Origin of the sequence: Actinomadura sp. B10D3 (assembly GCF_039871695.1) — a bacterium.
Taxonomy (GTDB): domain Bacteria; phylum Actinomycetota; class Actinomycetes; order Streptosporangiales; family Streptosporangiaceae; genus Spirillospora; species Spirillospora madurae.
Map to the genome: position 1 here is coordinate 1 of NZ_JBDPLY010000027.1, position 57,671 is coordinate 57,671.

Sequence of the window (57,671 nt, forward strand, 5' to 3'; positions counted from 1 at the left end):
CTGCGCGACGGGCTTGCCGGTCTCCTTGACGATCCGCACCGCTCCCTCGCGGAACTCCGGATCAAACCGGCGTCTCTTGTCTCCCACGACCCAACCATCTCTCTGGTTCAGGTCTCCACGCTACGAGAGGAAGCACATGACGCCATCTTCACGCCGATACCCGGCACCGCGCTGGCAAAGATCCACACACCCCATCCCGGCTCACCCGAATCCCACACGGCGGCCAGCCCGAAAACGAGTTCCGCACCGCGGTGTGACCCGGCGGGGGGATCTCTCCCAGCGTGGACGGCGCGCCGGCGACGGGCGACGGCACGCATCAAGCCTGACTCTTGATACAGGTCAGGTTCCCGGCTGCGGGGCGAGGGCGCCCAGCGGTGGCCAGCAGCCTGAAGCTGGGCACATCGTCGAGCGATATCGAGTATTCGTTGGTCCGTTCATAGCCGATGCCACTGATGCGCTGTCCGCGCAGCGCCGATAGGTCTCCTCGTCGAAGGCGGATCCGCGGATCAGCACCCGGAATGCCTACTCGGGGTCCTCAAGAAGTCCTTGCTGGTCCAGCGTCACATCGGCCGGGTTGAGTTGGCGGGTGCACACCATGCAAGGACGGCCTGGCCTGAGGACATGGCTGCGCCAGGTGGCGTTGCGCATGCCGTTGCCGTCCGCGAAGGGGTCGATCGCGATTCCACCATCGATCACGGGGATGAGGTCGCTATAGGCGAGCTGGTTGAGGACTGCGCGCGGCCATGGCCGGTCGACGCAGCTGAAGATCACGTCGTAGTCGAGGGCGATGCGCTGGCCGAGGTCTTCGCATGCTCGGCGGCGCCGGCTTCAGGAAGCCTCCCACCACGGTTCGACGTCCTTCTGAGCGACGAATTCGTGGAAGTCCATGTTGGCGATCTCCAAATTGCACGCCAGCGATCCGGCCTTGTCGCAAGGAAGGACGGCAGGCTGCCCAGGGGTGTCGTAGAGGTCGACGACCGTCAGCGGGCTGCCCGCCTCGGCGAAGGTCCTGGCGTCGGCGAGCGCGACCAGCGTGGTGTGCTCGTCCGGCGGGACCAGCGCGGGGACCTGGCCCGGTTGGAGCCTCGAAGGCCCGGTCGTCGACGACCCGCGCCGTCAGCGGGTAGTTCTCGACGTCGATCTCGTCCGGGTCCAGATCAGCCTGCTGACCGGCGTCCGCACCGAAGAGGCCCGGGCGCTGCAGTGGGCGCACGTCGTGGCGTGGATCGACGATGCGGCCGAGTGGCGGTCGGTGGCCAAGGCGGGTTTCGACCGCGACAGGTTCGCCATCTACGTATGGCGGTCCGTGCGCGCCGGCGGCGACACCAAGACCGACAAGTCCCGCCGGACGCTACAGTTCCCGAGCCAGGCCGTGGACGCCCTGCGCAAGCATCACACCCGCCAGGCCTCGCAACGTCTCAAGGCCGGAGAGGCGTGGCAGGACAATGGGTTGGTGTTCTGCACGGCGACCGGGAGGCCACTGGATGCCGCCAACGTGCGGCGGGGGTTCCGGCTCATCACCCGCAAGGCGGGGATCGGGGAGTCCTGGTCGCCGCGCGAGCTGCGTCACTCGTTCGTCTCGATCATGAGTGACGGCGGGGTGCCCATCGAGGCGATCGCCGATCTGTGCGGGCACTCCTCCCCGGCGGTGACCGGGGAGGTCTACCGGCACCAGCTCAAGCCGGTGATCACCCGGGGCGCCGAGATGGCCGACGTGGTGTTCGGTACGGGCACGTCGGCGTAGGTCCGATGGTGGTGGCTCCCCTTTTGGCTCCTCATCGACCTTCAAGATCAGAAAAGGGCTTCGGATCAAGATCCGAAGCCCCTCTGAGCTGGTGTTTCTTGTCGGGACGGCGGGATTTGAACCCACGACCCCTTGACCCCCAGTCAAGTGCGCTGCCAAACTGCGCTACGTCCCGGCGCCTGGTGGAGCAGGCCTGATTACTGTAGCGCAGTCCGCGGGGTCGTGCGTACCGAGATACGGGGGCCGGGATCTCTGATAGGCAGGCCGGATGGTGGCTTTGCGGGCGGTGCTGGCCGGGGTGGTGTGCCTCGGGCTCGTGTGCGGGTGCGGGGACGGTGGAGGGGCTCGGCCGGTGAGCAGTCCTGAGCCGGCGAGGTCGAAGGAGCGGCCCTCGAAGGCGCCTATCGTGCGGGTGCCGGCTGGTGTCAGGGCGGCGTACATGGTGTTCGACCGGCGGGCCGGGCGGGTCGTGCTGGAGCGGCGGGGTGCGCAGACGTACCGGTCGGCGTCGGTGGTGAAGATCCTCATCGCGCTCGACTACCTGGGGCGGCATCGGATGTCGGCGGCGGATCGGGCGTTGCTCGTGCCGATGCTGCGGTCCAGTGATGACGCGGCGGCCACGGAGTTCTGGCGGCGGGGCGGGCAGGCGGAGATCATAGAGAGGATGGTGCGGAAGGTCGGGTTGGCCGACACCGCGCCGCCGCCCGCGGAGAAGCCCGGGTTCTGGGGGTATACGGCGATCAGTGCGCGGGACGTCGTGACGATGTACCGGTACCTGCTGGAGGAGGCGCCGGCGGCGCATCGGGAGTTCGTGCTGGAGCAGTTGCGGCAGGCGACGGCGTGCGGGACGGACGGGTTCGACCAGACGTTCGGGATTCCGCGGGCGCTGGAGCGGCCGTGGGCGGTCAAGCAGGGGTGGTCCGGGTTCGGGGAGGAGCCGGCGGAGCCGTGCCGGGGCGGGACGCGGCCGGCGGCGTGGCGGCCCGATCTCGGGCTCGGGCGGCCCGTGCTGCATACGACCGGCCTGGCGGGGGACAAGGTGGTGGTGGTGTTGACGCTGCATCCGGCGGGCTCGTCGTTCCGCACGGCGGCGGCGCGGATCACGACGCTGACGAGGCAGGTCCACCGGGCGGCCTGACGGTTGCGTTCGCGGATGGTCAGCGGGCGGAGCCGAAGGGAAAACCCGGGCAAAGATCTGGATTGTTTACGCGGATTTGGGCGATTAGTCCTTCGCTGGCGTATGTAGCTTTTTTCTCCCAGGGCAAGTGATGCCGAACGGGGGGCAGGGTTGGCGGAAGCGGATGGCACCCAGCCCGGGGTGCACGTTGCGGACCTGGAAGACCTGCGGGGCGCCGCGCACGACCGCGCGGTGCTGGCGGAGGCGCGGGTCGTGCTGGCGCGGCGCCTGGGCGTCCCGCCGGGGGAGGCCCTGCAGCACCTGATCTGGCTCGCCCGGGACCTGGACATCGAGCTCTCCGAGGCGGCGGCCCTGCTGGTCAAGGACGGCGGGGGCGGCCCGGTGGGCGCGGTGCCGGCCGGGCGGCGGCCGCCGCGGGCCGAGGGCGGCACGGCGGAGCGCCAGGCCCTGCTGTCGCGCGCCGAGGACGTCCTGCGCCGGGTGACGGCCGAGGACACCGCGGGGGACGCCGAGATCCTCGCGGCGGTGCCGGACGACCCGGTGGCCAGGGCGGTGCTCGACGGGGCGCTGGATCCGGCCGCTCATCTGGTGCCGGTGCGGGGGCCGGACGGCAACGTGGTGGACTTCCTGTACGCCGCTCTGAGCAGCGTGGCCCGGGACATGTTCGGCCGCGGCCCGGAGGAGCTGACCGGGCGGCGGCTCCTGCAGACGGATCCGGGGGCGGCGCTCGGCGGCCTCTTCGACGAGTACGTCGACGTGCTGGAGTCCGGGCAGAGCTTGGAACGTTCCTCTTTCCTGCACACCACGGCGCAGCGCGGCCTGTCGCGGTCGTCCCGGATGAGCGTGCGGTGCGTGCACGTGCCGACGGGCGTCTGCGTGACCTGGCGGTTCCACTTCGCCGAGGACCGGGTCGTGCGGCGGCTGGAGCGGGTCGAGCGGCTCGCCCTGATCGGGTTCGGCGAGTGGGACCTGGCCACCGGTGAGGCGGACTGGACGCCGCAGATGCTGGCCAACTACGGGCTCGCCCCCGACGAGGTGCCGCCGATGCCGCACGACCTGCCGAAGGTGGTGGCGGACGACGACCTCCCGCTGGTCGAGGAGGCCGTGCAGACGATGTTCTCGCGGCGCGAGCCGGTGGAGGCCGAGCATCGCGTGATCGGCAAGGACGGGACGCCACGGCACCTGTGGGTGTTCGCCGAGCCGGTGCTCGGGGAGTCGGGGCTGCCGATCTCGATCAATATCGTCTCGCAGGACATCACCCGGCGGCGCGGCGTGGAGCGGGCGCTGGCCGAGACGCGGCGGCAGATGCTGCGGCAGCAGGCGCGGACGGCGCAGGAGCGGCGGGTGGCGGTGACGCTGCGCCGCGCGATCCTGCCCGACGAGGACGAGGTGGAGCAGCTCCCCGGCCTGGTCACCGGGCTGCGCAGCCTGGCCGCGGAGAGCACCGCGCGGATCGGCGGGGACTGGTTCGCGACCCGCACGCAGCAGGACGGGCGGGCGATGTTCGCGATCGGAGACGCGGCCGGGCATGGGCTGCCCGCGGCGGCGGCGATGGCGCGGACCCGGAACGGGCTGCTGGGCCTCGCCTGCACGGGGGAGCCCGCGGGACGGCTGGTGGGCTGGCTGAACGAGCTCGTCGGCAACATGGACCCGCCCGCGACCGGAACCGCGATCGTGGCCCATTTCGACTCGTCCCGGCGGGTTCTGGAGTGGACGTGCGCGGGGCATCCGCCGCCGATCCTGGTCCGGGACGGCCGGGCGACGCCCCTGGAGGTCGTCCGCGATCCGATGCTCGGCGCCATGCCCGGCTGGGAGTACACCACGATCAGGACGGCGCTCCGCGCGGGCGACCTGCTCTTCCTCTACACCGACGGGCTGGTGGAGCGCAGGGACGCGGACCTGGACGAGCGGATCGTCCGCCTCACGAAAATCCTGCGGGAATCCTCGACGCAGCCCGCCCGCGTGCTGGACGAGGTCCTGGCGCGGATGGAGCACGACCGGGCGGCGGACGACACCACGCTGTTCGCCCTGTACGTGGAGTGACCGGCGACCCGGCCGACCTGCGATGATCACCTGATGTGACTTAGGCCTCACTCGGACGGGCCCCAGGGGGTCGATGGCGGTCGGTGAGGGCCGGATGACCATGTGGCCTTAAGATCGCCCCGGGGTTTCTTTACCTTTCGCCGAGGTGCGGAAAGCCCTATCCGCAAAGGGCTGGGAGGCAGTCCGATAAAGATCGGGAACACGCGCCTCCATGACGGTGTTGGTACTCCCTTGGAAGGGCTTTGAGCAGGCAAGACGCTGCTTTGTGCCTGGTTTGCTTTTCTTGGCCAGGTTGGTACCTTCTAGGCGAATCAAGCAACGCAGCCCATGCGTTGCCGCCGGTCGTCGAGGCGGCCGAGGATCGCGGAGCGGAAACCGCACGCGATGCGCGCCACAGGACGCGCGCCCCCACATCAAGATCAGTCAGAGATACATCCGAGAAATGAGCACCGCTGCCGCGGTGCAAGGCCGAGTCCGTCCCGGTCGAGACCGACCGGACGGAGCCGGGGACCCAGGTTCCAGGGGTGAATCGGCGTGCCCCACAGGTGCGCCGTAGGGCTGCTTCCATGCCCGAATCCGTCAGCTAACCCGGTAGGCGTCATGGAAGACAAGGAGATTCCCTGCATGACCGGTCGTTTCGATCGACTTTCCCTCAACCGCTTCACGCCCGAGGACAAGGCCGTCGGCGTCGCCGTCGGTGCGGTCCTCGCCGGCGCCGTCGCGCTCGGCGTCGCCGCCCCCCTCGCGGACGGCAGCGCCGCCGCCGAGACCTCCGCGCAGGCGGCGTCCGTCAAGAAGGGCGCCGTGTCCGCCGAGTCCGGGCAGGCGAAGGGCAAGACCATGTCGGCCGCCGAGGCGCGCAGCGAGGGCTGGAAGGTCCCGCCGCGCGCGGTCAAGCCCGACGAGGTGATCAAGCTGGCGAAGAGCCAGGTCGGGATCGACGAGGGCCGGGGCGGCCAGACCAAGTTCCACAAGTGGTACGTGTCGACTCCGCACGCCAAGGCCACCGCCCAGCGTGACGGCGGCTTCTCGGTCAAGGCCTACAACGGCGCCCAGTGGTGCGACATGTTCGTGTCCTGGCTCGGCGCCCAGACCGGTGTCCAGAACATGGGCTGGGACGCCTACACCGTCAAGCACGCCACCTGGTTCAAGGACACCGGCCGGTGGGGCCACAAGCCCAAGCCCGGCGCGGTCGTCTTCTTCGACTGGGACAAGGGCTCCGGCGGCAGGATCGGCGGCATCGACCACGTCGGCCTCGTCGTGAAGGACAACGGCGACGGCACCTTCAAGACCGTCGAGGGCAACACCGGGAACGCGGTGAAGGAGAAGGTGCGCCAGAAGTCCCAGGTCGTGGGCTTCGGCTACCCCGACTACGCCGCCTGACCCCGAAACAACGACATCCTCGAAGGCGCCCGGCTTCTGCCGGGCGCCTTCGGGCGTTCCGTCGGGTAATACGACGCATTGACAGCCTTTGATCTCCCTTGGACCTCAGTGTGGCGTTCCTGGAAAGGAATCACAGGCACACGGCAGTCGGTGAAGGGGGATGCCCATGCGGGTGCGCCCGGACGTCAGTGTGGTGGTGATCGCCTACAACGACGCGGAGAGGCTCCCGCACGCGGTGGCCTCGGCGCTGGCGCAGTCGCTCGGCGCCGTCGAGACGGTCATCGTCGACGACGGGAGCACCGACGGGACGGCGCAGGCCGCCGACCGGTTCGCCGCGGCCCACCCGGGACGGGTGCGGGCCGTCCACCTGCCGACCAACTCGGGCGGCTGCGGCCGTCCCCGCAACCGCGGCGTCGAGGCGTCGGCGGGCCGGTACCTGATGTTCCTCGACAGCGACGACCTGCTGGACCGGCACGCCTGCCTCAACCTCCTCGCCGCCGCCGAGGACACCGGCGCCGACATCGTCTCCGGGCTCTGCGACCGGATCTTCCTCGACCTGCCTGCGGGGGCCAAGGGGCGCGTCCGCCCCTGGTACCCCTGGCTTTACCAGCGCAGGGCCGTCTACGAGTCGCTGGACGACAACCCGAACCTCCTCTACGACACCCTCTCGACCAACAAGGCGTACCGGCGGGGCTTTCTGGAGGAGCACGGCTTGCGGTTCGTCGAGCGCCTGCACTACGAGGACCTGCTGTTCACCGCCGAGGCCTACCTGGCGGCGGGACGGACGGCGCTCATCCCGCACCGCGTCTACCAGTGGCTCGTCCGGGAGAGCGTGCCCGCGCCGTCGATCTCCAACCGGCGCGCCGAGCTGGCCAACTTCGCCGACCGGCTGGAGATCCACCGGCGCATCGACATGCTGTTCGCGCTGCGCGGCGCCTACGACCTGCAGCGGGCCAAGCACGTCAAGTTCGTCAACCACGATCTCGTCCTCTACCTGCGCGACCTGCGCGACCGCGACCCCCGCCACCGGGCGGGCTTCCTCGACCTGGCCGCCGCCTACCTGGACGAGATGGACCCGAGGGTCTTCGAGGAGGCCAACCCGCTGCCGGCGATCGCCGCCTACCTGGTCCGGGAGGGCGACCACGCGGGGGCGCTCGCCGCCGCGGAGTACGACCCCCGCAAGCGGCCGGAGCTGCGCGCCCGGCTCGTGGAACGGGACGGGCGGGTCTTCTGGGGCGCCGGCCGGCCGCACGGCGCGCTCGGCCGCCGCGTCCTGGACGTCACCGGGTTCGGCTTCCACGTGAGTCCCCTCAAGGACCTCCGCCCGGCGAACACCCTCACGCGGCTGGAGATGCGCGGCGGCCGCGCCCTCATGGCCGGGCACGTGCTCAACCCGCTGGGCCGGATACCGCCGGACGCCGAACTGGCCGGCGCGCTGGAGTTCCGCGACCGGCGCCGCCGGGCGCCGCGGGGGCGGGTCCGCGCGGCGGTCCGGCACGAGGGCGGCCGGCTCGCGTGGCGGGCCGAGTTCGCCCCGGACCGGCGGATCCGGCCGGTCGGGATCATCGACCCGGTGTGGGACGTGCGGCTGCGCCTGCGGGCGGACGGCGAGGAGGTGGTCACCCGCGTCGGCGCAGGCCGCGGATCGCCGTCTCTCGGCGGGGTCGCGCTGCCCGTCCGGCCGCGGTTGACGCGGCTCGCCGCCGACCGGCTCCGCCCCTATGTCACCGAGGGAGGTCACCTCGCGTTCGCCCTGGAGACGGGGAACCCGTGGGCGCGGCTCGCCGGCGCGGCCGCGCGCCGCGCCGCCCGGTCCCCGGTGGGGCGGCTGTCGTGGGGCCGCGGCCGGCGGCTGGTGCGGAACGTGCGGCGGACGCTGACCTCCCGGGAGACCAAGGTCGCCGTGTTCAACCGGGTGCTGAGCCGGCTGCCCGTCAAGACGGGCCTCGCGGTCTTCGAGAGCCACCTCGGCCGGCACTACTCGGACAATCCCAAGTACATCCACCGGGAGCTGCGCAGATCCGGTCGCCCCGTGACCGCGGTGTGGTCGTACGCGTCGTCGCCCAAGGGTTTCCCGGATGACGCCCGGCTCGTCAAGCGCGGATCATGGGCGTACTTCCTGGCTCTCGCGCGGGCGCAGTTCTGGGTCGACAACCAGGGCTTCCCGGACGGGCTCCGCAAGCGCTCGGAGACCGTCTACATCCAGACCTGGCACGGGTCGGCGTTCAAGCTCATGGGCCTGGACCAGCCGCGCGTCAAGGGCGGACCCGCCGCCGAGCGGGCGCGGCTGCGGCGGATGGTGGAGCGCTACGACTGCTTCCTCGTGCGCTCCGAGCACGACGTCGCGACGCTCTGCAAGGGCCTCGGCGTCCGCTCGGAGCTGGTCCCGGCCGGCTACCCGCGCAACGATCCGCTGGTCAACGGCTTGGACGGCGATCCGGAGCTGGCCGCGGAGGTCGCCGGACTCCGCGACTCGCTCGGCCTGGACGACGGGCGCCGGGCCGTCCTGTACGCGCCGACGTTCGCCACCGGGCCGCGGGGACGCCCCGTCCGGCTGCTGGACCCGCCCGTCGATCCGGACGCGTTCGCCCGGGAGCTGGGGGAGAGCTACGTCCTGCTCGTCCGGCCGCACTACCTGTGCCGGGCCAACGTCCCGCCGGGGGCCCGCGCGGTCATGCGGGACGTCGGCGACGTGCCCGACGTCACCCCGCTCCTGCTGATCGCGGACGCGCTGATCACCGACCACTCCTCGATCATGTTCGACTTCGCGCTGCTGGACCGGCCGATCGTCCTGCACCTCCCCGGCGGACGGGACCGCGCCACCGGCTACTTCGACCTGGAGCGGCACGCGCCCGGGCCGATCACCCGCACCGAGGACGAGCTCGTCGCCGCGCTCGCCGGGCTGGACGCGGCGGAGGCCGTCCACGCCGGGCGGCGCCGCGCGTTCGCCGCGCGCTTCGGCGAGCACGACCGCGGCACCGCCGCCCGGACGGTGGCGGACCGTTACTTCCCGGCGGCACGGCCGGGCGACAAGGGGGACCGCCATGGCCGTACCGCGTGACGTTTTCATCGTGTGCAACAACGCCGACGACATGGGCGGCCTCCAGCGCTGGGCGCACCACATGGCGCGGCTGCTGGCCCGCCGCGGCGACCGCGTCACCCTCGTCGGGATCACCCGCGGACGCGAGCCGTACCACCACGGCCGCGACGGGTCCTACGCCGTCGAGGTGCTGCACCGGGACTGGCGCTCGCCCGTGCTGGCGTGGCGTCCGGCGACGCCGCGAGACCGCCTCAACGTGGCGGCCCGGGCCCGTAAGGCGCGGCGGGCGGCCGCCCAGCGCCGCGGCGCGGCGCGCCTGTCGGAGCTGTTCGCCGCCGCGCGGCCGGGGGCGGTGGTCATCGCGGCGCAGGTGTGGGCGATGGAGTGGGTGCGGCTGGCCGACACGTCCGGGCTGCGCGTCGTGGCCATGAGTCACGAGTCGTACCAGGCCACCCGGAGGTCCTCGCGGTACCGGCGGGTCAAGGAGCACTACCCCGCCGCCGACCGGATGCTGGTGCTCACCGCCGAGGACGCCGACGCCTGGGCCCGGGACGGCATGACCAACGTGGACCACATCCCCAACCCGCTGCGGGTCACGCCGGAGGTGTACCCCACGCTCGACCTGCCCGTCGTCGCCTGCGTGGGGCGCCTGTCCTACGAGAAGGGCGTGGACCTGCTGCTGGAGGCGTGGGAGCGGGTCTCGGCGCGGCATCGGGGCTGGCGGCTGCACCTCTACGGGGACGGCCCGGACGAGGCGGAGCTGCGTGCGCGGGCGTCTGCCGCCGGGCTGTCCCGATCGGTCGAGTTCCGGGGCGTGGTGCCGGACGTCGAGGAGGCGATGGTCGAGGCGTCGGTGCTCGCGCTGCCGTCCCGGGCGGAGGGCCTCCCGATGTCGGTGCTGGAGGCGATGGCCTACGGGCTGCCCACGGTCGCGTTCGACTGCGCTCCGGGCGTCCGGGCCCTGATCGAGGACGAGCGGGACGGCCTGCTGGCCCGGCCGGGTGACGTCGCCGCGTTCGCCGCCGCGCTCGACCGCCTCATCCGGGACCCGGGGCTGCGCCGCGCGCTCGGGACCGAGGCCCGCGCGTCGGTCATGCGGTTCCATCCGGACGCCGTCCTCGCCCGCTGGGACCGCCTGTTCGACCTGCTCCACCGCGAGCTTCCGGCCGCCGGACCGGAGGCGGCGCGGGAGGCCGTCCCCGTGCCGGAGGCCGCCGAGGCGCCCGCGCCGGGACGGGCGGCGCCCCGCCGCGTCCAGGCTCCGGAGGCGGAGCCCGCGCTGGGGGGAGATTCTTTCTAACAACTGTTTGGTAGAGTTCGCCGCGTGGAGCAGAACGAGTCCCCGGCGGACCGGGCCTTCCGCGCGGAGGTCCGCGACTGGCTGCGCGGCAACCTGGCGGGCGAGTTCGCGCACGCCCGCGGGCTCGGCGGGCCCGGCCGCGAGCACGAGGCCTTCGAGGAGCGGCTGGCCTGGGAGCGGCACATGGCCGCGGCCGGCTGGACGTGCGTCGGCTGGCCCGAGGAGTACGGCGGGCGCGGCGCCACCGTCGAGCAGCAGGTGATCTTCCACGAGGAGTACGCGCTGGCCGGCGGCCCGGCCCGGGTCAACCACATCGGCGAGAACCTGCTCGGCCCCACGATCATCGCCTTTGGCACCGACGCGCAGCGCGCCCGCTTCCTCCCGCCGATCGTGGCGGTGGAGGAGCTGTGGTGCCAGGGCTACTCGGAGCCGGACGCCGGGTCGGACCTCGCCAACGTCCAGACCCGCGCCGAGCCCGCCGGCGAGCACTGGCTGATCAACGGGCAGAAGGTGTGGACGTCCCTCGCCCTCGAAGCCGACTGGTGCTTCGCCGTCTGCCGCACCGAGCCCGGCTCGTCCCGTCACCGGGGGCTGTCGTACCTGCTCGTCCCCATGAAGCAGGACGGCGTCGACATCCGGCCGATCGTCCAGCTCACCGGCACCTCGGAGTTCAACGAGGTCTTCTTCGACGGGGCCCGGACCGACGCCGGCAACATCGTCGGCGCGCCCGGCGAGGGCTGGAAGATCGCGATGGCGACGCTCGGGTTCGAGCGGGGCGTCGCGACCCTCGGCCAGCAGGTCGGGTTCCGGCGCGAGTTCGAGGGCGTCGCGGACCTGGCCCGGCGGACCGGGGCCATCGAGGACCCGCTGCTGCGCGACCGGCTGACCCGGGCGTACATGGGGCTGGAGATCATGCGGCTGAACGCGGTGCGCACCATGGCGGGCGTCGCCGCGGGCGCCCCCGGCCCCGAGTCGTCCATCTCCAAGCTCGTCTGGGGCACCTGGCACCGGAAGCTGGGCGAGCTGGCCATGGACGTCCTCGGCGCCGCCGGCATGGTCGCGGACGGCGAGCCGTACAACCTGAACGACTGGCAGCGGCTGTTCCTTTTCTCCCGCTCCGACACGATCTACGCCGGGTCGAACGAGATCCAGCGCAACATCATCGCCGAGCGCGTCCTCGGCCTGCCCCGTGAACAGAGCGCGAGCAGAGAGGCCCGTGGATGACCCCGCCCTCCTACGTCCCCGCGCACGGCCTGCTCCGGGACCGGGCCGTCGTGATCACCGCGGCGGCCGGCGCCGGGATCGGCGGCGCCACCGCCCGCCGCTGCCTGGAGGAGGGCGCCCGCGTCCTGATCTCCGACGCCCACGAGCGGCGGCTCGCCGCGTCCGCGCGGGAGCTGGAGAAGGAGTTCGGCGACGGCCGGGTCGCCGCGCTGCCCTGCGACGTCACGTCCGAGGAGCAGGTCCAGGCCCTGTACGACCTGGCCATGGAGCGGTTCGGACGCATCGACGTCGCCGTCAACAACGCCGGCCTCGGCGGGACCGCCGACCTCGTCGACATGACCGACGAGCAGTGGGGGCGCGTCCTCGACATCACCCTCAACGGCACGATGCGCTGCACCCGCGCCGCCCTGCGCCTCATGAGGGACCAGGGGTCCGGCGTCATCGTCAACAACGCCTCGGTGATCGGATGGCGGGCGCAGAAGGGCCAGTCGCACTACGCCGCCGCGAAGGCCGGCGTCATGGCGCTCACCCGCTGCTCCGCGCTGGAGGCCGCGGACTACGGCGTCCGGATCAACGCCGTCTCACCGTCCCTCGCGATGCACCCGCACCTGGTCAAGGTGACCTCGGAGGAGCTGCTGGACGAGCTGACGCGCCGCGAGGCGTTCGGCCGCTACGCCGAACCCTGGGAGGTGGCCAACGTTATCGTCTTCCTGGCCAGCGACTACTCGTCCTACATGACCGGCGAGGTCGTCTCCGTCTCCTCCCAGCACGCATAGGAACCACAACGATGAGTCCACGACGGCGCGACACCGAGGGCACCGCCGCCGCCCGCGCGGGGCGGCGGGCCGAGCTGCTCGCCACGGCCGCCGAGGTGTTCGCCTCCCAGGGCTACTCCGCCACCACCGTCCGGCAGGTCGCCGACGCCGCCGGCATCCTCGGCGGCAGCCTCTACTACCACTTCGACTCCAAGGAGTCGATGGCCGACGAGATCCTGTCGACCTTCCTGGACGACATGTGGGCCGCCTACGACCGCGTCCTGGACGCCGGGCTCAACGCCCGCGACACGCTGGCGGCCATCGTCGTCGAGTCGTTCCGCTCGATCGACAAGCACCGCCCGGCCGTCGTGCTCTACCAGAACGAGTCCAAGCACCTGGCGACGAGCGAGCGGTTCCGCTACCTGCTCGACTCCCAGCGCCGGTTCGAGGCGATGTGGCTGGCGCTGCTGGACCGGGGCGTCAAGGAGGGCGTGTTCCGCGCCGACTTCGACCGGAGCCTCGTCTACCGCTTCATCCGCGACACCGTCTGGGTCGCGGCCAACTGGTACCAGCGCGGTGGCCGGCTGTCCGCCGACGACATCGCCAAGCAGTACCTCGCCATGTTCCTCGAAGGCATCCAGGCGAGCTAGGCCCCTGTACGAAGGAGACCCCCGATGGCCGAGGCATACATCGTCGACGCGGTCCGCGCCCCTGTCGGGCGCCGCAACGGCGGGCTCGCCGGCGCGCATCCCGCCGACCTGGGCGCGCACGTGCTGGCCGCCCTCATGGACCGCACGAAGGCCGACCCGTCCGCCGTCGAGGACGTCGTCTTCGGCTGCGTCGACACCCTCGGCCCGCAGGCGGGCGACATCGCCCGCACCTGCTGGCTCGCCGCCGGGCTGCCCGAGGAGGTCCCCGGCGTCACCGTCGACCGGCAGTGCGGCTCCTCCCAGCAGGCCGTGCACTTCGCCGCGCAGGCCGTCCTGTCCGGGACGTCGGACCTGGTCGTGGCGGGCGGCGTGCAGAACATGTCGCAGATCCCGATCGGGGCGGCGATGACGGCCGCCGCGCCGCTCGGCTTCACCGAGGGCCCGTTCGCCGGCTCCAAGGGCTGGACGCGCCGCTACGGCGACGCCGAGGTGTCGCAGTTCCACGGGGCCGAGATGATCGCCCGCGACTGGGACATCTCGCGCGAGGAGATGGAGGCGTTCGCCTACGAGTCGCACCAGCGCGCCATCCGGGCGATCGACGACGGCCGCTTCGAGCGCGAGATCGTCCCCTACGAGGGCGTCACCGCCGACGAGGGGCCGCGCCGCGACACGTCCCTGGAGAAGATGGCCGGGCTGAAGACCCTCGTGGACGGCGGGCGCCTGACCGCCGCCGTCTCGTCCCAGATCTCCGACGGCGCCGCCGCGCTGCTCATCGCGTCCGAGCGGGCGGTCCGGGACCACGGCCTCACCCCGCGCGCCCGGATCCACCACATCTCCGCGCGCGGCGAGGACCCGATCAGGATGCTGTCCGCGCCGATCCCCGCCACGGCGCGCGCGCTGAAGAAGACCGGGATGACCATCGGCGACATCGACGCCGTCGAGATCAACGAGGCGTTCGCGTCCGTCGTGCTCGCCTGGCTCAAGGAGACCGGAGCCGATCCGGCGATCACCAACCCCAACGGCGGCGCCATCGCCCTCGGCCACCCCCTCGGCGCCACCGGCGCCCGGCTCATGACCACCCTGCTGCACGAGCTGGACCGCGCCGGCGGCCGCTACGGCCTCCAGACCATGTGCGAAGGCGGCGGCCAGGCCAACGTCACCATCCTCGAACGCCTCTGATCATGGATGTCTTCGAACCGGCCCGGCTCGGGCCGGTGACCCTGCGCAACCGGGTGATCAAGGCGGCCACGTTCGAGGGCATGGCGCCGCTGTCCCTGGTCACCGACGACCTGATCGAGTACCACCGGCGGCCCGCCGCCGGGGGAGTGGGCATGACGACCGTCGCGTACTGCGCCGTCGCCCCCGAGGGACGGACCGAGCGGGGCCAGATCTGGATGCGGCCCGACGCCGTCCCCGGCCTGCGGCGCCTGACCGACGCCGTCCACGCCGAGGGCGCCGCCGCGTCCGCGCAGATCGGCCATGCCGGGCCCGTCGCCGATTCCAGTTCGACCAGGCTGCCCGCCATCTCGGCCGGGCGGTTCTTCAACCCGCTCGGCATGGCCTTCACCAAGGCCGCCACCGCCGAGGACATCGAGCGCATCACCCGCGCGCACGCGCAGGCGGCCCGGCTGGCGATCGAGTCCGGCTTCGACGCCGTCGAGATCCACTTCGGCCACAACTACCTGGCCAGCGCGTTCCTCAGCCCCCGGCTGAACCGGCGCACGGACGGGTTCGGCGGCCCGATCGAGAACCGCGCCAAGGTCGCGCTCGGGATCGCCCGCGCGGTCCGCGACGAGGTCGGCGACCGGATCGCGATCACCGGCAAGCTCAACATGCGGGACGGCGTCCGCGGCGGCCTGGAGATCGACGACAGCCTGTACGTCGCCCGGAGGCTCCAGGAGGACGGCACCGTCGACGCGCTCGAACTGACCGCGGGCAGCTCGCTGCTCAACCCGATGTACCTGTTCCGCGGCGAGATGCCGATCCCGGAGTTCGCGGCGAGCTACAAGCTGCCGATGCGCATCGGCCTGCGCATGTTCGGCAAGAAGTTCCTGCGCGCCTACCCCTACAAGGACGCCTACCTGCTGGAGCACGCCCGCCGGTTCCGGGCCGAACTCGACCTCCCGCTGATCCTGCTGGGCGGCATCACCGACCGCGCGTCGATGGACCTCGCGATGGCGGAGGGGTTCCAGTTCGTCGCCATGGCCCGCGCCCTGCTGCGCGAACCCGACCTCGTGAACCGCATCGCCGCCGACCCGTCCACCCCGTCCCTGTGCATCCACTGCAACCGCTGCGTCCCCACCATCTACCAGGGCACCCACTGCCCGGTCCGCACGGAGTCCGTTTGATCTGGAGTGCACTCCAACTCCTAGCGTGGAGGTATGACCACTCCACAGCACAAGATCGGATCGGGGTTCGGGGCCGGGAGCACGGCCCGGGAGGTTCTGGAGGGCATCGACCTGTCCGGGAAGCTCGCCGTCGTCACCGGCGGGTACTCCGGGCTGGGGCTGGAGACGACGCGAGCCCTGGCCGCGGCGGGCGCGCGGGTGGTGGTGCCGGCGCGGCGCCCCGGCGTCGCGAAGGAGGCCGTGGGCGGGATCGACGGCGCCGACGTGGACGAGCTGGACCTTGCGGACCTGGAGAGCGTGCGCGGGTTCGCGGAGCGGTTCCTCGCGTCGGGGTGCGGCATCGACATCCTGATCGGCAACGCGGCGATCATGGCCTGTCCGGAGACGCGCGTGGGCCCCGGCTGGGAGGCGCAGCTCGCCACCAACCACCTCGGGCACTTCGCGCTGGTCAACCGCCTGTGGCCGGCCGTCCGGCCCGGAGCGCGCGTCGTCTCCGTCTCATCGCGGGGGCACCACTTCTCGCCGATCAGGTGGGACGACCTCCAATTCGAGCGCGGCTACGACAAATGGGAGGCGTACGGGCAGGCGAAGACGGCCAACGTGCTGTTCGCCGTCCACCTGGACGCGCTCGCCGGACACGCCGTGCCCGCCAAGGACGCCGTGCCCGCCAAGGACGCCGTGCCCGCCAAGGACGCGGTGCGCGCCTTCTCCCTGCACCCGGGAAGCATCCTGACACCGCTCCAGCGGCACATCCCCAAGGAGGAGCAGGTCGCCCGCGGATGGATCGACGACGAGGGCAACGAGATCGGCGGACAGGGCTTCAAGACGCCGGAGCAGGGCGCGGCGACCGCCGTGTGGGCGGCCACGTCGCCGCTGCTGGACGGCATGGGCGGCGTCTACTGCGAGGACTGCGACATCGCCGAGCCGGCACCGGACGACGGCCGGCGAGGACGCTCCGACGACGCCCATGACCTGCCGCGCGCGGGGGTGCGGTCCTACGCGACCGATCCCGCCGAGGCCCGCCGGCTGTGGGAGGTGTCGGCCGAGCTGACCGGGGTGAACGCCTTCGGATAGCGCCTGCGACGATGGGATCGTGATCGATATCGCGGGATGGGCTCCGGAGCCGCAGGAGACGAGCGAGGTCATCGGCGCCGGACCGTCGCTGGCGCTGGCGGGCGTGCTCGACGTGGACCCGCCGGGGGAGGAGCTGCCGCCGCTGTGGCAGTGGCTGCACTTCCTGGAGCGGCCCGCGCAGCGGGACCTCGGACCGGACGGGCATCCGCGTGAGGGACGCTTCCTTCCGCCGATCCCCGACCGGCGGCGCATGTTCGCCGGCGGACGGTTCCGGATCAACGAGCCGATACGCGTCGGGGACACCGTCACGCGACGGTCCGAGCTCGTCTCGACCGAGGCGAAGCGAGGGCGCAGCGGCCAGCTGCTGTTCGTGACCGTCCGGCACACCTTCCTCCGGGACGGGACCGAGATCGCGGCAGAGGAGCAGGACCTCGTCTACCGCAGCGGTGACGCGGCGTCCCGCCCGCCGGCGGTGTCGTTCGAGGCGCCCGAGGTGCAGGCTCCCTGGACGCTGAGCATCACCACCGACCCGGTCATGCTGTTCCGGTTCAGCGCGCTCACCTGCAACGCCCACCGCATCCACTACGACGAGGCCTACGCGACCGGCGTGGAAGGGCACGGCGGGCTGGTCGTCCACGGGCCGCTGCTCGCGATCCTCTGCCTGGAGCTGCCGCGCCGGGCGGGCCTGAAGGTGCGCGAGCTGTCGTTCCGCGCCCGCAGGCCCGTCTACGCGGGGCAGCCGTTCGTGGCGGCCGGCTCCCCGGAGGGAGAGCTGGTCATCGAGGCGCCGGGCGGGGTCACCGCGATGACCGCCGCGTTCACTAGGCGGCGGTGACCGGCGCCTCCTCGGCGACCGGCCCGCCGCGCCGCTCCGAGGCGATCCACAGGACGTACCGCTTGATCTCGTCGGCGACGTCCTCGTCGCTCCAGCCGAGCACCGGCGCGATCAGCTCCGCGACGCGGGACGCCGCGGCGACGCCGCCGTCCCATTCCTCGATCGAGACGCGCATCCGCCGCGCCAGGACGTCCTCCAGGTGCAGCGCGCCCTCGTGCGTCACCGCGTAGACGGCCTCGGCGCACAGGTAGTCCTCGGCGCCGGGGATCGGCGCGCCGAGCGCGGAGCTGTCCGCGACCAGCTGCAGGACGTCGCGGGCGCACGACCCGTACCGGCGCAGGAGGTGCTCGACCCGCGCGACGTGCAGGCCCGACTCGCTCGCGAGCCGGCGCCGCTCGTTCCACAGCACCTCGAACCCGGTCGCGCCGAGGACCGGGAGGCGTCCGGTCACCGATGCGGGGACCGAATCGTCCAGCCGTTCCGCCACCACGTCCACCGCGTCCCGCGCCATCACCCGGTAGGTGGTGAACTTCCCGCCGGTGACGACGACGAGGCCCGGCACCGGCTCGGCGACGGCGTGCTCGCGCGACAGCCGGGTGGTGTCGTCCATCTCGCCGGACAGCAGCGGCCGCAGCCCTGCGTAGACGCCCTCGATGTCGTCGTGCGTCAGCGGGGTCCGCAGCACGGCGTTCGCCTGGTCGAGGAGGTAGCCGATGTCGGTGTGCTCGGCGACCGGCCCGTCCGGGCCGTCCTCGTGCGGGGTGTCGGTGGTGCCGACGAGCCAGTGCCGCCCCCACGGGATGATGAACAGCACGCTCTTGGACGTGCGGGTGATCAGGCCGGTGTCCATGGGGATCCGGTCGCGCGGGACCACCAGGTGGACGCCCTTGGACGCCTGGACGCCGAACGCGGGCCGGGACCCGGTCATCGCCTGCGCGCCGTCCGTCCACACGCCGGTCGCGCACACCACGCTCCGGGCCCGCACGGCGATCTCCTCGTTGCCCTCCAGGTCCAGGACGCGGGCGCCGGTGACCCGCTCGCCCTCGCGCAGGAAGCCGGTGACCTCGGTCCGGGTGGCGACGCTCGCGCCGTACTGCGCGGCGGTCCGGGCGACCATCATCGTGTAGCGGGCGTCGTCCACCTGCGCGTCGTAGTACTGGACGGCGCCGACCAGCGCGTCCGACCGCAGCGCCGGCGCCTCCCGGAGGGCGCCGCGCCGGGTGAGCTGGCGGTGCCGGGGCAGCGAGCGGGCCCCGCCCATCGTGTCGTACAGGGTGACGCCGGCGCTCACGTACGCCCGTTCCCAGACCCGGTTGCGCAGCGGGTACAGGAACGGGACGGGGCGCACCAGGTGCGGCGCGAGCCGGTGCAGCAGCAGACCGCGCTCCCGCAGCGCCTCCCGGACCAGCCCGAAGTCGCGCTGTTCGAGGTAGCGGAGCCCGCCGTGGATCAGCTTGCTGGACCGGCCGGACGTGCCCGCCGCCCAGTCCCGCGCCTCCACGAGCGCGACCGACAGGCCGCGCGAGATGGCGTCCAGGGCCGCGCCGGCGCCGACGATGCCGCCGCCGACGACCAGGACGTCGAACTCGGTCTCGGCGAGGTCGCGCAGCGTGTCCTCACGGTACTGCGGGCCGAGGGCTACGGATGTCACTGCATGCTCCCGAAGAAGATCGGTTCAGGTGTGCGATGGCCGGGTGCGGCGGGCCGTCGTCCGGGTGGCCGTCCGGACGGCGGCCCGCCGCGGGCCGGTGCCGTCAGTCCAGATCCACCCAGTCGAGGGTGCGGTCGACGGCCTTCTTCCAGCCGGCGTAGCCGGTCTGGCGCTGGTCGTCGCCCCAGGTGGGCTGCCAGCGCTTGTCCTCGTTCCAGTTCTGGCGGAGCTCGTCGGTGTTGTTCCAGAACCCGACGGCGAGGCCGGCGGCGTAGGCGGCGCCGAGCGCGGTGGTCTCGGCGACGACGGGCCGCGACACCGGGACGCCCAGGATGTCGGCCTGCATCTGCATGCACAGCTCGTTGGCCGTGATGCCGCCGTCCACCCTCAGCGTGTCGAGGGCGACGCCGGAGTCCTCCCGCATCGCCTCGACGACGTCGCGGGACTGGTAGCAGATCGACTCCAGGGTGGCGCGGGCCAGGTGCGCGTTGGTGTTGAACCGCGACAGCCCGACGATCGCGCCGCGCGCGTCCGACCGCCAGTACGGGGCGAACAGCCCCGAGAACGCCGGGACGAAGTACACCCCGCCGTTGTCGTCCACCTGCCGGGCCAGCGCCTCGCTCTCGGACGCGCCGGAGATGATGCCGAGCTGGTCGCGCAGCCACTGCACGGCCGATCCGGTCACCGCGATCGACCCCTCCAGCGCGTACACCGGCTTCTCGGAGCCGAACTGGTAGCAGACCGTCGTCAGCAGGCCGTTCTTCGACCGGACGAGCTCGTTGCCGGTGTTGAGCAGCAGGAAGTTTCCGGTGCCGTAGGTGTTCTTGGCCTCGCCGGGCGAGAAGCACACCTGCCCCACCGTCGCGGCCTGCTGGTCGCCGAGCGCGGCAGTGAGCGGGACCTCGCCGCCGAGCGGGCCGTCCGCGCGGGTGACCCCGTAGGCGTCCGGCGCCGAGGACGGCTTGATCTCCGGCAGCATCGACCGCGGGATGCCGAAGAACGACAGCAGCTCGTCGTCCCAGCTCAGCGTCTCCAGGTCCATGAGCATGGTGCGGCTGGCGTTGGTCGGGTCGGTGACGTGCACGCCGCCGTCCGTCCCGCCGGTCAGGTTCCACAGGATCCACGAGTCGGTGTTGCCGAAGATCGCCTCACCGTTCTCGGCGGCCTCGCGGACGCCCTCGACGTTCTCCAGGATCCACTGGATCTTGCCGCCGGAGAAGTACGTGGCCGGGGGGAGGCCGGCCTTGCGGCGGATGACGTCGCCCTTCCCCTCGCGTTCGAGGGCGGAGGCGATGCGGTCGGTGCGGGTGTCCTGCCAGACGATCGCGTTGTAGTACGGGCGGCCGGTGCGCCGGTTCCACACCACGGTCGTCTCGCGCTGGTTGGTGATGCCGACCGCCGCGAGATCGGTGTGGCTCAGGTTCGCCTTGTTCAGCGTCGACTGGACGACGGCGCGGGTGCGCTCCCAGATCTCGGTCGGGTTGTGCTCCACCCAGCCGGCCTGCGGCAGGATCTGCTCGTGCTCGAGCTGGTGCCGGGCGACCTCGTTGCCGCCGTGGTCGAAGATCATGAAACGGGTGCTGGTCGTGCCCTGGTCGAGGGCTCCGACGAAGTCAGCCATGCGTACGGCCTCCTGGAGTGGTCGTGTCGGGCGGGACGGGCCGGTTCACGCCGTCTCGTACTGCGGCTCGGGCTTCGTGGGGGGCTGCTCCGTGCTCTCGTCCTCGCTCGGCAGGAAGCGCCCGATGAGCAGCTTGTAGAGGCCGACGCCCAGCACGCCGCCGATGATCGGGCCGATGATCGGCACCCAGAAGTAGAGATCGCCGTTCTGGTCCCGCCACGCGCTTCCGTAGCCGGTGAGGAAGGAGGCGAGCCGGGGGCCGAAGTCGCGGGCCGGGTTGATCGCGTAGCCGGCGTCGGTGCCCCACGCCATGCCGATCCCGACCACCAGCAGGCCGATCATGAAGGGGGCGAGGTTGGCGAGCGGCGGGGAGTTGCGGATGTCGGTGAGCGCCTTGATCACGAAGAGCAGGATGGCGGTGCCGATGACCTGGTCGCGGAACGCGCCCCAGGTGCCGACCGGGAGTTCCCCGTTGCCGGGCAGGGTGGAGAAGACGCCCTGCGTCTTGATGGTGTGGCCGGGGTCGACCTTGGCCAGCACCTCGCTGTAGTTCCAGCGGACGAGCAGCGCCGCGACGAACGCCCCCGCGGTCTGCGCGGCGATATAGGGCGCGGTCTTGCGCCAGGCGAACTCGCGGAACGCGGCGAGGGCGATGGTGACGGCGGGGTTGATGTGGGCGCCGCTGATCCGCGCGGCGACGTAGACGCCGAGCGTGACGCCGAGGCCCCAGGCCCAGGCGATGCTGTCGTGGTCGCCGATGTCGGCGGCGGCCACCTGGGCGACGACGCCGACGCCGAACAGGATGAGGATCATGGTGCCGGCGAACTCGGCGGCGAGCTCACCGGCCAGGGTGGGGATTCTGGGTCGTTCCGCCATGGGCACTCCTCGGCAGGTGGGGTGGACGCGAGCCCCGTGAGGCTGGGCAGGACGCTAGGCCGGGAGGAACCGCCTTACAACGGGAGGCTGCCGACAATGTCGAACACTTTCGCCGTGGCCTGGCGCCCGTTACCCTCCCCCATGTGCACCAGATCACAGAATCCGGGCAGTTCGGGGCGCATAGGACGGTGATCGCGGCGGCCGTCGACATTGTCGGCACCTCGCCGGGCGAACTACCATCAAATCCATGCCCGGACCTGTGCAGTCGATCGAGCGGGCCGCGGCGATCCTGCGCCTGCTCGCGGCCAGCTCGGGCCGGCTCGGGGTCGGCGAGATCGCCACGTCGCTGGGCCTCGCCAGGGGGACCGCGCACGGCATCCTGCGCACCCTGGAACGCGTGGGGTTCGTGGAACAGGACAACGGCACCGGCAAGTACCAGCTCGGCGCCGCCCTGCTGCATCTCGGCACCAGCTACCTCGACGTCAACGAGCTGCGGTCCCGCGCCATCAACTGGGCGGACGCGCTCGCCTCGCGCAGCGGCGAGGCCGTCCGCATCGGAACGCTGCTGGACGGGAAGGTCCTGGTCGTCCATCACGTCTTCCGCCCGGACGACACGCTCCAGGCGATGGACGTCGGGTCGCTGCTGCCGCTGCACGCCACCGCGCTCGGCAAGACGCTCCTCGCGCACGACGCCAACGCCGCCGCGTCCATCCGCGACACCGTCCTGGAGTCCTACTGCCGGCGGACCATCACCGATCCGCGGGAACTCGCACGCGCCGCCACCCGGGTCCGGGAGAACGGCTGGGCCGCCGAGACCGAGGAGCTGTCGATCGGCGAGGCCGGGATCGCCGCGCCTATCCGCGGGTACGGAGGGCTCGTCGTCGGGGCCATCGGGATCTCCGGCGCGGTCGAGCGGATCTGCGACTCCCGCCGCGTCCCCGAGCCGCGGCTCGTCGCGTTCGTGCGGGACGCGGCCCGCGCGGTCTCCCGGGACCTCGGCGGTTCGCGCTGGTGACGCGGGCACGGCGGCGCGGCGCCGGAGACGGGCGCGGCCAGGGGGAGGGAACCGAACGTGACCGAGCGGTATGTGATGTCGATCGACCAGGGCACCACGTCGACGCGGTGCATCCTGTTCGACCACGGCGGCCGCCTGGTGTCGGTGGCCCAGCGCGAGCACCGGCAGCACTTCCCGAAGCCCGGCTGGGTCGAGCACGACCCGATGGAGATCTGGCGCAACCTCGAACGCATCGCCCCGGAGGCGCTCGCCCAGGCGGGCGTCACGGCGAACCAGGTCGCCGCGGTCGGGATCGCCAACCAGCGTGAGACGACCGTCCTGTGGGACCGGCTGACCGGGGTCCCGATCGGCCGCGCCATCGTCTGGCAGGACATGCGGACCGGCCCCCTCGTGGACGAGCTGGGCCGCGCCCCCGGCGCCGTCATGGTCACCGAGCGCAGCGGGCTGCCGCTCGCGACCTACTTCTCCGCCCCGCGCATCCGGTGGATGCTCGACCACACGCCCGGCCTGCGGGAGCGCGCCGAGCGCGGCGAGGTCCTGTTCGGGACGATGGAGAGCTGGCTGATCTGGAACCTCAGCGGCGGCGTCGACGGCGGCGTCCATGTCACGGACGTGACCAACGCCAGCCGCACCCAGCTGATGGACCTGCACACGCTGAGCTGGGACGACGGCCTGCTCGACTTCTTCGGCGTGCCGCGGGCGATGCTGCCGGAGATCAGGTCGTCGACGGAGACCTACGGGACGGCCCGCCGCGTGTTCCCGGGGGTGCGCGTCGGCGCGGCCCTCGGCGACCAGCAGGCCGCGCTGTTCGGCCAGACATGCTTCTCCCCGGGCGAGACCAAGTGCACCTACGGGACGGGCGCCTTCCTGCTGATGAACACCGGCACCACGCCGGTCAAGTCGGACAACGGGCTGCTCACCACCGTCGGCTACAAGATCGGCGACGACCCGGCCGTGTACGCGCTGGAGGGCTCGATCGCGATCACCGGCGCGCTCGTCCAGTGGTTCCGGGACGGCCTCGGGCTGATCACCACCGCGCCGGAGATCGAGACGCTGGCCCGGTCGGTCGACGACAACGGCGGCTGCTACATCGTCCCGGCGTTCTCCGGGCTGTTCGCGCCGCACTGGCGCAGCGAGGCCCGCGGCATCATCGTCGGCCTCACGTCCTACATCACCAAGGGGCACCTGGCGCGGGCCGTGCTGGAGGCGACGGGCTGGCAGACCCGCGAGGTCGTGGACGCGATGAACGCCGACTCCGGGCTCAGCCTGAAGGAGCTCAAGGCCGACGGCGGCATGACGTCGGACAACCTGGTCATGCAGATGGTCGCCGACGTGCTGAACGTCCCGGTGGCGCGCCCGATGGTGGTCGAGACGGTGTCGCTCGGCGCCGCGTACGCCGCCGGGCTCGCCGTCGGCTACTGGGCCGGGCTGGAGGGGCTGCGGCGCAACTGGCACCGCGCCGCCCGGTGGGTCCCCGCGATGGAGCCGGGGCGGCGCGCCGCCGAGTACGACAACTGGAAGCGCGCCGTGGAGCGCACGTTCGACTGGATCCGGGCCGGGGAGGACCCCGCCGCCGCGCCCTAGATCCGGTGGCGCTCGACGAGCTGCCGGACGATCACGTTGCGCTGGATCTCGTTCGTCCCCTCGCCGACGATCATGAGCGGGGCGTCGCGGAAGTAGCGCTCGACGTCGAACTCGGTGGAGTACCCGGCGGCGCCGTGGATGCGGACCGCGTCCAGCGCGGTCTGCATCGCCGCCTCGGACGCGTACAGCTTGGCCATGCCCGCCTCCATGTCGCAGCGCTCGCCCGCGTCCAGCCGCTCGGCGGCGTCGAGGGTCAGCAGCCGCGCCGCCTGGAGCCGGGTGGCCATGTCGGCGAGGTAGTTGCCGATGGACTGGTGCTGCCAGATCGGCTTGCCGAACGCCTCGCGCTCCTGGGCGTAGCGCAGGGAGTCCTCCAGCGCGGCGCGTCCGACGCCCAGGGCGCGCGCCGCGACCTGGATCCGTCCCACTTCGAGGCCGCGCATCATCTGGACGAAGCCGCGGCCCTCCTCGCCGCCGAGGACCGCGTCCAGCGGCGCCTCGTAGCCCTCGAAGGACAGCTCGCAGCTCTCCACGCCTTTGTAGCCGAGCTTCGGCAGGTCGCGGGAGACGGTCAGCCCGGGACCGTGCTCGACCAGCAGGATGCTGATGCCCCGGTGGCGCGGCGATGCGGTCGGGTCGGTCTTGCACATCAGCGCGATCAGGCCGGACCTGCGCGCGTTGGTGATCCACATCTTGGCGCCGTCGACGACGTACCGGCCGCCGTCCCGCCGCGCGACCGTCCTCATCGCCTGGAGGTCGGAGCCGCCGGACGGCTCGGTGAGCGCCATCGTGGCGCGCAGCTCGCCGGTCGCCATCCGCGGCAGGTAGCGGGCCTTCTGCTCCTCGGTGCCGAACACCGCGAGCAGGTGCGAGACGACCGTGTGCCCGCCGAACGCGCCGGCGAGGGTCATCCAGCCCCGCGCCAGCTCCTCGGTGACGAGCGCGTAGCAGGCCTTGGAGACGCCGACGTCGCCGTACGGCTCGGGGACGGCGAGGCCGAAGACGCCGAGTTCCTTCATGCGGTCGATCAGCCGCGCGGGATAGGCGCCCGCGTGTTCCAGCTCCCGGGCGGCCGGCCGGACCTCCCGGTCGACGAAGTCCGCGACGACCTCGACGATGGCGCGTTCCTCGTCGCTGAGCGTGACCACGGCCGTTCTCCTCCCGGTCGCTGCCTCATATATTTGATATGAAAATACCGGGCTGTCGAAGGACGCGGACCGGCGCCCGCCGATAATCGGGCGCCCCACCGCGCAGGGAGACGATGAATGTGGCGATTTCCGGTGGCCAGGCCCTCGGCAGGCGCCGCCAGCTGAGCGACGAGGTGGCCGACTATGTCCGCGAGCTCATCATGTCGGGCCAGGTCAGGCACGGGGAGTTCCTCCGTCTGGAGCGGGTCGCCGACGACCTCGGGATCAGCGTCACCCCCGTCCGGGAGGCGCTGCTGTCGCTGCGCGGCGAGGGCTTCGTCACGCTGGAGCCGCGGCGCGGGTTCATGCCGGCGCCGCTGACCCGCCAGGACGTCCAGGACCTGTTCGAGGCGCAGGCGTACTTCGCCGGCGAGCTGGCCGCCCGCGCCGCCGGGAAGATCACCGAGGCGGAGCTGGCGACGCTCGACCGGACGCAGGCGCAGCTGGAGGAGGCGTCCGAGGCCCGCGACTCCGCGGCCATCGAGCGCGCCAACCACGAGTTCCACCGGGTGATCAACCTGTGCGCCGGGTCGCCGAAGACGGCGTGGCTGCTGCGGCTGGTGGTGCGGTACGCCCCGCGCCGGTTCTACTCCAGCATCGAGGGCTGGACGCAGGCGTCGGTCGACGACCACCATCTCGTGCTCGCCGCGCTGCGCGCCGGGGACGCCGAGGGCGCGCGGCAGGCCATGCGCGCCCACATCCGGCACGCGGGCACCCTGCTCGTCGTGCACCTGGAGGGGCAGGGCTTCTGGAAGGACCAGCCGGGCTGAGGGCGCCGGCCCCCCACTTCCACCGTCGACGCCGCCTCACATATCGTATAAAAAATTTCCTGGAGGGTGCATGGACGACCGGGACTCCGCAGCGGCGCGGGAACCCGTGGTCACCGCCGAGGACCACGGGGCCGCACGGGTCATCACGCTGAACCGGCCCGGGGCCCGCAACGCGATCGACGTCCCGATGCGCGAGCGGCTCCTGGACGAGCTGGAGCGTGCCGCCGGCGACCCGGACGTCCGGGCGATCGTGCTGACGGGCGCGGGCGGGACGTTCTCCGCGGGCGGCGACGTCCGGTCGATGGAGGGCGCCGGTCCCGACGCCGTCCGCGCCCGGCTCGCGCCCGTGCACCGGGCCGTCCGGCTCATCGCCACCTGCGGGACCCCCGTGATCGCGGCCGTCGAGGGCGCCGCCGCGGGGCTCGGCGTGTCCCTCGCCGCCGCCTGCGACCACGTGGTCGCCGCCGAGGACGCCCGGTTCGTCGCCGCGTTCGGCAAGGTCGGCCTGGTCGCCGACGGCGGCCTGCTCTGGACGCTCCCGCGGCGCGTCGGCATGGGCCGCGCGAAGGAGATGCTCGTGTTCGGCCGGACCGTGCCCGCCTCCCGCGCCTTCGAGATCGGCCTCGCCGACTCGCTCGCCCCGCCGGGTACGGCACTCGGCGCCGCCCTGGAACGCGCCGCCGAGGCCGCCGCCCTCGCCCCGCTGTCGGTCGCCGCGGCCAAGCGGCTGCTGGCCCGCACCGACCACGGCCTGGAGCAACTGCTGGAGGCCGAGCGCGAGGAGCAGACCGCCCTGTTCGGCAGCGCCGACTTCGCCGAGGGACGTGCCGCGTTCGCCGAGCGCCGCACGCCGCGTTTCGAGGGCCGCTAGGGGGAGGCAGGAACGTGAGCAGGCTGCAGCAGACCTACGGGCTGTCCGACGAGCAACAGGAGATCATCGCGACCGTCCGGTCCTTCGTCGACAGGGAGATCCTGCCCGTCGCGACCCGGCTGGAGCACGCGGACGAGTACCCGCAGGCGATCGTGGACGGCATGAAGGACCTCGGGCTCTTCGGCCTGACGATCGGCGAGGAGCACGGCGGGCTCGGCGCGTCGCTGCTGACGTACGCGCTGGTCGTGGAGGAGCTGTCGCGGGGCTGGATGAGCGTGTCCGGCATCGTCAACACCCACTTCATCGTCGCCTGGATGATCGCCCACCACGGGACGCCGGAGCAGCGGGCGCACTACCTGCCGAGGATGGCCACCGGGGAGATCCGCGGCGCGTTCTCGATGTCGGAGCCCGGCTGCGGCTCGGACGTCTCGGCCATCACGACCCGCGCCTTCCCGGACGGCGACGACCACGTCATCACCGGCCAGAAGATGTGGCTGACGAACGGGGGCTCCGCCAACCTGGTCGCCGTCCTGGTCAAGACCGATCCCGAGGCCGGCCACCGCGGCATGACGACGTTCCTCGTCGACAAGACGCCCGGCTTCGGGGAGGTCGCGCCCGGCCTCACCGTCCCCGGCAAGATCGAGAAGATGGGCTACAAGGGCGTCGACACCACCGAGCTGATCTTCGACGGGTATCGGATCCCGTCCGCGCGGGTCCTCGGCGGGACGCCGGGCCGCGGCTTCTACCAGATGATGGACGGCGTCGAGGTCGGCCGCGTCAACGTGGCCGCGCGGGGCTGCGGGGTGGCGCGGCGGGCCTACGAGCTGGCGCTCGGCTACGCGCGGCAGCGCGAGACGTTCGGCCGCCCCATCGCCGAGCACCAGGCCGTCCTGTTCCGCCTGGCGGAGATGGCGACCAAGGTCGAGGCCGCGCACCAGATGATGGTGATGGCGGCGCGCCGCAAGGACTCCGGCGAGCGCAACGACCTCGAGGCCGGCATGGCCAAGTACCTCGCCAGCGAGTACTGCAAGGAGGTCGTGGAGGACGCCTTCCGCATCCACGGCGGCTACGCCTACTCCACGGAGTACGAGATCGAGCGCCTCTACCGCGAGGCGCCCATGCTCCTGATCGGCGAGGGCACCGCCGACATCCAGAAAATGATCATTGGCCGCCGCCTGCTGGAGGAGGGCCGATGACCGCGGCGGAGCGGGGGGCACCGGCCGCCGGAGGGCCTCCGCTGGCGGGCGTCACCGTGGTGGCGCTGGAGCAGGCGGTGGCGGCACCGTTCGCGACACGGAACCTCGCCGACCACGGCGCCCGCGTGATCAAGGTGGAGCGGGTGGACGGCGGCGACTTCGCCCGCGCCTACGACAGCGGCGTGCGGGGCGGGCTCGGCACGCACTTCGCCTGGCTCAACCGGTCCAAGGAGTCGGTCGCGCTGGACCTCAAGCGGGACGAGGGCCGCGCGATCCTCGCCGAGCTGGTCGCGGGCGCCGACGTGTTCCTGCAGAACCTCGCCCCCGGCTCCGCGGCCCGGCTCGGGTTCGGCGCGGACGAGCTGCGGGCCCGCGACCCCCGGCTGATCGTGGTGGACATGTCCGGATACGGGGCGCGCGGGCCGTACCGCGACAAGCGCGCCTACGACATGCTCGTCCAGGCCGAGGCGGGGCTGATCTCGGTCACCGGCACCCCGGAGACGCCGGTGAAGGCGGGATCGCCGCTGGCCGACATCGCCGCGGGCATGTACGCGTTCTCCGGCACGCTGGCCGCGCTCGTCCGGCGCGGCACCACCGGCGAGGGCGCGTCGATCGAGATCACCATGTTCGACGCGGTCGCCGAGTGGATGGGCCAGGCGATGTACACGACGCTCTACACCGGGTCCCCGCCGCCGCGCACCCGGCTGAGCCACCCCGTGATCGCCCCCTACGACGCCTACCCGACCGCCGACGGCGTGGACGTCGTGATCGGCGTCCAGAACGACCGCGGCTGGGCCGCCCTGGCGGCCGGCGTGCTGGACCGCCCGGACCTGGTCACCGATCCCGAGTACGCGACGAACCAGGCGCGGGTCCGCAACCGGGCGAAGGTGGACGCGATCGTCGCCGGCGTCACGTCCCGCACGGGGCGGGAGGAACTGCTGCGGCGGCTCGACGAGGCGGGCGTCCCGAACGCGTCCCTGAACGACGCGCGCGGCCTCATCGCCCACCCGCAGCTCGCCGAGAGGGGCCGCTGGCGCGAGGTGGGCTCCCCGGCCGGCGGGATCCGTGCGCTCCTCCCGCCGATCACCTTCGCGGACGCCGAGCCCCGCATGGACCCGGTCCCGGCCCTCGGTGAGCACACCGACGCCGTCCTGCGCGAACTCGGCCGCGACGACGCCGCCATCGAAGCCCTCCGCGCCGCCGGCGCCGTCGGCTGACCCGCCGGGACGCGGCGGGACGTCCACGCGGAGTCAACGGGGATCAGCGCTCCGGGATGACGGCCGCCGGAGGGTGCATTAGAGTGCGGACTCTGCTTTTTCATGATCATGGGGGAGTCGTCGCCGATGCCGGCATCCGGACCGCTGCACCCAGAGGATCCGCGACAAGCCGGGCCCTACCGGCTGGAAGGCCGGCTCGGCGCCGGTGGCCAGGGCGTGGTCTACCTCGGCTACGCGGCGGACGGCACGCCCGTCGCGGTCAAGCTGCTGCGCGAGGAGCTCGCCGCCGTCCCCCGCGTGCGCGAGCGGTTCGTCAAGGAGATCGCCGCCGCGCGGCAGGTGGACCCGTTCTGCATCGCCCAGGTCCTCGACGCCTCGCTGGACGGACCGCGGCCCTACATCGTCACCGAGTACGTCGAGGGTCCGTCGCTCCAGGAGGCCGGGCCGCGCGACGGGACGGCCGCGGTCCAGCGGCTCGCGGTCGCGACCGCGACGGCGCTGGCGGCAATCCACGACGCGGGCATCGTGCACCGCGACTTCAAGCCGTCCAACGTGCTGCTCGGCCCGGACGGGCCCCGGGTGATCGACTTCGGCATCGCGCGTGACGCCGAGGCGCCGCTGACGGTGACGAGCAGCATCATCGGGACCCCGGCGTACATGGCCCCCGAGCAGTTCGAGGCGGGCCCGATCGGCCCGCCCGCCGACGCCTTCGCCTGGGCGAGCGTCGTCGTCTTCGCCGCCACCGGCAGGCCGCCCTTCGGCGCGGACAGCTTCCCGGCGATCATGAAGCGGGTGCTGGGCGGCGACCCCGATCTCGGTGATCTGGCCGAGCCGCTGCGATCGGTCGTGCTCTCCTGCTTCGCCAAGAGCCCGGACCGGCGGCCCGCCATGCAGGACGTGCTGCTGCGCCTGATCAGCGGCCGGTCGGGTCAGACGGGGCCCGAGCGTCCCGCTGCCGTCGAGGCGCCGACGGCTCCCGCACCGGCGCCGGGACCGCGGCAGCCCGTTCCATCGTCCGGCCCGGCCACCGGCCCGCCGGGGCCGCCTCCCGCCACACAGCCGGGATCCGGGCCCGCGCGCGCCTTCGCGGCGCCGCCGATGCCGGGTTCCGTGCCGGGCAGGCAGCGGTCCACGATGAGCCGGGGCCTCCTGCTGGCCGGTGCCGGCGCGCTGGCGGTGCCGGTGCTCGCGGCCGTGATCGCCGCGGTGATCTTCTGGCCGGAGTCGTCCGGCGCCTCGTCGCGCGACGGCAACGGCCCGGACGCCTCCGCGGCCGGCGCGCGGGGCTCCGCCGCCCCCGGCAACCGGGCGACCGGGCGGCGGCCGGTGCCGACGCGGTCGTCCGGCAAGGGGAAGGACGGCCACGGCGCGAGGTCGAGCACGACGCCGGGCGCCGGCGAGCCCGGCCGGAAGCGGCCCGGCTCCGGTTCGGGCGGCGGAGGGACCGGTGGGAGCGGCGGGACCGGCGGCGGAGGTGGCGGAGGCGGTGGAGGAGGCGGTGGCACCTGCCCGATGGTCAGCGGCGGCACGTCGATGATCTCCATCAGCGGCCGCTACGACGCCAGCCGCTTCGGTGGCAGCATCTACACCGCGATCACGCTCAAGGGGCCGGGCACCTTCGACTACGACGTCGAGATCGACGGCTCGAACGTGACGTCGGTCAGCAACCAGCCCGGACGCCCCGATCTGAGCGAGTCGGGGTACCGGCCCTGGGGGTCGGGAAGCAGCCATGTGGTCACGGTGAGGGTGTACTCGCCGACCAGCGACCAGAAGAGCCTCACGATCCGCCGTTGCTGACGCGGGTTATCGTGGCGTCATGGCCAGCCCGACACCCGCCTCCACGCCCGGCCGCCGTCGCGAGGAACTGCGCGACTTCCTGCGCACCCGGCGCGCCCGTCTCACGCCCGCCGACGTCGGCATGCCCGACGGCGGCCGGCGGCGGACGCCGGGGCTGCGCCGCGAGGAGGTGGCCGTGCTCGCCGGGGTCGGGGTGTCCTGGTACACGTGGCTGGAGCAGGGCCGCGACATCAAGGTGTCCGGGGACGTCCTCGACGCGATCGTCCGCGCGCTGCGGCTGGACGGCGCCGAGCGCGAGCACCTGTACCTGCTGGCCGGGCTGAACCCGCCGCAGGCCGAGGTGGGCCCGGCCGTCCCGATCACGCCGGAGCTGCGGCGGGTGCTGGACGCCTGGTCGCCGCGCCCGGCGTACGTCCGCGACCGGCACTGGAACTTCGGCGCGATCAACGACGCGGCCCGCGAGGTGTTCGGCTACGGCGACACCGACCACAACTGCCTGGTCTCGTACTTCACGAACGTCCGGTACCGGTCGATGCTCACGCACTGGGCCGAGGCGGCGCCCGACGTCGTCGCACGGTTCCGCGCCGACGTCGCCCGCTACCCTGACGACCCCGAGTTCGACCGGCTCGTCGCGGACATGCTGGCGGCCAGCCCGGAGTTCGCGGAGCTGTGGCCGCGCCACGAGGTCAGCGCGGGCGCGCAGGCCGTCAAGGGGATCAGGCATCCGGACGCCGGTGAGCTGATCTTCGAGGCCACGCTCCTGCCGCTGGCCGACCGGCCGGGCCAGCACCTGGTGCTGTACAACCCGCGTCCGGGCACCGGCACGCAGGAGCGGCTGGAGAAGCTGATGGCCCGCCGCGGCCTCGCCGCCGCCAGCTGACCGCCGGCCGAACCGTGGCCCGCCACAGGGTGGTGGTGCCACACCCAGGATCAGCCGAGTCTGTCTCGGTTCGCGGCCGTCCCGCACGATCGTCCTCGGAAACCGAACCACGAGAGGGCGTTATGAAGACGCGTGATTTCGCCGGGACGCAAGTGGGCGCCGTGGGGCTCGGCTGCATGGGGATGAGCTTCGCCTACTCCGAGTCGGAGCGGGACGACGACAAGTCCGTCGCCGTGATCCGCGAGGCGCTCGACCTCGGTGTGACCTTCCTCGACACCGCGCAGCCCTACGGCGACGGCCACAACGAGTCCCTCGTCGGGCGGGCGCTGGCCGGACGCCGGGACGAGGCGGTCGTGGCCACGAAGACCGGCCTGGTCGTGGAGTCGATCGTCCCCTGGAAGATGGCCCGGAAGGGCACGCCGGAGCACGTCAAGGCGTCCGCGGAGGACAGCCTGCGCCGGCTCGGCACCGACGTGATCGACCTGTACTACCTGCACCGCGTCGACCCGGAGGTGCCGCTCGCCGACACCTGGGGCGCGATGGCGGAACTGGTCACCGAGGGCAAGGTCCGCAGGCTGGGCCTCTCGGAGGTCAGCGTCGCGCAGGCGGCCGAGGCGCACGCGATCCATCCGGTGGCGGCGATCCAGTCGGAGCTGTCGCTGTGGACGCGTGACGCGCTGGGCGCGCCCGGCGGGACCGCCGGCGTCCTCCCGGGCGACGCGCAGGGGGAGGGACCGGGCGACGTGGTCGGCTGGTGCGCCGCCAACGGCGTCGCCTTCGTGCCGTACTCGCCGCTCGGCCGCGGCTTCCTCACCGGGACGGTCACCACCGCCGACTTCGAGGACACCGACTACCGCGGCGGCAACCCCCGCTTCCAGGAGGACGCGCTGAAGGCCAACCTGCGCATCGTCGACATGGTCAAGGCGGTCGCGGCGCGCCACGGCGCGACCCCGGCGCAGGTCGCCATCGCCTGGACGCTCGCGCAGGGCGAGCACGTCATCCCGATTCCCGGAACCAAGAAGCGGCGGTACCTGCGCGACAACGCCGGCGCGGCCGACCTGGAGCTCACCGCCGCCGACCTGGCGGAGCTGGACGGCGTCCCCGCGGCCGTCGGAGGGCGGTACTGATGCGGGCCGTCACGATCCCCGAGTTCGGCGGTGCGGACGTGCTGCGTCAGGCCGAGGTGGACGTCCCCGAGCCGGGGCCCGGCCAGGTTTCCATCGACGTCGCGTACGCGGGGGCGAACTTCGCTGAAATCCTCTACCGGCAGGGTGTCGCGGACGTGCCGCTGCCGTTCGTTCCGGGCATCGAGGTGTCCGGGCACGTCCGCGCGGTGGGGCCGGACGTCGAGGGGTTCCGCGTGGGCGAGCCCGTCGCCGCGTTGACGGTCGTGGACAGCGGCGGCTACGCCGAGGTCGCGGTGACCTCGACCGACCTGGTCGTGCCGCTCGACGGTCCGGGGCTCGGACTGGACCTCGCCGCGGCCGTCCCGTCCAACAGCACCACCGCGTTTCTCGTCCTGGATCGGATCGCGCGCATCGAGCCCGGCGAGACCGTGCTGGTGCACGCCGCGGCCGGGGGCGTGGGCAGTCAGCTCGGCCAGGCGGCGCGCCTGCTCGGCGCGGGCCGGGTGGCCGGCACGGTGGGCGGCCCCGCCAAGATCGAGACCGCGCGCGGGTTCGGCTACGACGACGTCGTGCTCCGCGACGACCTGCCCGGCGAGGTCGCCGCCCTGACCGGCGGGCGCGGGTTCGACATCGTCGTGGACATGGTCGGCGGCCCCGCTCGCCGCGCGAGCCTGGACGCCCTCGCCCCGACGGGTCGGATGGTCGTGATGGGCAACGCGTCCGGGGCGGACGACGTGGGGATCCCGGCGAACGAGCTGTGGTTCACCAACAAGACCGTGTCCGGGTTCAACCTCGCGGTGTTCGCAGGGCTCGCACCGGCCGAGACGGGACGCGCCCTGCGCCGTGCGGTCGCCGCGGCGGCCTCGGGCGACCTGCGGGTCCAGGTGGAGGAACTGCCCCTGGAACGGGCCGCCGAGGCGCACGAGCGCATCGAGTCGGGCACCACGACGGGCAAGCTCGTCCTCAAGGTGACGGACTCGGCCTCGCGATGAAGGACCCGCGCCGAGGCCGTGCTGCGCGGCCTCGGCGCGGGCGGCGCCTAGTACTACATGCCTAGATCTCGGTAGGCGATCGAACAATCTCCCTGCGTGATCAAGCTGGGTGGGTGTAGCCGTATCCGTATGCCTGACCCTTGCAAAATCGACGGTGCGGTGACACCCGCTGACCTGGATGCCTGGAAGACCGAGTTCGAGACGCTGTGCGCCCGGTTCGAGGGGCGGTGGTACCGGACGGAGTCGCGCGAGCATTTCCGGCAGTACCTGCGGGGGCTGCTGGCTCCGCTGGCGCGGAAGAATTCGTGGACGATTTCAGAGTTCACCGGGGAGCGCAGGCCGACGGCGATCCAGCGTTTCATCAATCTGACGGCCTGGGATGCCGATGGGTTGCGCGACGATGTGCGGGCCTACGCGATGGAGTATTTCGCTGATCCGCAGGCGGTGCTGATCGCCGATCCGACAGGGTTCGCTAAGAAGGGGAAGAAGTCGGCCGGGGTGCAGCGGCAATACTCGGGGACTCTCGGGCGGGTCGACAACTGCCAGATCGGAACGTTCCTGGCCTACGCCAACACGACCGGGGACCGAGTGCTCATCGACCGGGAACTCTATATGCCCGAACGCTCCTGGTGCGCCGACCCCGAGCGGCGCGCCGAGGCCGGCGTCCCCGAGCACCTGACGTTCGCAACCCGTCCGCAGCAGGTCCAGGCCATGATCGACCGTACGTTGGAGGCGGGGGTGCCGTTCGCGTGGTTCGCCGCGGACGAGGAGTTCGGCCAAAACCACAAACTGCGCCGCCATCTGGAAGAACGACAGATCGCCTACTGCATGGCCGTCCCCAAGAACACCACCGTCACCACCGGAAGTGTCTCCTCGGCGACGAACGATCCCGCCATTGTCGAGGCCGTCGCCGCACGACTGAAACCCCACGACTGGCAGCGCCGGGCCTGCGGAATCGGATCCAAAGGCTTCCGGGTCTACGACTGGGCCGTGATCGATGCACCGGTTTCCGAACACCAGTACGTGTTCCGACGAAACATCAACGATGGCGAACTCGCATACTTTCATTGTCACAACCCGCGCGGGGATGCACTGTCCGAGCTGGTCCGGGTCATCGGCACCCGCTGGCCAATCGAGGAATGTTTCGAGGCCGCCAAGCAGGAAGCGGGGTTGGCGCAATATCAGTTCCGGCTCTACCAGGCGTGGTACCGCCACATCACCCTGGCGATGCTCGGCATGACCTTTCTCGCCGTGCTCCGCCATACCGCTAAAAAGGGGACCCACCCCCTGTGGACAACCGACGGCGACCGGCAGTGCACGACGGGCGAACCGGCAGCAACCACCACGAAACCCGGGACGGGCGTCTCAGCGGCAAGGCCAGCGCCCGATCCCTTTGTCCCTCGGCGAGATCCGGCACCTGTTCAACCTGACCGACAAAGACGATCACACCATTGAGCTGGGCCTTTACTGGTCCAACATCCGCCGGAGCCATCAAGCCGAAGCCCGTAGGCACCACTTCAGGCGGCGCCTACGCCTGCAGGTCATCCAGGTCTAGCTATGTAGTACTAGCGCGCCAGCAGTGCCTGCTGGGCGGCGATCGCCTCCGCCGCCCCCTTCATGATCCCGTCGATCAGCTCCGCGCAGGTGGGCAGGTCGTCGATGACGCCGACCACCTGCCCGGACGCCATCACGCCGAGGTCGGGACGGCCGTCCACCATGGCCGCCTTCAGCAGCATGGGGGTGTTGGCGGCCATCAGGACCTGCGACCACGACAGGTCCTTGCCGTGCTTCATCGCCCGGCCGTCGGCGATCATCTCGCGCCACGACATGCCGGACAGCCGCTTGAACCGGGCGCCGTTGCGCACCACCCGCAGCAGCCCGCCGACGCGGCCGGACGACTCCAGCGCGTCGACCAGCCCGCTGCGCAGCACCCGGTGCGGCATGCCGTCCACCTGCCGCGTCACCACGGTCTCGCCGCTGTCGAGGTAGACCCGCTTGACGGCCTCCGGCACCGAGCTGTCGGACGTCAGCAGGAACCGGGTGCCCATCGCGACGCCCGCCGCCCCGTACGCGAGCGCGGCGGCCAGGCCGCGGCCGTCGAAGAACCCCCCGGCGGCGATGACCGGGATGTCGACGGCGTCCACCACCTGCGGCAGCAGCAATGTGGTGGCGACGGCGCCGGTGTGGCCGCCGCCCTCGCCGCCCTGGACGAGCACCGCGTCGGCGCCCCAGCCCGCGACCTTCTCCGCGTGCCGCCGCGCGCCGACCGACGGGATCACCACGACCCCGGCGTCCTTGAGCTTGGCGATCAGTTCCTTCTTCGGCGCGAGCGCGAACGAGGCGACCTTCACACCCTCCTTGACGAGCAGGTCGATGCGGTCGCCCGCGTCGCCGGCGTCGGCCCGCAGGTTGACGCCGAACGGCGCGTCCGTGCGCTCCTTCACCTCGCGGATCGCGGCGGCGAGCTGGTCGAGCGTCATCGTCGCGGACGCGAGGACCCCGAGGCCGCCCGCGTTCGCCACCGCCGTGACGAGGCGCGGCCCGGCCACCCATCCCATGCCGGTCTGGACGACCGGATGGCGCACGCCCGCCAGGCGGGTCAGCGGCGTGTCGAGCACCTGCTCCATCAGAGCCTCCCGAGGGGACCATCGTCTTCAGGTGACGGGTGAATCGGGGTTCTGGTAGGGACTGGCCCGCGCCAGCGGGACAGAACCAAGCACGAAGTGCGCACTGGCTCAACCTTTCGACACTCGTTAGATAGGCGACGCCCGTATAGTGGTCGTGTGACTCGTCGGGTGCGCGCTTCTCCCGGTGCGGCGTATGACCTGGGGTACCACGTCGTGTGGTGCCCCAAGTACCGCCGCCCCGTCCTGGGCGGCCGGGTCAAGGACCGCCTGGAGGAGTTGATCCGCGCCAAGGCCGACGAGCACGGGTGGCAGATCGTGGCGCTTGAGGTGATGCCCGACCACGTGCATCTGTTGGTCAAGGCGCACCCGAAGCACTCGCCGTCGTATGTGGCCAACCAGTTCAAGGGCTTCACCTCCCGCCACCTGCGCGCCGAGTTCGCGCGCCTGCGTTCCCGGCTGCCCACGCTGTGGTCGCGTTCGTACTTTGTGGCCACGGCCGGCGCGGTGTCGGCCGAGACGGTGCAGCGCTACATCGACACGCAGTACGAGCGGCCGTCCAAGGGGCGTGGCCGTGCGTAGGGCGTACAAGTTCCTGCTGCGCCCGACCGCCCGGCAGGCTGGGGCCCTGGCGGCGTGCCTGGAGGAGCACCGGCAGCTGTACAACGCCGCCCTGGAGCACCGCCGCATCGCCTACCGCAAGGCGGGCGTGACGATCAGGTACGGCGACCAGTCCGCCGACCTCAAGCACATCCGCGGTGACGACCCCGGCGGGCAGGGCCGCTGGTCGTTCTGCTCCCAGCAGGCCACCCTCCGGCGGCTGGACAAGGCGTTCGCCGCGTTCTTCCGCCGCCTCAAGGCCGGGCAGAAGCCGGGCTTTCCCCGGTTCAAGGGAAAGGGCTGGTTCGACACCGTCACCTGGCCCAGGGACGGTGACGGCTGCCGGTGGGACTCCCAGCCCGAGCACCCCTCGGCCACGTTCGTCCGGTTGCAGGGCATCGGGCACGTCCGCGTCCACCAGCACCGCCCTGTGCGCGGCCGGGTGAAGACGATCAGCGTCAAGCGCGAGGGCCGCCGCTGGTTCGTGGTCCTGGCGTGCGACGAAGTGCCCGCCGAGCAGCTGCCCGCCACCGGCGCGGCCGCCGGGATCGACATGGGCGTGGCCTGCCTGGTGACCACCTCCGACGGCACCCACGTGGCCAACCCGCGCCACCTGGCCGCGGCCGCCGATCGTCTCGCGGACGCGCAGCGCGACCTGGCCCGCAAGAAGCGCGGCTCGGCGCGGCGGCGCAAGGCGGCCGCCCGCGTCGCCGGGCTGCACGCCAAGGTCGGCCGCCAGCGCCTCGACCACGCACACAAGACCGCCAACGCGCTGGTGGCCGCCTATGACGTAATCGTGCATGAGGACCTGCGGATCACGAACATGACCCGCTCGGCGTCCGGCACGATCGGGCAGCCTGGCCGGGGCGTCGCCGCCAAGTCCGGATTGAACCGGAGCATCCTGGACGCTGGTTGGGGGGTGTTCCTGCGAGTCCTCGCGCACAAGGCTGCAAGCGCCGGTCGCGAGCTGGTCGCAGTTGAGCCCCGCAACACCTCCCGCACCTGTGCCCGCTGCGGGCACTGCGCCGCGGAGAACCGCGTCACCCAAACCGCATTCGCGTGTACGGCGTGCGGGCACACCGCGCACGCCGACGTGAACGCGGCGATCAACATCTTGAGGGCAGGGCTTGTCCTTCGCGACGCTGCGGAAGCGGCCTAGCGAGAAGCCGCTCCCTTCAGGGAGCGGAGGAGTCACCAGGAGGGGACCTCTCTCTCGCGCAGGCCCTTCGGGTCGAGGACCTCGCGCATGATCCGCAGCTCTTCGCCCTCCGGCAGCCTCGTCTCGGGCACCTCGTCGGGGGCCGCCAGCTCGAAGCCGGTGGCCGACACCACCTCGCCGACGCTCACGCCGGGGTGGACGGAGCGCAGCCGCATCCGCCGGTCCGGGGTGTCGAAGTCGAGGACGGCCAGGTTGGTCACCACGGCGCGGATCTCGTGCGCGCCGCGGTCCCAGCCGATGCCGCTCACCATGTCGACCTTCTCGGTGAACACCCGCGCCGAGTGCTTCGGCACCCAGTAGCTCGTCGTGTTCAGCAGCGTGTTGCCCGGCCCGCCGCGCACGCCGAGGAGCTGGCGGGACGGCCGCTCCCAGTCGCCGATGCAGGAGATGTTGGTGTTGCCGTGCGCGTCGATCTGGCTCGGCCCCATCACCACGTGCCGCCGTCCGTTGAGGACGAGCCACAGGTGGTCGCGGAACGGCAGCCAGCCCTCGACCGTCCCGGCCGACCCGCCGAGCGGGACGGGCTCGGCGCTCAGCGCGGGGCCGCCGTCGGTCGTCAGCAGGTCGGGGGCGAACGTCGCCCGCGCCAGCCGGGACCCGAGCATCGGGACGAACCCGGCCACCGCCGCCGCGACGATCTCCCCGTCGCCGCGGAACAGGTCCGCGCACGCGGCGGCGCACACCTCGGCCCTCGTGGCGTCGGTCCTCGCCGCGTTGTCTGTCGGTGCGCTCATCGGGACTCCTCCCGCCAGACCCGGACGGCGTCCTGGTACGCGGCCTCGTCACCGGACAGGAAGCGTTCGCTGAACTCCGCCCACTTCTCGGGATCGGCCGCCGACTGCGCGTAGAGCTTCTGGAACCTCTCGTCCCGCCCGAAGTCGGGCGCGCAGTCGGTGAAGTGCGCCCCGTTGGGCGTCTCCACCACGCCGGTCACCTGCGACCGGCTGATCAGCAGCGACTGCACCGGCCCCTCCTTGGCGAAGTCGGCCGTGTCGACCAGGCGCTCGCACGACACGTAGGTCCGGTCGGCCGCCTTCGCGAACAGGTCGTCCATGTAGGGGTCGGGACCGAGGTACTGGGCGTTGCCCCGGACGTCGGCGCGGTTCATGTGCACCAGCGCGACGTCCATCGTCAGCGCGGGGACGGCGACGAGATCCTGGCCGTCCTCGTACGGCGACCGGACCGTCCTCAGCTCCGGGTTGACCCGCATCACGTCCGAGCCGAGCCCGACCGGGGTGGGCAGGAACGGCAGCCGGTGCGCCGCGGCGTACAGCCCGAACATGAACATGCCCTCGTCGTACTCGGTCAGCTCGATCGACCCGGACTGCCGCGCCTGCCGGAAGTGCGGCTCCAGCGGGATCGAGTCCATGGTCACGAACGCGGTGACCAGCCGGCGGACCTTGCCCGCCGCGCACAGCAGGCCGACGTCCGGGCCGCCGTAGGAGACCACCGTGAGGTCGGTGACGGGGGAGCGCAGGATCGCCCGGACCAGGGCCATCGGCTTGCGCCGCGAGCCCCAGCCGCCGATCCCGACCGTCATGCCGCTCTCCAGCGACGCGGCGACGTCGTCGGCCGCCAGCACCTTGCTCATTCCGCCCCCTTGGCGACGAAGGCGTCGCGGTGCTCGTCGCCGGCGCCGACCAGGTTCAGCTCGAACGTGAAGCCCTGCTCGTAGCGGTAGCTGCGCTTCACGTCGACCGGGTCGATGCCGTTCAGCGACTCCTTGGCGCGCCGGATCACGTACCGGTCCTTCGCGGCGATGGTCGCGGCGACCTCCATCGCCTTGGCGCGCAGCTCGTCCGCCGGGACGACCTCCAGGACCGAGCCGTGGTGGTGCAGTTCCTCCGCCGTGACGTTGCGGCACGTGTAGACCATCGCGCGCATGAGGTGCTGCGGGACGAGCCGCGCCAGGTGGGTGGCGGCGCCGAGCGCTCCCCGCTCCACCTCGGGCAGGCCGAAGTAGGCGTCCCGCGAGGCGACCACGATGTCGGCGTTGCCGGCCAGGCCGACGCCGCCGCCGAGGCAGAAGCCGTGCACCGCGGCGACGACCGGGACCTCGCAGTCGTAGACGGCGGCGAACGCCGCGAAGCAGCCGCGGTTGGCGCCGACCAGCGCGGTGTGGCCGCCGGTGCTCTGCATCTCCTTGATGTCGACGCCCGCGTTGAAGCCCCGGCCCTCGGCGCGGAGCACCACGGCCCCGACCTCGGGATCGCGGCCCGCCGCGAGCACGGCGCCGGCCAGGTCGTACCAGCCCGCGACGGTCAGCGCGTTCACCGGCGGCGCGTCCACGACGATCTCGGCGACCCCGTCCAGGGTCGTGGTGGAGACTCCCATGCGCTACCTTTCCACCAAACATTTGTTAGAACAGAAGGTAGCAGAGGCACCGGAGGGGGAGGCGGCATGGCACTGACGCTCGACCTGGGCGGCAGGACCGCCGTGGTCACCGGCGGCGTGCGCGGGGTCGGCGCCGGCATCAGCCGCGCCTTCCTGGAGGCGGGCGCCGACGTCATCGCCGTCGCCCGCCGCGAGCCGGAGGAGGTCCCGGAGGCGGGCGGGCGCGCCGCGCGCTTCGTCCCGCTGGACGTCCGCGACCCCGACGCCGTGCAGGACTTCGCGGACGGTCTGGACCACGTCGACGTCCTGGTCAACAACGCGGGAGGGAGCCCGCACGTGCCGCTCGCCGAGGGCCGTCTGCGCACCCACATCAAGATCATGGAGCTGAACCTGACCGCGCCGCTGATCATGTCGCGGGCGCTGCGGCCGAAGCTCCTCGCCCGCGGCGGCGGCTCCATCGTCAACATCGGCAGCGTCAGCGGGGTGCGCCCGTCGCCCGGTACCGCCGCCTACGGCGCGGCCAAGGCGGGCCTGCACAGCCTCACCCAGTCGCTGGCCATCGAGTGGGCGCCGCACATCCGGGTCAACACGCTGGTCCTCGGGATGGTCCGTACGGAGGCGTCGTCGTCCCATTACGGGGACGAGGAGGGCATCGCGGCGGTCGGCCGGACCGTCCCGGTCGGCCGCCTCGCCGACCCCTACGAGGTCGGCACCGCCTGCGTGTTCCTCGCCTCCGACCTGGCGTCCTACGTCACCGGCTCGTCCATGCAGGTGCACGGCGGGGGAGAGCGCCCGCCGTTCCTGGACGCCGCCACCGTGAACAAGCCGTCCGTGAACGAGCCCTCCCTCAACCAGCCGCAGGCACCGAAGGAGTCGTGATGATCTGCAAGGACCGGGTGGCCGCCGTCACCGGCGCCGGGCGCGGGCTCGGCCGCGCGCACGCCCTAGAGTTCGCCCGGCAGGGCGCCCGCGTCGTCGTCAACGACCTCGGCGTCGCCCGGGACGGCACCGGCGGCGCCTCCGCGGGCCCCGCGCACGACGTCGTCCGGGAGATCGAGGCGCTCGGCGGGCGGGCCGTCGCGCACACCGCCGACATCGCCACCGACGCGGGCGCCGCCTCGCTGGTCGGCGCGGCGATCGACGCGTTCGGCCGGCTGGACACCCTGGTCAACAACGCCGGGTTCCTGCGCGACCGCATGCTGGTCAACCTCGGCGAGGACGAGTGGGACGCCGTCATGCGCGTGCACCTCAAGGGCCACTTCCTGCCGCTCAAGCACGCCGGTCGGCACTGGCGGGCCGAGAGCAAGGCCGGCCGCGCCGTGGACGCCCGCGTCGTCAACACCTCGTCCGGCGCCGGGCTGCTCGGCAGCGTCGGCCAGGGCAACTACTCCGCGGCGAAGGCGGGCATCGTCGGGCTCACCCTCGTCGCGTCGGCCGAACTCGGCCGGTACGGGGTGACCGTCAACGCGGTCGCGCCCGCCGCCCGCACCCGGATGACCGAGGAGGTCTTCGCGCAGACGATGGCCGCGCCCGCCGGGGGCGAGTTCGACGCCATGGCGCCGGAGAACGTGTCCCCGCTCGTGGTGTGGCTCGGCTCCGCCGGGTCGCGGGACGTCACGGGGCGCGTCTTCGAGGCGGAGGGCGGGAGGATCTGCGTGATGGACGCCTTCCGGCACGGCCCGGCCGCCGACAAGGGGGCCCGCTGGGACCCCGCCGAGGTCGGCGACGTCGTCGCGGACCTGCTGGCGAAGGCCCCCGCGCCCGAACCCGTCTACGGCGCGGGCTGACCTCGCCGCGCGCAGCGGCTCAGCGGGGCCGGTAGTCGGCCATGTACCGGCGCACCTTCTCGGTGTACGGCTTGAGCCGGTCCGGGACGCCGCCCGCCTTCACGACGGTCTTCGACGAGCTGCGGTAGGTGGCGGCGAGGTTCAGCGCCGGATCGCCCGGCACGCCCTTCAGGTCCTTGCCCCAGTAGCACAGGAACCGGCCCATCGCGGGGATCGAGAGTTCCGGCGTGATCTGCTCCGGCCTCGGCTCCGGGTTGTCGAGCCCGCCCGGCTGCCAGAACACCAGCACGCGGGGCGTCCACCGGGCGATGCCGTACTCGTCCTTCGCCGGGTCCGCCAGGTTCGGGTCGAAGCCGCTCTCCGCCTTCAGCATCGCCGCGATCAGCGCCGGGCTCAGGCCGGGCATCTCGCACCACGTCCCGGCCTGGACGATCAGATCCCGGTACCGGGCCGGGACGTCCGATCCCGGGCGCAGCCACCGCGCGTGCCGGTCCGCGGCCGCGGTGCCGCCGCCGTCCCCGCCCGACAGCCCCCAGACGGCGGCGGTCGCCGCGAGCGCGACGGCGAGGGCACCGGCCGCCGCCGCGATCATGGTCCTGGGCCGCCTGGCCGCGCGTCCGGCACGTGCCGGAGGCGACTTCGGAAGGGGATCGGTGCCGACGTCGCCGGCGGCGCTCGCGAGGGCCTCGCCGAACTCGGCCGCCGACGTCCAGCGCCGTTCCCGGTCGGGCTCCAGTGCGCGGAGCACGGCCGCGCTCACGGCGGGCGGGATCGCGGGCAGGGTGTCGCCGGGCGGGCGCGCGGGGACCGAGGGCGGCTCCCCGGTCAGCAGGTGGTGGGTGAGCGCGCCGAGGCCGTAGACGTCGGCGCGCCGGTCGGGGGCTCCGTCGACCTGCGTCTGCTCGGGCGCCATGTACCCAGGCGAGCCGGCCGGCAGCGTCAGGCTCGACAGGTGGTCCTCGGTCCGGGCGATGCCGAGGTCGGAGATCATGAGTCGCTCCCCACCGCCGGGCGCCGACCGTAGCAGCACGTTGGACGGCTTCAGGTCGCGGTGCACGACGCCGAGGTCGTGCAGTTCCTGCACGCCCAGGCAGATCTCCCGGGCGGTGCGCAGCGCCTCGTCCGGCGGGAGCGGCCCGCCCGCGAGCCGCTCCGCCAGGGTGCCCCGGTCGGCGTAGGTCATGACGAAGTAGGGGCGGCCGTCCGGCATCTCCCCGATGTCGAAGACCTGCACCAGCCGGTGCGAGTCGGCCCGGCGCAGCAGCCGCGCCTCCTGGACGAACCGGTCGCGCACGTCGGTCCGCAGTGTCCAGTGCTCGGCCAGGATCTTGATCGCGACGGGGGCGTCGAGCTCGGGGTCGTGGCCGAGCCACACCGAGGCGAATCCCCCCGAGCCGAGAAGGCGGTCGATCCGGTAACGGCCGGCGGCGGTCGGGTGCTCCACGTTTCCCCATCATGAACGATCTCCCCGCCGGCCGCAGTGTCTTGGAGTGAACGGTCCGGTGCGATGGGTGGCCGTCACGGGCGGAATGCGCCCGCTTCGGGGGACGTTGTGACCACGGGGAAAATGGATCGCCCGCCACCGGCCGATCCGGCTACGGTCGGAAGGTTTGCGGGAGCGTGGGCCGGGAGCCCGCGACCCTATCCTTGACGATGACTATGGGGACGAGTGTGAAACCGCCGCTCGCCGACCTGCGCGCGCGCCTGCCGCAGTTGATGCTGCGTGACGAGCATCGGCTGCGCCGCCGGATCGACGGCGTCCAGAAGATGCGGGACGCCCGGCGCCAGGCCAGGGTCGCCGGGGAGATCACCGCCGACATCGAGGCCGCCGAGCGGCGCGTCGAGCGGCGGCGCGGCGCCGTGCCCGCGATCACCTACCCGGCGCAGCTGCCGGTCGCGCAGAAGAAGGACGACCTGCTCGCCGCCATCCGCGACCACCAGGTCGTGATCGTCGCCGGTGAGACGGGCTCCGGCAAGACCACCCAGATCCCCAAGATCTGCCTGGAGCTCGGCCGGGGCGTGCGCGGCTCGATCGGGCACACCCAGCCGCGCCGGCTCGCCGCCCGGACGGTCGCCGACCGCATCGCCGAGGAGCTCGGCACCGAGCTCGGCGACACCGTCGGTTACAAGGTGCGCTTCACCGACCGGTCCAGCGACGACACGCTCGTCAAGCTGATGACGGACGGCATCCTGCTCGCCGAGATCCAGACCGACCGGCTGCTCCGCCAGTACGACACCCTCATCATCGACGAGGCGCACGAGCGCAGCCTGAACATCGACTTCCTGCTCGGCTACGTCAAGGAGATCCTGCCCCGCCGCCCCGACCTCAAGGTCGTCATCACCTCGGCGACCATCGACCCGGAGCGGTTCTCCGCGCACTTCGGCGACGCCCCGATCGTGGAGGTGTCCGGCCGGACGTATCCGGTGGAGGTCCGGTACCGGCCGATCACCGACCCGGACGACCCGTCCGCCGATCCCGACCGCGACCAGATCCAGGCGATCGTCGACGCGGTGGACGAGCTGGGCCGCGAGGCGCCCGGCGACGTCCTGGTGTTCCTCAGCGGCGAGCGGGAGATCCGCGACACCGCCGACGCGCTCACCAAGCACTTCACCCGGCGCGGGTCGGCGACCGAGATCCTGCCGCTGTACGCGCGCCTGTCGTCGGCCGAGCAGCACCGGGTGTTCCAGCCGCACCGCGGCCGGCGGGTCGTCCTCGCGACCAACGTCGCGGAGACGTCGCTGACCGTGCCGGGCATCAAGTACGTCGTCGACCCCGGCACCGCGCGCATCTCCCGCTACAGCCACCGGCTGAAGGTGCAGCGGCTCCCGATCGAGCCGGTCTCGCAGGCGTCGGCGAACCAGCGCAAGGGACGCTGCGGGCGCGTGTCCGAGGGCGTGTGCATCCGGCTGTACTCCGAGGAGGACTTCGAGTCCCGCCCCGAGTTCACCGACCCGGAGATCCTGCGGACGAACCTCGCCTCCGTCATCCTGCAGATGACCTCGCTCGGGCTCGGCGACATCGCCGCGTTCCCGTTCGTCGAGCCGCCGGACCGCCGCAACGTCAAGGCCGGCGTCGACCTCCTGCACGAGCTGGGCGCCATCGACCCGGCCGAGAAGGACCCGCGCAAGCGCCTCACCCCGCTCGGCCGCCGCCTCGCCCAGCTGCCCGTCGACCCGCGGCTCGGCCGCATGATTCTGGAGGCGGACCGCAACGGCTGCGTCCGCGAGGTGCTGGTCATCGCCTCGGCGCTGTCGATCCAGGACCCGCGCGAGCGTCCCGCCGACCACCAGCAGGCCGCCGACGACAAGCACCGCCGGTTCGCCGACCCCACGTCCGACTTCCTGGCCTACCTGAACCTCTGGAACTACCTGCGCGAGCAGCAGAAGGAGCTGTCGGGCAGCGCCTTCCGCCGGATGTGCAAGAACGAGTTCCTGCACTTCCTGCGCGTCCGCGAATGGCAGGACCTGCACGGCCAGCTCAAACAGGTCGCCAAGTCGCTCGGCGTCACGATCAACACCGCCGACGCGCCGCCCGACCGCGTCCACACCGCGCTGCTCGCCGGGCTGCTGTCGCACATCGGGCTCATGGACACCGAGAAGAAGGACAAGCAGCGGCGCGGCCACGAGTACCTCGGCGCCCGCGGCGCGAAGTTCGCCGTGTTCCCCGGGTCGTCGCTGTTCAAGAAGCCGCCGCGCTGGGTGATGTCCGCCGAGCTGGTCGAGACGTCCCGGCTGTGGGGACGGATCAACGCCAGGATCGAGCCGGAGTGGGTCGAGCCCCTCGCGGGGCACCTGGTGAAGCGCAGCTACAGCGAGCCGCACTGGTCCAAGAAGCAGGCGGCCGTCATGGCGCGCGAGAAGGTCACGCTCTACGGGGTGCCGATCGTCGCCGACCGCCGCGTCAACTACGGGCGCATCGACCCCGTGCTCTCCCGCGAGCTGTTCATCCGGCACGCCCTTGTCGAAGGCGACTGGGAGACCCGCCACCGGTTCTTCCACGACAACCGCGACCTGCTGGACGAGGTGGAGGAGCTGGAGCACCGCGCCCGGCGCCGCGACATCCTCGTCGACGACGAGACCCTCTTCGACTTCTACGACGCGCGCATCCCCGAGGACGTCGTCTCCGGCCGGCACTTCGACGCCTGGTGGAAGAAGGCCCGGCACGAGGATCCCGACCTGCTCGGCTTCGAGAAGTCGATGCTCATCAACGAGACCGCGGGCGGGGTCAGCGAGGCGGACTACCCGGACGTGTGGAAGCAGGGCGCGCTCCGCCTGCGCCTCACCTACCAGTTCGAGCCGGGCACCGACGCCGACGGCGTCACCGTGCACGTCCCCGTCCAGGTCCTCAACCAGGTCCGGCCCGACGGCTTCGAATGGCAGGTGCCGGGCCTGCGCGCCGAGCTCGTCACCGAGCTGATCCGGTCGCTGCCCAAGCAGTTGCGCGTCAACTTCGTTCCGGCCCCCGACTACGCCCGCAAGGTCCTCGGCCGCGTGGCGCCGCGCAGCGAGCCGCTCCTGGACGCGCTGGAGCGCGAGCTGACCGCGATGACGAGCGCGTCCGTCGCCCGGGAGGCGTGGGACCCGTCCCGCCTGCCCGCCCACCTGCGCATCACGTTCCGGGTCGTGGACGACCAGGGACGCAGCCTGGGCGAGGGCACCGACCTGGACGCGCTGAAGCGCCGCCTCGCCGGCCAGGTGCGCGGTACCTTGTCCAAGGCGGCGTCCACCATCGAACGCTCCGGCCTCACCGAGTGGACGATCGGTGAGCTGCCCCGCACCTACGAGCGCAACCAGGCCGGGTACGACGTCAAGGCGTATCCGGCGCTCACCGACGAGGGCACCGCCGTCGCGGTCCGCATGTACGAGACCGAGGCCGAGCAGCGCCGCGCCATGTGGCTCGGCACGCGGCGGCTGATCCTGCTGAACGCGCCGTCGCCGGTGAAGCTCATCCAAGGCCGGCTGACGAACAAGGGCAAGCTCGCGCTGAGCCACAACCCGCACGGGTCCGTCACCGCGCTGTTCGACGACTGCGTCACCGCCGCCGCCGACCGGCTCATCGCCGAGTCGGGCGGGCCCGCCTGGGACGAGGCGGGATTCCGCGCCCTGTACGACCGCGTGCGCGCCGACCTGCACGACGCGACCGCCGAGATCGTCGCGCTGGTCGAGCGGATCCTCGCGGAGGCGCACGAGGCCGACCGGCGGCTGCGCGGCACGACGAGCCTCACGCTCGTCCCGGCGCTGACCGACATCCGCGGCCATCTCGAATCGCTGATCCGTCCCGGGTTCGTCACCGCGACCGGCTGGGCCCGGCTGCACGACCTTCCCCGCTACCTGCGCGCCCTGCAGATCAGGCTCGACAAGCTCCCCGAGAACCCCGGACGCGACCGGATGCTCGCCCATCAGGTCGACGTGCTGAAGGAGGAGTACGAGCAGACGCTGCGGCGCCTCCACCCGTCCCGCCGGGAGGACGAGCCGGCCCGGCAGATCCGCTGGATGCTGGAGGAGCTCCGGGTCAGCCTGTTCGCCCAGCAGCTCGGCACGCGCTACCCCGTCTCCGACAAGCGCATCCGGAAGGCCATGGCGCAGCTCTGATCCGGACCGCTCCGGTCAGGCCGGCTGGCGGGCGAACATCTCCAGATGCCCGCACTTCGGGCACCGCCAGGCCTCGATCTGCCAGCGCTGCTTCCCCAAGCGCTTCGCGCCGCCGAAGATGCCGCGTTCCAGCGGCCCCGCGATCCAGCGGGCGTAGCCGCGGGAGTTGTCTCCGGCGTCCTCGATGAACCCCGGCTCCAGGCCCTCGGTCCCGCACTGCGTGCACCTGTTCATTCCCGGAGGGTAATACCGACCAGAACATGATCATATATCGGGTATTAGAGGGACATGACGCTTCGGGAGTTCTACCCGCCGATCGAGCCGCACGAGTCCGGGTTCCTCGACACCGGCGACGGGAATCTGATCCACTGGGAGGAGTGCGGGAATCCCGAGGGCAAGCCCGCGGTCTTCCTGCACGGCGGGCCCGGCGGCGGGCTGTTGCCCGGCAACCGGCGGTTCTTCGACCCGTCCGCGTACCGGATCGTGCTGTTCGACCAGCGGAACTGCGGCCGGAGCCTGCCGTTCGCCGGCGACCCGGCGGTCTCGCTGGAGAACAACACCACTCCCCACCTGGTCGCCGACATCGAGCGGCTGCGCGAGCACCTGTCCATCGACCGCTGGCTCGTGTTCGGCGGGAGCTGGGGCAGCACGCTGGCCCTCTCCTATGCGCAGGCGCACCCCGACCGGGTCACCGAGTTGGTGCTGAGGGGGATCTACCTCGTCCGCCCGCAGGACGAGGCATGGGGATACACCCCCAGCGGTGCGGCGCACTTGTTCCCGGCCGAATGGGCGGCGTTCCGGGACGCGATCCCGGAGGGGGAGCGGGGCGACCTCGTCGCCGCGTACGGGCGCCGCATCCTGGTCCCTGACCCGGCGGTGCACGTCCCGGCCGCCTGCGCCTGGCTGGCGTGGGAGGACACGGCGAACACCCTCCTGCCCGTCCCGTCCCCCGACCTGGACGACGCGGTCGTCGTTGCGTTCGCCCGCATCCTGCACCACTACATCGCCAACGGCGGGTTCCTCCCGGAAGGGGGCCTCCTCGCCGGCGTCGACCGCATCCGGCACATCCCCGCCGTGATCGTCAACGGGCGCTACGACATGAAGACGCCTCTGGACCAAGCCTGGGATCTGCACCGGGCGTGGCCCGAGGCGGAGTTCCACGTCGTCGAGGACGCCGGCCACGGCGGATCGGAACCCGGTACGCGCGACCGGCTCATCGAGGCCACGGATCGCTTCGCCCGCCGGTGATCCGGGCCGATTCTCCGCGCCGCCACGACATGGTCGCCCCCACAACTACCTCGCAAGTCACTGCAGCAACTCGAAGTAGTGCGTATGGTTCATACCATGCCTAACAGCGAAGATCGCGACAATAGCGGCCCCGCGGGGGCGGCCGCGGCTCCCGGGAGCGCGGTCGCCGAGGGCTCAGCGGAGACCACCGAGACGGCGGTCGCCCGGATGGGCGACCCGGTGACGGTCTGGCCGTGCGCCAACTGCGGGCGCCCCGTCCCGCAGCCGATCGGGGCCGCCCGCGCCATCCGCTACTGCCAGGACAACGAGGGCGCCTGCGCCCGCGAGGCGCGCGAGCGCCGCGACCGGGGCCGGGACGCGCCCGGCCTCACCGGGCAGGTCGCCTCGGCGTGGGAGATGGTCGAGCGGCTGGAGAAGGCCGCCGACGCGCTCGCCGACTCGTTGACCGCCGAGCTGAGCGTCGCCGGGGTCGAGCGGCGCGTCGCCGAGGTGCGCGCCGAGGCCGCCCGCGAGCTCGCCATTGCGCAGACCGAGCGGGACGCGTCCCAGCGCAAGGCGGAGGAGGCCTGGCAGGAGGCGTCCTCGGCCCGCAAGCGCGCCGAGACGGCCGAGGCGGAGGCCGCCCGCCACCGCGAGGAGGCCAAGGTCGCCACCGCGAAGCGGGACGCCGCCCAGCAGGCGTGGGAGGAGGCGCACCAGGTCGCGCAGCAGGCGATGACGGCCAAGCTCGCCGCCGAGAGCGAACGCGACCGGGTCGCGGCCCGGGAGACCGAGCTGCTCGCCGCGCTGGAGGCGGCGCGGGCCGAGCTCGTCGGCCTGCACGCCAAGCTCTCCGAGGCGGAGGGCGCCGCCGAGTCGCAGCGCGTCGAGGCCGCGGTCGCCAAGCAGGGCGCCGACGACCTGCGCAACGCCATGCGCGACACCGAGGCGCAGCGGCAGCGCGCGATGCAGGCCGCGAGCAAGGCCGAGGCCGAGCGCGCCACCGCGCTGCGCGCCCAGTCCGAGGCCGAGGCGGAGGTCGTCCGCGCCAACGCGCGCGCCGACGAGGCGGCCAAGGAGCGCGACGCCGCCCAGGCGCAGGCCCAGGCCGCGCTGGCCGAGCGGGACGAGCTCAGCACCAAGATCAACGACCAGGCGGTGCAGCTGCGGCAGCTGTCCCAGTCGGTCGCCGAGCAGCAGGCCGCGCTCACCGCCCTCGCCGAGGAGCGCGACGCCGCCCGCGCCGAGGCCGACCGCGCCCGCCGCCAGATCGACCAGTTCACGCACAGCACGCTGTCGTCCAACTTCCCGCCGGGCGGGCGGATGCCGGGCGGCGGTCAGCCCACGCCCCCGCAGGGCCCGCCGCGCGTCCCCCTGCCGCCCGGTACGCAGGCCCCGGCCCCGGCCCCGGCCTCGCCGCCCGGCCCGCCCCCCGCCGGCGCCCCCGCGCCGAACGGGGCGCCGGCCCCCCTCGGGGCGCCCGTCCCGAACGCGGCACCCGCCCCCAACGGGGTGCCGCCGGGCTCGAACACCGGCGGTCATCCCGTCCCGGGCGCGCCCCCGAACCAGAACCGCCCCCTCAACGGCGTGGACCGGGACGACTCGCTCTTCACGGGTCCCTGACTCAGCCGCCGTACCTGATCGCCAGGAAGAGCGCCAGGCCCGCCACCGTCGTGATCAGCATGACCTGGCCGCGCTCCTTCGCCACGGTGTGCCGGAGGGTCGCCGCCCGCCGCCGGACGAGGTGCATGTCCGACGCGGCGCGGCGGGCCCGCTCCCAGTGGACGCCCATGTAGACCGCCAGGGCCACCAGCCCGAGGATGAGTAACCCGTCTCCGCGCATGAGTCCGCCTCCGTTTCCGCGGCAAGCTCAGATTGAACAGCGGATCCGGCGGCGTCCACAGTGTCCGGCGACACATTTCCGCGCATCGGTCGGAATCGGGCGGCCGCCCGGGGACCTCAGCGGCCGAACGACGCGGGGTCGACCTCGATCCAGATCTGCTCGGCGCGCCCCAGCAGGCGGCCCTCCACCCCGTACAGCGCCGTCGCCGCGTGCATCTTGCGGCCTTCCCGGCTGCGTGCGAATCCCATCACCACGCACTGCTCGCCCGCCTCCGGCACGTCCATGACCTGCGCGGTCATGGTGCCGAGCACCGCAGGCCGGCCGGCCACGTCGAACGACCAGCCGCCCGGGCAGTCCAGCGCCGCCCACACCAGCTCCCGCTCGGGCGTCCGCTCCGGCACCCACGGCGCGGCGACGGTGCCCTCGCCCACGGGCCCCGGTTCGAGCCGCAGCCCGTCCCCGGGCGCCCGGTCCGGCCCGCACACGAAGCACCCGGGGAACGGATGGTTCTCCGTGGCCCGGTACTTCTCCGCCGCGACCAGGGCCTCCTCGAACGGGACGGGCGCGATGGGCGGCACCACGATCGCCCCCGCCAGCGCCTCGGCGATCAGCCGCTCCCCGTCCCAGAGCCGCGCGCTGTGCCCGCGCTCGTCCTCCACCGTGACGGTCAGTTCCGTCTCCAGCGGCGGCGGCCGCCGCAGCGTCACCGTCACCGTGTCGATCGGCACCCGCCCCGCGAGCCGCCCCGCGACGTATCCGCCGTTCCCCGACCCCTCGGGCCCGTGAAACCGCCTATCAATGATCACTTTTGCCCCCGTGCGCACGCACCCCACAAAACGGCATCGATCCTAATAACCCCCACCGACACCGATCCTCTCGGGGTATCAGTGTTCATGGCAGTGCCCTCCTCCTTCGGGCCTGGCGGCCCTCCATCGTCGGGCACTGCGGGCGATCGCTGCATCGCTCCGACTCGCCTTGCGGCTCGCTGCGCGATCAGGTTCTCGCTTCGCTCGAACCTGCCTTCGGACGCGATCGCAACCATTGAGGTTGTTGCGGGGTTGCGGTGGTGGCTGAGGTGTGCGCGCGACCGTCCCGTCCTGTGGTCTCGCTCTGCTTGAACCTGCTTCCGGACGCGAGCGCGGCCATGCGGTTTACGCGTGGGGTGGCCGTGGGGTCTCGCTTTGGCTCGTCTTGTGGCTCGCTTCGTTGACCCTGCCTCTGGGTGGGATTGCGGGGCGTGGGGTGGCTTGGCTTTTGTGCTCGTTGGGCAGGTGGGGGCGCGCTAGGCCCGAAGAGGAGAGGAAAACTAGACAGCTCGAGAGGGCTGGGGGCGGCCTGGGCGGGTGGTGAAGAAGACCGAGAGGGAGCCTTGGAGGCGGGCGCGGACGGTCTCCTCGTCGACGGGGCCGTCCTCGGGGACCGGGGTGCGGTCGAGGGCGCGGGCGATGAGGAGTTCGACGTTGCGGTCGGCGACGAGGACGGAGCACGTGTCGCACGCGTACCAGGGGTAGAGCATGTTGAGGACGGCGACAGCGGTGTCGTCGTCCGACAGGTGCGTGGTGTCCAGTTCGACCTCGAACATGTCGGTGTCGTCGGGGTCGAGTGTGGGGTAGTACAGCCAGCTCGGTCCGGACACGCCGCAGAAGTCGCAGACGTGGTCCTGCTGGGCGGCCTCGCCGACGGCGAGTTCGAGCTCGTGGTCCCACGGCTCCACCCGCCGGTTGTGGCGGTAGCCGACGCCGTCCAGCGAGCCCTCGCGGTTGTGCGTCACGTCGTGCACCTCGCCGCCGCACCGGGCGCACATGAAGCCGATGTCCTCCATGTCCCTCCCCTGATCGCTGAGGCACCGATCTCACAGTATCCGCCCGGACGCCTCGCTCGTACCAGGCGGCGGCACTCGGGTAGCTTGAAGATCGTCACGACGCCTCCGTCCCGGCGATCCCGGCCTCCGCGCGTCCCGCGCGCCGCACACCCCGCGCGCTTCTCATACCCACGAACGGGAGGTTCCGTGTCCGAGGTCGTGCTGAACGCGGACAAGATCGATCTGGTCCGGGAGCGGCGGCCGCTGCTCGACCGCGTCACGATGACGGTGCCGGCGCTGCTGCTCCTCGACGAGCCCGCCACGGGCCTGGACGTCGCCGCCCGTGAGCGGCTGCTCGCGAGCCTCGACCAGCTGCGCGCCGACCGTCCCGGCCTGACGACCGTGCTCGTCACGCATCACCTGGAGGAGCTCCCGACCAGCACCAGCCACGCGCTGCTGCTGCGCGAGGGGCAGGTGCTCGCCTCGGGACCGGCGGCGGAGGTCCTCACGACCGAGCTGGTCAGCGCGTGCTTCGATCACCCGATCACCATCACCCGGCACAACGGCCGGTGGGCCCGACGGCGGGACCCGCCTGAAGGGCCCTCCGGGTACCACACCGAGGCATCCGCGAGACGGATGTCCGGCCGAAGCCCGTCTCAGCCCAGCTCCGGAACCTTCGCGAGCTTGTCCGGGTTGCGGATGAGGTCGATCGCGGTGATCAGCCCGGCGTCCACCGTGAACGCCATGACCGACAGTCCGCCGTCGCCGTCCCGGACCACCAGCCCGGGAACGCCGTTGACCTCGGCGGGCAGGATGTCGAACGGGCCCGCGGCCTGGGCACGGGCCAGCAGCATGCCGGCCACGAGCCCCGCCTCCCGCACGGCGTGCCGCAGCGTGACGACCTTGCCCCCGCCGTCGCCGCGCAGCACCACGTCCGGGTCGAGCAGCGCGATGAGGCCCGGCAGGTCGCCGTTCTGGCAGGCGGCCGCGAACGCCGCGATCAGCTCTCGCTGTTCGGCTTCCGTCACCGGCGTCCGCGGCCGCCCGTCCTCGACCTGCCGGCGCGCCCGCGAGGCGAGCGGCCGCACCGCCGCCGGTGTGCGGCCGACGACCTCGGCGATCTCGGGGAAGGGGACGCCGAACACGTCGTGCAGCACGAACGCGGTGCGCTCGGCGGGCGAGAGCCGCTCCAGGACGACGAGCAGAGCCATGCTCACCGACTCGTCCAGCGTGACGCGGTCGGCCGGGTCGTCGGAGCCGGCCACGACCAGCGGCTCCGGCAGCCACATGCCGACGTAGTGCTCCCGGCGTGCGCGCGCGCTGCTCAGGGTGTCGAGCGCAAGCCTGCTGACGGTGGTCGTCAGCCACGCGGCGAGGTCACGGACCGACGCGGGGTCGTCCAGCCCGCGCAGCCGCAGCCACGCCTCCTGCACGCAGTCCTCGGCCTCCACCAGTGAGCCCGTCATCGTGTAGGCCACCCGCAGCAGCCGCGGCCGGTTGCCCTCGAAGGACCGCGCCAGCATCTCCTCGGTGTCTCGTACGTCCCGCTCCGTCAGTCCCATGAGCTGTAGACGACGTAGCCGGTCCGGGTGTGACAGGGCATCCCTCCGGCGGGGTGCCCTGTCACACCTCGGAGGGCTGCGTCGTCAGGCAACGAAGCCTCATCAGGCCGACCCATGGACGCCGACGACCCTCCGGGGGGAAGAGATCATGACACTGACCGATACGGACCGGGAAGAGAACACCCGGCCACCTGCGCGGCGAGGAGTGTTCGTCCGCGTCGCGGGCTTCGCCCACCGCCGCCGATGGCTCGCCCTGATCCTGTGGGTGGCGGTCCTGGCCGGCGTCTGGGCCGCCGCGTCGGTCACGGGCGACGACTACCGCAACGACTTCTCCCTCCCCGGCACCGAGTCGCAGCAGGCCGCCGACCTGCTGGCCGAGCACGGCGCCGCCCGTGCGGGGGACACCGTCGAGATCGTTCTGCACGACGAGGGCGGCCTGCGCGAGCCCGGCGTCCAGAAGCGCGTGGGGGACATGCTCGACGAGGTCGCGGGACTGCCCAAGGTCGGCCAGGTCCACAGCCCGTACGACGGCGAGGGCGCGGTCAGCGGGGACGGCACGATCGGCTACGCCACCGTGGTGCTCGACGTTCCCTCGCAGGACATGCCCAAGAACGACACCCAGCGCATCTTCGACACCGCTCAGGAGGTCGAGGGCGACGGGCTCCAGGCCGAGCTGGGCGGCGATGCGGCCCGGCTGCTCGGAGAGGGCGGGGGCGGTTCCGCGGAGGGCGTGGGGCTGATCGCGGCGCTGGTCATCCTCGTGCTGATGTTCGGCACGGTCATCGCCGCCGGGCTGCCCATCATCATCGCCCTGTTCGCCGTCGGGTCCACGGTCGGCGGCATCGTCGTGGCGTCGCACGTCTTCACGATCGCCGAGTGGACCCCGCCGGTGATGATCCTGGTCGGCCTTGGCGTCGGCATCGACTACGCGCTGCTCGTCTTCGCCCGCTACCGCGCCGAGCTGGTGCGCGGCGCGGAGCCGGAACGGGCCACCGTGAACGCGCTCGACGCCGCCGGCCGCTCGGTGTTCTTCGCCGGCTGCACCGTCATCCTGGCGCTGCTCGGCCTCGTCGCCTTCGGTCTCGGCTCGCTGCAGGGCATGGCGCTGTCGGTCGCGCTGACCGTGCTGATGACCATGCTCGCCGCCCTGACCCTGCTGCCGGCCCTGCTCGGCGTCTTCGGCCGCCGGTTCGCCCGCCAGTTCACCCGGCGCGCCGAGCGGCGCGAAGCCAAGGGCAAGGCCGTCGAGGGCACCGTATGGCGGCGGCTCGCCGCCGCGGTGCAGCGGCGCCCGCTGGCCTCCCTGCTGGCGGCGGCGGTGGTCCTCGGGGTTCTCGCCTTTCCGGCACTGGGCATGCGGCTCGGGTTCTCGGACGCGGGCAGCGACGCGCCCGAGACGACCAGCCGGCAGGCCTACGACCTGCTCTCCGAAGGCTTCGGCCCCGGCTTCAACGGCCCGCTGCTGGTGGTGGCCGACGGCGGTACGGGCGGCGCCGCCCAGGCCGGTGCCGAGGCGACCCGCGCGCTGAACGGCACCCCGGGCGTGCAGGCCGCCGCGGACCCCGTGCCCACGCCGGACGGCGAGGCCGCGACCATCCTCGCCTTCCCCTCCTCCGCACCGCAGGACGAGGAGACCTCCGAACTGGTCGGCACACTGCGCGACGACGTACTGCCGGAACTGTCCGATCGGAACGGTGCCCGGTACCTGGTCGGCGGAGCCACGGCCGCGTCCGAGGACTACTCCGGCAAGGTCGCCGACCGGCTGCCGCTCTTCATGGCCATCGTCGTCGGCCTCTCCGTGCTCCTGCTGATGGCGGTGTTCCGCTCGGTGCTCGTCCCGCTGAAGGCCGCGCTGCTGAACCTGCTCAGCATCGGCGTCGCGCTCGGAGCGATGACCCTGGTATTCCAGGACGGCCGGCTCGGCGTGGAGCCCGGCCCGATCGAGGCGTACCTGCCGGTGATGGTCTTCGCCATCGTCTTCGGGCTCTCCATGGACTACGAGATCTTCCTGATCTCCCGGATCCACGAGGAGTGGACGCGCTCCGAGGACCCCTCCCACGCCGTGCGGGAGGGGCTGGCCCACACCGGCTCGGTGATCACCGCGGCCGGCGCGATCATGGTCGTGATCTTCGGCGCCTTCATGCTCAGCCCGCAGCGGCTGCTCCAGCAGGCCGGCTTCGGCATGGCGGTGGCGATCTTCGTGGACGCCGTCGTCATCCGCTGCCTGATCGTTCCGGCGGCGATGGAGCTGATGGGCCGCCGCGCCTGGTGGCTGCCGGCGCCGCTGGCCCGGCTGCTGCCCAAGGTCGAGATGGAGCGGCACTGAGCGCGGCGCCACCGGCCGTCCAGGCGCCGACCGTTCGCCCGGCGCTAGCCGCCCGCGACGCGGTGCCGGGCCAGGTGGGCGAGGACCGACTGGTTCGCCTCCCACCCGTCCGGGAACTTCACCGGCACGCCGAGGTGCACCGGTTCGGCGGACGGGTGCGCGTCCAGTAGCTCGGGGATCCCCGCCCGCGCGACGACGATGCAGGCGTGCCGATGCCGCGAGGTGAGGACGCAGAGCCGCCCCGACTCCAGGTGGAACGCGGTCGCGTCGCGGCGCCCCGACAGCGGATGCAGGACGACCGTCACGTCGTACTCGCGGCCCTGGAGGCGGTTCGCGGTGTCGACGGTGACGCCTTCGCCGTGCGGGCCGAGCGCGGCGCGGATCGCGGTCACCTGGTCGCGGTGCGCGGCGCCGATCGCGACGCGTCCCGCGTCGACC

General features: G+C 72.5%; 48 protein-coding genes, 1 tRNA gene, 1 pseudogene and 1 riboswitch (1 of these 51 running past the window's edge). Of the genes and pseudogenes, 32 read left to right on the top strand and 18 right to left on the bottom strand.

What is annotated here, in order from left to right:
- Positions 1–522 precede the first annotated feature (522 nt).
- Positions 523–771 (bottom strand): hypothetical protein, encoded by a 249-nt coding sequence (locus ABGB11_RS31530; RefSeq protein ID WP_347638807.1) that lies wholly within the window; start codon positions 769–771, stop codon positions 523–525.
- Positions 772–1,033: 262 nt separating this feature from the next.
- On the opposite strand from ABGB11_RS31530, the gene ABGB11_RS31535 reads away from it, so the two are divergent.
- Positions 1,034–1,744 carry a site-specific integrase gene (locus tag ABGB11_RS31535; RefSeq protein WP_347638809.1) on the top strand — a complete coding sequence of 237 codons (711 nt, stop codon included), beginning with the start codon at positions 1,034–1,036 and terminating at the stop codon, positions 1,742–1,744.
- A 101-nt stretch (positions 1,745–1,845) separates the two neighbouring features.
- On the opposite strand, the gene ABGB11_RS31540 is transcribed toward ABGB11_RS31535, so the two are convergent.
- Positions 1,846–1,919 (bottom strand) — tRNA-Pro (locus tag ABGB11_RS31540).
- A 231-nt stretch (positions 1,920–2,150) separates the two neighbouring features.
- Here ABGB11_RS31540 and ABGB11_RS31545 point away from each other — a divergent pair.
- The 12 genes from ABGB11_RS31545 to ABGB11_RS31600 all read left to right on the top strand — a co-directional run bounded on the left by ABGB11_RS31545 (position 2,151) and on the right by ABGB11_RS31600 (position 17,534).
- Complete coding sequence (locus ABGB11_RS31545) at positions 2,151–2,882, top strand: hypothetical protein (RefSeq protein WP_347638811.1); 732 nt, start codon at positions 2,151–2,153, stop codon at positions 2,880–2,882.
- Between the two features lie 180 nt (positions 2,883–3,062).
- Entirely contained in the window at positions 3,063–4,925 is a 1,863-nt protein-coding gene (locus ABGB11_RS31550; RefSeq protein WP_347638813.1) for a SpoIIE family protein phosphatase, read from the top strand.
- A 456-nt stretch (positions 4,926–5,381) separates the two neighbouring features.
- Positions 5,382–5,538, top strand: a riboswitch (cyclic di-AMP (ydaO/yuaA leader).
- A gap of 11 nt (positions 5,539–5,549) precedes the next feature.
- The gene (locus ABGB11_RS31555; protein ID WP_347638815.1) at positions 5,550–6,308 is read left to right on the top strand and encodes a CHAP domain-containing protein; all 759 of its coding nucleotides are present in this window, start codon (positions 5,550–5,552) and stop codon (positions 6,306–6,308) included.
- Positions 6,309–6,474: 166 nt separating this feature from the next.
- On the top strand, positions 6,475–9,369 hold the full coding sequence (locus ABGB11_RS31560) for a CDP-glycerol glycerophosphotransferase family protein (RefSeq protein ID WP_347638817.1): 2,895 nt from the start codon (positions 6,475–6,477) through the stop codon (positions 9,367–9,369).
- Positions 9,353–10,648: a glycosyltransferase gene (locus ABGB11_RS31565; protein WP_347638819.1), complete on the top strand. Its 1,296-nt coding sequence runs from the start codon at positions 9,353–9,355 to the stop codon at positions 10,646–10,648. Before ABGB11_RS31560 ends, ABGB11_RS31565 begins: the two co-directional genes overlap by 17 nt.
- 24 nt (positions 10,649–10,672) lie before the next feature.
- Positions 10,673–11,872: an acyl-CoA dehydrogenase family protein gene (locus ABGB11_RS31570; RefSeq protein WP_347638821.1), complete on the top strand. Its 1,200-nt coding sequence runs from the start codon at positions 10,673–10,675 to the stop codon at positions 11,870–11,872.
- Positions 11,869–12,648 (top strand): SDR family oxidoreductase, encoded by a 780-nt coding sequence (locus tag ABGB11_RS31575; RefSeq protein ID WP_347638823.1) that lies wholly within the window; start codon positions 11,869–11,871, stop codon positions 12,646–12,648. The genes ABGB11_RS31570 and ABGB11_RS31575 overlap by 4 nt, the downstream gene beginning before the upstream one ends.
- An 11-nt stretch (positions 12,649–12,659) precedes the next feature.
- Positions 12,660–13,277: a TetR/AcrR family transcriptional regulator gene (locus ABGB11_RS31580; protein WP_347638825.1), complete on the top strand. Its 618-nt coding sequence runs from the start codon at positions 12,660–12,662 to the stop codon at positions 13,275–13,277.
- 24 nt (positions 13,278–13,301) lie between these two features.
- A complete protein-coding gene (locus tag ABGB11_RS31585; protein ID WP_347638827.1) occupies positions 13,302–14,456 on the top strand; it encodes an acetyl-CoA C-acetyltransferase in 1,155 nt (384 codons plus the stop codon).
- 2 nt (positions 14,457–14,458) lie between these two features.
- A complete protein-coding gene (locus tag ABGB11_RS31590) occupies positions 14,459–15,625 on the top strand; it encodes an NADH:flavin oxidoreductase (RefSeq protein WP_347638828.1) in 1,167 nt (388 codons plus the stop codon).
- A 33-nt stretch (positions 15,626–15,658) separates the two neighbouring features.
- A complete protein-coding gene (locus ABGB11_RS31595; protein WP_347638830.1) occupies positions 15,659–16,699 on the top strand; it encodes an SDR family NAD(P)-dependent oxidoreductase in 1,041 nt (346 codons plus the stop codon).
- A 19-nt stretch (positions 16,700–16,718) separates the two neighbouring features.
- Positions 16,719–17,534: a MaoC family dehydratase N-terminal domain-containing protein gene (locus tag ABGB11_RS31600; RefSeq protein ID WP_347638832.1), complete on the top strand. Its 816-nt coding sequence runs from the start codon at positions 16,719–16,721 to the stop codon at positions 17,532–17,534.
- Here the strand turns inward: ABGB11_RS31600 and ABGB11_RS31605 are convergent.
- From ABGB11_RS31605 to ABGB11_RS31615, 3 genes are all read right to left on the bottom strand, one after another.
- Positions 17,521–19,185 carry a glycerol-3-phosphate dehydrogenase/oxidase gene (locus tag ABGB11_RS31605; RefSeq protein WP_347638834.1) on the bottom strand — a complete coding sequence of 555 codons (1,665 nt, stop codon included), beginning with the start codon at positions 19,183–19,185 and terminating at the stop codon, positions 17,521–17,523. The two genes, ABGB11_RS31600 and ABGB11_RS31605, sit on opposite strands and share 14 nt — an antisense overlap.
- Before the next feature lie 103 nt (positions 19,186–19,288).
- Complete coding sequence (gene glpK / locus ABGB11_RS31610; protein ID WP_347638836.1) at positions 19,289–20,806, bottom strand: glycerol kinase GlpK; 1,518 nt, start codon at positions 20,804–20,806, stop codon at positions 19,289–19,291.
- A 45-nt stretch (positions 20,807–20,851) separates the two neighbouring features.
- Positions 20,852–21,682, bottom strand: coding sequence for an MIP/aquaporin family protein (locus ABGB11_RS31615; protein WP_347638838.1), 831 nt, complete (start codon positions 21,680–21,682; stop codon positions 20,852–20,854).
- 247 nt (positions 21,683–21,929) lie between these two features.
- On the opposite strand from ABGB11_RS31615, the gene ABGB11_RS31620 reads away from it, so the two are divergent.
- Positions 21,930–22,697 (top strand): IclR family transcriptional regulator, encoded by a 768-nt coding sequence (locus tag ABGB11_RS31620; RefSeq protein ID WP_347638840.1) that lies wholly within the window; start codon positions 21,930–21,932, stop codon positions 22,695–22,697.
- Positions 22,698–22,754: 57 nt separating this feature from the next.
- Complete coding sequence (gene glpK, locus ABGB11_RS31625) at positions 22,755–24,281, top strand: glycerol kinase GlpK (protein WP_347638841.1); 1,527 nt, start codon at positions 22,755–22,757, stop codon at positions 24,279–24,281.
- Here glpK (ABGB11_RS31625) and ABGB11_RS31630 read toward each other — a convergent pair.
- Positions 24,278–25,429, bottom strand: coding sequence for an acyl-CoA dehydrogenase family protein (locus ABGB11_RS31630; protein WP_347638843.1), 1,152 nt, complete (start codon positions 25,427–25,429; stop codon positions 24,278–24,280). The genes glpK (ABGB11_RS31625) and ABGB11_RS31630 overlap by 4 nt on opposite strands.
- Before the next feature lie 119 nt (positions 25,430–25,548).
- On the opposite strand from ABGB11_RS31630, the gene ABGB11_RS31635 reads away from it, so the two are divergent.
- The 9 genes and pseudogenes from ABGB11_RS31635 to ABGB11_RS31675 all read left to right on the top strand — a co-directional run.
- Complete coding sequence (locus ABGB11_RS31635) at positions 25,549–26,238, top strand: GntR family transcriptional regulator (RefSeq protein ID WP_347638845.1); 690 nt, start codon at positions 25,549–25,551, stop codon at positions 26,236–26,238.
- A 70-nt stretch (positions 26,239–26,308) separates the two neighbouring features.
- Entirely contained in the window at positions 26,309–27,109 is an 801-nt protein-coding gene (locus tag ABGB11_RS31640) for an enoyl-CoA hydratase-related protein (protein WP_347638847.1), read from the top strand.
- A 14-nt stretch (positions 27,110–27,123) separates the two neighbouring features.
- The gene (locus ABGB11_RS31645) at positions 27,124–28,305 is read left to right on the top strand and encodes an acyl-CoA dehydrogenase family protein (protein WP_347638849.1); all 1,182 of its coding nucleotides are present in this window, start codon (positions 27,124–27,126) and stop codon (positions 28,303–28,305) included.
- Positions 28,302–29,522: a CaiB/BaiF CoA-transferase family protein gene (locus ABGB11_RS31650; RefSeq protein ID WP_347638851.1), complete on the top strand. Its 1,221-nt coding sequence runs from the start codon at positions 28,302–28,304 to the stop codon at positions 29,520–29,522. The genes ABGB11_RS31645 and ABGB11_RS31650 overlap by 4 nt, the downstream gene beginning before the upstream one ends.
- Before the next feature lie 126 nt (positions 29,523–29,648).
- Positions 29,649–31,319, top strand: coding sequence for a serine/threonine-protein kinase (locus tag ABGB11_RS31655; protein ID WP_347638853.1), 1,671 nt, complete (start codon positions 29,649–29,651; stop codon positions 31,317–31,319).
- Between the two features lie 19 nt (positions 31,320–31,338).
- Complete coding sequence (locus tag ABGB11_RS31660) at positions 31,339–32,199, top strand: helix-turn-helix transcriptional regulator (RefSeq protein WP_347638855.1); 861 nt, start codon at positions 31,339–31,341, stop codon at positions 32,197–32,199.
- A gap of 122 nt (positions 32,200–32,321) precedes the next feature.
- On the top strand, positions 32,322–33,326 hold the full coding sequence (locus ABGB11_RS31665; protein WP_347638857.1) for an aldo/keto reductase: 1,005 nt from the start codon (positions 32,322–32,324) through the stop codon (positions 33,324–33,326).
- Positions 33,326–34,318: a zinc-binding dehydrogenase gene (locus ABGB11_RS31670; RefSeq protein ID WP_347638859.1), complete on the top strand. Its 993-nt coding sequence runs from the start codon at positions 33,326–33,328 to the stop codon at positions 34,316–34,318. Before ABGB11_RS31665 ends, ABGB11_RS31670 begins: the two co-directional genes overlap by 1 nt.
- A 96-nt stretch (positions 34,319–34,414) precedes the next feature.
- Positions 34,415–35,596, top strand: a pseudogene (locus ABGB11_RS31675) (IS701 family transposase); the annotation flags it as partial.
- A gap of 287 nt (positions 35,597–35,883) precedes the next feature.
- On the opposite strand, the gene ABGB11_RS31680 reads toward ABGB11_RS31675, so the two are convergent.
- On the bottom strand, positions 35,884–36,945 hold the full coding sequence (locus ABGB11_RS31680) for a nitronate monooxygenase (RefSeq protein ID WP_347638861.1): 1,062 nt from the start codon (positions 36,943–36,945) through the stop codon (positions 35,884–35,886).
- 156 nt (positions 36,946–37,101) lie between these two features.
- Here ABGB11_RS31680 and tnpA point away from each other — a divergent pair, with 156 nt between their 5' ends.
- Positions 37,102–37,524: an IS200/IS605 family transposase gene (gene tnpA / locus ABGB11_RS31685; protein ID WP_347638863.1), complete on the top strand. Its 423-nt coding sequence runs from the start codon at positions 37,102–37,104 to the stop codon at positions 37,522–37,524.
- Positions 37,517–38,701 carry a transposase gene (locus ABGB11_RS31690; protein ID WP_347638865.1) on the top strand — a complete coding sequence of 395 codons (1,185 nt, stop codon included), beginning with the start codon at positions 37,517–37,519 and terminating at the stop codon, positions 38,699–38,701. The genes tnpA and ABGB11_RS31690 overlap by 8 nt, the downstream gene beginning before the upstream one ends.
- A gap of 32 nt (positions 38,702–38,733) precedes the next feature.
- On the opposite strand, the gene ABGB11_RS31695 is transcribed toward ABGB11_RS31690, so the two are convergent.
- From ABGB11_RS31695 to ABGB11_RS31705, 3 genes are read right to left on the bottom strand one after another with little or no spacing between them, the layout of a single operon-like run.
- Complete coding sequence (locus tag ABGB11_RS31695) at positions 38,734–39,495, bottom strand: CoA-transferase (protein WP_347638867.1); 762 nt, start codon at positions 39,493–39,495, stop codon at positions 38,734–38,736.
- Positions 39,492–40,352 carry a CoA-transferase gene (locus tag ABGB11_RS31700; protein ID WP_347638869.1) on the bottom strand — a complete coding sequence of 287 codons (861 nt, stop codon included), beginning with the start codon at positions 40,350–40,352 and terminating at the stop codon, positions 39,492–39,494. Before ABGB11_RS31700 ends, ABGB11_RS31695 begins: the two co-directional genes overlap by 4 nt.
- Positions 40,349–41,095 carry an enoyl-CoA hydratase family protein gene (locus ABGB11_RS31705; RefSeq protein ID WP_347638871.1) on the bottom strand — a complete coding sequence of 249 codons (747 nt, stop codon included), beginning with the start codon at positions 41,093–41,095 and terminating at the stop codon, positions 40,349–40,351. Before ABGB11_RS31705 ends, ABGB11_RS31700 begins: the two co-directional genes overlap by 4 nt.
- 66 nt (positions 41,096–41,161) lie before the next feature.
- Here ABGB11_RS31705 and ABGB11_RS31710 point away from each other — a divergent pair, with 66 nt between their 5' ends.
- Complete coding sequence (locus tag ABGB11_RS31710; protein ID WP_347638873.1) at positions 41,162–41,974, top strand: SDR family oxidoreductase; 813 nt, start codon at positions 41,162–41,164, stop codon at positions 41,972–41,974.
- On the top strand, positions 41,974–42,882 hold the full coding sequence (locus ABGB11_RS31715) for an SDR family oxidoreductase (protein WP_347638875.1): 909 nt from the start codon (positions 41,974–41,976) through the stop codon (positions 42,880–42,882). The genes ABGB11_RS31710 and ABGB11_RS31715 overlap by 1 nt, the downstream gene beginning before the upstream one ends.
- 19 nt (positions 42,883–42,901) lie before the next feature.
- Here the strand turns inward: ABGB11_RS31715 and ABGB11_RS31720 are convergent, their stop codons facing one another.
- Positions 42,902–44,326: a serine/threonine-protein kinase gene (locus ABGB11_RS31720; RefSeq protein WP_347638877.1), complete on the bottom strand. Its 1,425-nt coding sequence runs from the start codon at positions 44,324–44,326 to the stop codon at positions 42,902–42,904.
- A gap of 215 nt (positions 44,327–44,541) precedes the next feature.
- Here ABGB11_RS31720 and hrpA point away from each other — a divergent pair, with 215 nt between their 5' ends.
- Positions 44,542–48,474 (top strand): ATP-dependent RNA helicase HrpA, encoded by a 3,933-nt coding sequence (gene hrpA / locus ABGB11_RS31725; RefSeq protein ID WP_347638879.1) that lies wholly within the window; start codon positions 44,542–44,544, stop codon positions 48,472–48,474.
- A gap of 15 nt (positions 48,475–48,489) precedes the next feature.
- Here the strand turns inward: hrpA and ABGB11_RS31730 are convergent, their stop codons facing one another.
- Positions 48,490–48,708: a hypothetical protein gene (locus tag ABGB11_RS31730; RefSeq protein WP_347638881.1), complete on the bottom strand. Its 219-nt coding sequence runs from the start codon at positions 48,706–48,708 to the stop codon at positions 48,490–48,492.
- Positions 48,709–48,762: 54 nt separating this feature from the next.
- Between ABGB11_RS31730 and pip the strand changes: the two genes are divergently transcribed.
- Positions 48,763–49,722, top strand: coding sequence for a prolyl aminopeptidase (gene pip / locus ABGB11_RS31735; RefSeq protein WP_347638883.1), 960 nt, complete (start codon positions 48,763–48,765; stop codon positions 49,720–49,722).
- A gap of 96 nt (positions 49,723–49,818) precedes the next feature.
- Positions 49,819–51,324: a chromosome segregation ATPase gene (locus ABGB11_RS31740; RefSeq protein WP_347638885.1), complete on the top strand. Its 1,506-nt coding sequence runs from the start codon at positions 49,819–49,821 to the stop codon at positions 51,322–51,324.
- Between the two features lies 1 nt (position 51,325).
- Here ABGB11_RS31740 and ABGB11_RS31745 read toward each other — a convergent pair whose 3' ends face one another.
- From ABGB11_RS31745 to sigJ, 5 genes are all read right to left on the bottom strand, one after another.
- Entirely contained in the window at positions 51,326–51,544 is a 219-nt protein-coding gene (locus ABGB11_RS31745) for a hypothetical protein (RefSeq protein WP_347638887.1), read from the bottom strand.
- Between the two features lie 116 nt (positions 51,545–51,660).
- Positions 51,661–52,350, bottom strand: coding sequence for a hypothetical protein (locus ABGB11_RS31750; RefSeq protein ID WP_347638889.1), 690 nt, complete (start codon positions 52,348–52,350; stop codon positions 51,661–51,663).
- Positions 52,351–52,850: 500 nt separating this feature from the next.
- Complete coding sequence (locus ABGB11_RS31755) at positions 52,851–53,366, bottom strand: hypothetical protein (RefSeq protein ID WP_347638891.1); 516 nt, start codon at positions 53,364–53,366, stop codon at positions 52,851–52,853.
- Positions 53,367–53,528: 162 nt separating this feature from the next.
- Positions 53,529–53,885 carry a hypothetical protein gene (locus tag ABGB11_RS31760; RefSeq protein WP_347638893.1) on the bottom strand — a complete coding sequence of 119 codons (357 nt, stop codon included), beginning with the start codon at positions 53,883–53,885 and terminating at the stop codon, positions 53,529–53,531.
- A gap of 116 nt (positions 53,886–54,001) precedes the next feature.
- Entirely contained in the window at positions 54,002–54,907 is a 906-nt protein-coding gene (gene sigJ / locus ABGB11_RS31765; protein WP_347638895.1) for an RNA polymerase sigma factor SigJ, read from the bottom strand.
- A gap of 148 nt (positions 54,908–55,055) precedes the next feature.
- Between sigJ and ABGB11_RS31770 the strand changes: the two genes are divergently transcribed.
- Positions 55,056–57,233, top strand: a complete 2,178-nt coding sequence (locus ABGB11_RS31770) for an MMPL family transporter (protein ID WP_347638897.1) — start codon at positions 55,056–55,058, stop codon at positions 57,231–57,233.
- Positions 57,234–57,277: 44 nt separating this feature from the next.
- Here the strand turns inward: ABGB11_RS31770 and ABGB11_RS31775 are convergent, their stop codons facing one another.
- Positions 57,278–57,671, bottom strand: partial view of an AAA family ATPase gene (locus ABGB11_RS31775; RefSeq protein ID WP_347638899.1) — the 3' portion only. 968 nt of this gene lie beyond the right edge of the window; 394 of the gene's 1,362 nt are visible here — the last part of the coding sequence; the start codon falls outside the window, past its right edge; the stop codon is at positions 57,278–57,280.

What these genes read in the sequence shown, in the direction of transcription:
- ABGB11_RS31755 (WP_347638891.1), bottom strand. Translation starts at nt 53,366, where the DNA reads ATGGAGGACATCGGCTTCATGTGCGCCCGGTGCGGCGGCGAGGTGCAC.
- ABGB11_RS31730 (WP_347638881.1), bottom strand. Translation starts at nt 48,708, where the DNA reads ATGAACAGGTGCACGCAGTGCGGGACCGAGGGCCTGGAGCCGGGGTTC.
- ABGB11_RS31650 (WP_347638851.1), top strand. Translation starts at nt 28,302, where the DNA reads ATGACCGCGGCGGAGCGGGGGGCACCGGCCGCCGGAGGGCCTCCGCTG.
- glpK (WP_347638836.1), bottom strand. Translation starts at nt 20,806, where the DNA reads ATGGCTGACTTCGTCGGAGCCCTCGACCAGGGCACGACCAGCACCCGT.
- ABGB11_RS31580 (WP_347638825.1), top strand. Translation starts at nt 12,660, where the DNA reads ATGAGTCCACGACGGCGCGACACCGAGGGCACCGCCGCCGCCCGCGCG.
- ABGB11_RS31770 (WP_347638897.1), top strand. Translation starts at nt 55,056, where the DNA reads ATGACACTGACCGATACGGACCGGGAAGAGAACACCCGGCCACCTGCG.
- ABGB11_RS31670 (WP_347638859.1), top strand. Translation starts at nt 33,326, where the DNA reads ATGCGGGCCGTCACGATCCCCGAGTTCGGCGGTGCGGACGTGCTGCGT.
- ABGB11_RS31615 (WP_347638838.1), bottom strand. Translation starts at nt 21,682, where the DNA reads ATGGCGGAACGACCCAGAATCCCCACCCTGGCCGGTGAGCTCGCCGCC.
- ABGB11_RS31655 (WP_347638853.1), top strand. Translation starts at nt 29,649, where the DNA reads ATGCCGGCATCCGGACCGCTGCACCCAGAGGATCCGCGACAAGCCGGG.
- hrpA (WP_347638879.1), top strand. Translation starts at nt 44,542, where the DNA reads ATGGGGACGAGTGTGAAACCGCCGCTCGCCGACCTGCGCGCGCGCCTG.
- sigJ (WP_347638895.1), bottom strand. Translation starts at nt 54,907, where the DNA reads ATGGGACTGACGGAGCGGGACGTACGAGACACCGAGGAGATGCTGGCG.
- ABGB11_RS31705 (WP_347638871.1), bottom strand. Translation starts at nt 41,095, where the DNA reads ATGGGAGTCTCCACCACGACCCTGGACGGGGTCGCCGAGATCGTCGTG.
- ABGB11_RS31745 (WP_347638887.1), bottom strand. Translation starts at nt 51,544, where the DNA reads ATGCGCGGAGACGGGTTACTCATCCTCGGGCTGGTGGCCCTGGCGGTC.
- ABGB11_RS31740 (WP_347638885.1), top strand. Translation starts at nt 49,819, where the DNA reads ATGCCTAACAGCGAAGATCGCGACAATAGCGGCCCCGCGGGGGCGGCC.
- ABGB11_RS31560 (WP_347638817.1), top strand. Translation starts at nt 6,475, where the DNA reads ATGCGGGTGCGCCCGGACGTCAGTGTGGTGGTGATCGCCTACAACGAC.
- ABGB11_RS31710 (WP_347638873.1), top strand. Translation starts at nt 41,162, where the DNA reads ATGGCACTGACGCTCGACCTGGGCGGCAGGACCGCCGTGGTCACCGGC.
- ABGB11_RS31590 (WP_347638828.1), top strand. Translation starts at nt 14,459, where the DNA reads ATGGATGTCTTCGAACCGGCCCGGCTCGGGCCGGTGACCCTGCGCAAC.
- ABGB11_RS31715 (WP_347638875.1), top strand. Translation starts at nt 41,974, where the DNA reads ATGATCTGCAAGGACCGGGTGGCCGCCGTCACCGGCGCCGGGCGCGGG.
- ABGB11_RS31695 (WP_347638867.1), bottom strand. Translation starts at nt 39,495, where the DNA reads ATGAGCGCACCGACAGACAACGCGGCGAGGACCGACGCCACGAGGGCC.
- ABGB11_RS31555 (WP_347638815.1), top strand. Translation starts at nt 5,550, where the DNA reads ATGACCGGTCGTTTCGATCGACTTTCCCTCAACCGCTTCACGCCCGAG.
- ABGB11_RS31640 (WP_347638847.1), top strand. Translation starts at nt 26,309, where the DNA reads ATGGACGACCGGGACTCCGCAGCGGCGCGGGAACCCGTGGTCACCGCC.
- ABGB11_RS31595 (WP_347638830.1), top strand. Translation starts at nt 15,659, where the DNA reads ATGACCACTCCACAGCACAAGATCGGATCGGGGTTCGGGGCCGGGAGC.
- ABGB11_RS31585 (WP_347638827.1), top strand. Translation starts at nt 13,302, where the DNA reads ATGGCCGAGGCATACATCGTCGACGCGGTCCGCGCCCCTGTCGGGCGC.
- ABGB11_RS31620 (WP_347638840.1), top strand. Translation starts at nt 21,930, where the DNA reads ATGCCCGGACCTGTGCAGTCGATCGAGCGGGCCGCGGCGATCCTGCGC.
- ABGB11_RS31680 (WP_347638861.1), bottom strand. Translation starts at nt 36,945, where the DNA reads ATGGAGCAGGTGCTCGACACGCCGCTGACCCGCCTGGCGGGCGTGCGC.
- ABGB11_RS31565 (WP_347638819.1), top strand. Translation starts at nt 9,353, where the DNA reads ATGGCCGTACCGCGTGACGTTTTCATCGTGTGCAACAACGCCGACGAC.
- ABGB11_RS31575 (WP_347638823.1), top strand. Translation starts at nt 11,869, where the DNA reads ATGACCCCGCCCTCCTACGTCCCCGCGCACGGCCTGCTCCGGGACCGG.
- ABGB11_RS31665 (WP_347638857.1), top strand. Translation starts at nt 32,322, where the DNA reads ATGAAGACGCGTGATTTCGCCGGGACGCAAGTGGGCGCCGTGGGGCTC.
- ABGB11_RS31660 (WP_347638855.1), top strand. Translation starts at nt 31,339, where the DNA reads ATGGCCAGCCCGACACCCGCCTCCACGCCCGGCCGCCGTCGCGAGGAA.
- pip (WP_347638883.1), top strand. Translation starts at nt 48,763, where the DNA reads ATGACGCTTCGGGAGTTCTACCCGCCGATCGAGCCGCACGAGTCCGGG.
- ABGB11_RS31700 (WP_347638869.1), bottom strand. Translation starts at nt 40,352, where the DNA reads ATGAGCAAGGTGCTGGCGGCCGACGACGTCGCCGCGTCGCTGGAGAGC.